Raw genomic sequence first — 54,124 nt, 5'->3', positions numbered from 1 at the left:
CACCCTCTCAGGTCGGCTACGCATCGTCGCCTTGGTGAGCCGTTACCTCACCAACTAGCTAATGCGCCGCGGGCCCATCTTATAGCGACAGCCGAAACCGTCTTTCAGTATTTCACCATGAAGTGAAATAGATTATTCGGTATTAGCCCCGGTTTCCCGGAGTTATCCCAAACTATAAGGTAGGTTGCCCACGTGTTACTCACCCGTCCGCCGCTAACGTCAAAGGAGCAAGCTCCTTCTCTGTTCGCTCGACTTGCATGTATTAGGCACGCCGCCAGCGTTCGTCCTGAGCCAGGATCAAACTCTCCATAAAAAGAAATTTGATTAGCTCAAATTGTTTTGCTGGCATCATGTTTGATGTCCAAAATTTTGTTTCGTTCACCAACTCAAGGTTAGTTACTAAAAACTTTATTGATTACGTTTTGCTTGTTCAGTTTTCAAGGTTCATTTTGTCGCCGTTGTTTTTCAGCGACTTCTTTATATTAACATTTAACTCAATTCATGTCAACAACTTTTTTAAAAAGTTTTTTTCGTTCGTTGAGTTTTTCATTATGTCTTAGCGACAATTAATATAATACAATATCATCGAATTAAAAGTCAACAACTTTTTCATAAAAAATATCGAGGTATTTTTCATACCTCGATAACTAGCATACTACAGTCCTTGCTCCATTTCTAGAGCTTCTTTATTTACTTTATAATGACGGTGGAATATCATTTCACTTTTCGCAACGATCGGTTCAATTTGAATATAACCTTTGTCCACTAGATATTCTACAAATACTTCTAAATCTACCGAGTAATTCATGAGCTCATCATGATCATGCAATTCCTGAATAGTCCAAGTCTCCTTCGATTGCATTACTTCTAAAATATGTTGTGCGCCGTCTCGAGTACGTGAATGTATTAAAAACTCACTTGCTAAAAACAATAGCTCTAATCGTTTTTCTATCGGTTCAATACTTGTAACGAGCTCCTCGTATAATTTATAAATCGCTGGTTCTATTTTTTTCACTTGGGCCCAAACAGTTACTTCAGGATAAAGTCCACTATCAATAATGGACAAACGGCCCAAATGATGTAACGAATCTACTACATGATTATAAGCATCGAGATAGCTACCTTTATCAAAGTATTCTTTTCCTTCTAAGTAACGACGAATTAACTTTGAAAATTGAATGCCTGTTTTGATTTTACGACCACTAAACGGAAACTCCTGTAATTCAATTTTTAATTTATGAAGAAATTCATTACGATCAAATAATACTCGACCAAAGAAAATCCAATCGACTACTTTTTTATTTGAGCCTATAAGCAGCCATTTTCGTATTATTTTCTCAGTAACCGTATGTAATGCTACTTTATTTCCTTCATATAGATAATGTTTCGTAAAGACTGGTTGTTCTGCTTCCTTTACAATAATAAGTAAGATTGTATCAAATGTATCTGTAACATTACTTTGTTCCTCTCGTTTTCCCACTAAAATAACGCCTAATGTATTCGACTGACTTGCACGTTCCTGATATATCGGACGCAAAACTTGTTCCATGTTCAGTCCCCCTCTATTTACTTGTAACCTTTTATCTTCATTCAGTGGATGTGACGGATTTTCACCGAACTCAATTACGCCAAGGCGAAATTGAGTTCGTTAAAATTTCGACATACTCTAAAAGTATTCCTTCTTTCCACGTTATCAAAGCTAAAATACTTTGTTCTTATATGTTATAGTAGATTTTAGATTGGGAGGCAAGATGATAAATGAAACCTTACAAAAATAAAATTAATAAAATCCGTTCATTCGCATTAGCACTTATTTTTATCGGCTTTGTAGTTATGTATGGGGGAATCTTCTTTAAAAACAATCCTATTCTAGTATTAATTTTCATGACACTTGGTGTACTTTGTATTATTGGTAGTACAGTCGTATATGCATGGATTGGACTGCTCTCAACACGAGCTGTTCAAGTCGTATGCCCTAATTGCCATAAGTACACAAAAGTATTAGGCCGTGTAGATATGTGTATGTACTGCAATGAACCATTAACACTGGATCCAACTCTAGAAGGAAAAGAGTTCGACCAATCTTATAATAAGGCAAAAAAATCCTAGCCCTTCGATAAGAGCTAGGATTTTTTTATTGTACTTTTGCAGATACATCTTTACACGATGGACAAGTGCCGTAAATTTCTAAACGATGCGAATGCACATCAAAGCCTGTTACTTGTGATGCAAAATGTTCAATTTCGTCGAGACCCGGATAATGGAAGTCGACTATTTTTCCACAGCATTCACAAATCATATGATAATGATCGTTTGTAACGAAATCAAAGCGGCTTGAAGCATCACCAAAAGTTAGTTCTTTTACTAGACCAACCTCACGAAATACGCGAAGGTTATTATAGACGGTCGCTACACTCATATTTGGGAATTTCCCTTCAAGTGCTTTATAAATTTCATCGGCAGTTGGATGTGCCATTGTTTGAATTAAATATTCCAAAATAGCATGACGCTGAGGAGTAATACGAACACCAGTTGTTTTTAACGTGTCAAGTGCATCCTGTAAATGCGTTTCAGACATCGTCATGCACCTCTTCCATAAAGATTATTAATTTATAATTGTTATAATTAGTGTATCGAATTAAGCTTACTTCTGTCAACAATCATACACATTTCAGTTTAATTAGGATTAATTCAATAACCTCTTAATAAATCCATTATATTTTCTAAATCCGTTTCACCACGTAACCACTTCTCTAAACTAGGCTTAAAGATTTCTAAGCTGCGTTCAACATAGCGAGATGAGTGACTTGAAATATGCGGAGACACAATGACATTCGAAAAAGTCCATAAAGGATGATTCTCAGCTAAAGGCTCTTGTTCAAATACATCTAAAACAGCATAACCAATTTCACCTGCTTGAATGGCATGTATCAAAACATTTTCCTCTACTAAGTTTCCACGACCAAAATTCATGAAAATGGCATCATTTTTCATCGCTTTAAAATGTTGTTCTTTCAATAAATGTGTCGTCTCTTCTGTTTTAGGTAAAACTGAAATAACAATATCGGCCTTAGGTAAAGCTTCGATTAGTTGATCGAAACTCACCATCTCATTCATATAGGCCGCTTCGTTCCCTGAACGGTTACAGCCAATTGTCACAACACCAAATGCTTGCAATAAGCGACCTACTTCCGAGCCAATAGCTCCAGGTCCTAAAATAAGTGCTGTACTATCCCGCAACTCGGTTTGTTTCGCTTTTTTTGACCATTCGCTTTTCTTCTGCTGTTCATACATCCAAGGTAGTGCACGCTTAATCGCTAAAATATGTGCAAGCATTGATTCTGCCATTGGTGTTTTATGAATGCCACGCACATTCGAAACTAATATCCCTCGTTCAACAATGGCCTGTGCTGGCATTTTTTCGATCCCCGCTGAAGCGACAAATATCCATTTAAGCTTTGCCGCATACTGCATATTTTCATCATTTAAATCTTCACCATATGTGACAAGCACATCCGCTTGTTGTAACTCATCGTTTGATAAGCCATTTTCAAAAATAAAATCAACTTGTGGAAATTGTGCTACTAGTGGTTCACGTAAATTTGGTCTTGGTTCAAACGTAAAATAAATTCTCATTGTGTCACCTCCCATTCTGCTAAATATGTATATACTTCTTCAATATGATTTTTCACACGTACTTTACGCCAAGCCTTTATGAGATTTCCTTCTGTATCAATTAAAAATGTCGAACGTTCTATCCCCATATATTCACGTCCATACATCTTCTTCAGCACCCACACGCCATACGCTTCTGCTACGGCATGATCCTCATCCACTAATAGCGAGAATGGTAATCCATGCTTATCTATAAATTTGGTATGTTTTTTTGCTTCGTCAGGACTAATGCCAAGTACAACTGCATTTAATTTACTAAAATCCTCGTTCTTATCACGGAAGTCACAAGCCTCCGTCGTACAGCCTGGTGTCATATCTTTAGGATAAAAATATAAAATAACATTTTGTCCTTTGAAATCCGCTAACTTTACTATTTCTTCTTTTTCATTTATAAGGGAAAAATCAGGTGCTTTTTTACCTTCTATTAAAGCCATATCAATCTCCTCCTCTGTACGCTCTATTTTACTCTAAATAGTAAAACAAATCATATCCCTTAATTTCTTTGGATTTCTTGCACTGATAGGTCTACAATAGATGAAGTATAAAGATTTAGGAGGCAATATATATGAATCACACAAAATCTGAAGCAGTACACGCAGAAGCGCTACAGCATATCGTTGGTGGTGTAAATAGCCCTTCTCGTTCTTATAAAGCAGTTGGCGGAGGTTCACCTGTTGCAATGGCTCGTGGGAAAGGTGCTTATTTTTGGGATGTTGATGGCAACCGTTATATCGACTATCTAGCAGCTTACGGTCCAATCGTTACTGGTCACGGTCACCCACATATCGCAAAGGCTATTACACACGCAGCTGAAAATGGAACTTTGTTTGGGACTCCAACTGAATATGAGGTTACTTTTGCTAAAATGCTAAAAGAAGCAATCCCATCTATGGATAAAGTACGCTTTAATAACTCTGGTACAGAAGCTGTAATGACAACAATTCGTGTTGCACGTGCTTATACTGGTCGTACAAAAATTATGAAATTCGCTGGTTGCTACCATGGTCACTTTGACTTAGTACTAGTAGCTGCTGGTTCTGGTCCTGCAACATTAGGTACTCCAGACTCAGCTGGTGTTACAACTTCAACAGCAGCGGAAGTAATTACTGTACCATTTAACAACCCTGAAGCATTTACAGAAGCAATGGATAAATGGGGCGATCAAATCGCAGCTATTTTAATAGAGCCTATCGTTGGAAACTTCGGTATTGTAGAGCCTAACCCTGGCTTCCTAGAATTAGTTCATGCCACAGCAAAGGAAAAAGGTGCATTAACTATTTACGATGAAGTTATTACTGCTTTCCGCTTCCACTATGGTAGTGCTCAAACCTTATTAGGCTTAACACCAGACCTAACTGCACTTGGTAAAGTAATCGGCGGTGGTTTACCGATCGGTGCATACGGCGGTCGTAAAGAAATTATGGATACAGTTGCTCCACTTGGACCTGCCTATCAAGCAGGCACAATGGCAGGAAACCCTGCATCCATGCAAGCTGGTATTGCCTGCCTAGAAGTATTACAAACTCCAGGAATTTATGATGAAATGGACCGTCTTGGAGCTATTTTAGAAGAAGGTATCTTGGCTGCAGCCAAAAAACATGGTGTAACAATTACTGTTAATCGCCTTATAGGTGCTCTTACAATTTACTTTACAGATGTGACAGTAGAAAACTATGAGCAAGCTGAAAACTCAGACGGTGAGATCTTTGGGCGCTTCTTTAAATTAATGCTTGCACAAGGTATTAATTTAGCTCCATCAAAATATGAAGCTTGGTTCTTAACAACAGAGCATACAGAAGCAGATATTCTTGAAACAATTAAAGCGGTAGATAGTGCATTTTCACAATTGTAATTTGTAAATGTAAAGGCTAAACGCTTAGTGAGCAGTGCAATTTAGAACAGTGTCTAAGGTTAACTTTTAAAGACGACTCCCCTGTGAGTCGTCTTTTTCTGTAAATGACATACAAATCTATGTATTTTATGAGCACTTCCTTCTATAATGTAAGGAAGCTTAAAATTTTAGACAGAAAGGACATCCATTTTCTATGAAATTAGGTGCCCGTGTATTTAAAACTGGTGTCGCCATCGTGTTTGCACTATTTATTGCTGAGCTGCTAGAGCTACCTTCACCTGTTTTTGCAGGAATTGCAGCCATCTTTGCGATTCAGCCATCTATTTATCGCTCTTATCAAACAATTGTTGAGCAAATACAAGCCAATATTATAGGAGCTACCATCGCGGTCATTTTTGGCTTGCTTTTCAGCCACCATGTAGTAGCAATTGGCATTGCCGTCATTGTTGCGATCGGTATCATGTTGAAATTTAAACTTGAAAAATCATTGTCACTAGCACTTGTTACAGTTGTAGCTATTATGGAGTTTCAAGGAGATGATTTTCTTACATTTGGTCTTATTCGCTTTATTACCATATTAATTGGGGTGCTAGCAGCATTTGTTGTCAATCTGTTCTTCCTACCACCAAAATATGAAGTAAAGCTTTTCCGTAAGATTTACTTTTTACAGGATGATATTATCCGATGGACGCGACTTGCTGTTCGTCAAGCATCTGAGCATACTTCTACAAAAGAAGCATTAAGCAAATTTAAGTCTCGTATGCAACGAGTTGACACATTGTATGATTTTTATAAGGAAGAGCGTAATTACTTTAAAAATAAAAAGTTTGTTAAAGCACGTAAATTAGTTGTTTATCGTCAAATGATTACAACATCAAAGAAAAGTTTAGAGCTGCTTCATCGTCTTCATAATCATGAAAACGAATTAGCCCAGCTACCGACGCAATTTCATTTAATGATTCAAGAGCGACTTGATTTCCTGCTAACTTACCATGAACAGCTACTATTAAAATATACTGGGAAATTAAAGCCCGAACATTCCGAGTGGAGTAAACATAATGATTATGTTCAGCGTAACGAGTTAATGGAGATATTTATAAAACAAATAACTTATGCGCATGATGAAGGCGATACAGAATTCTCGAGTTATCACTTGCTTTATATTTTATCTCGTATTTTAGATTACGAAGAAAACCTAGAGCATTTAGATACGCTCATCGTGTCGTATCAGACTCATCATGGCCAAGAAATCAATGTGGAATTTGAAGAGGAATTTATTTAATCAAAAGAGCGAAGAGTTGGCTTGATATCCATCTCTTCGCCTTTTTTAGTTAGCTTTTCATTTTCGGGTCAAGCGCATCACGTAGACCGTCCCCCATTAGATTGAAACCGAGAACCGTTAACATAATAGCTAACCCTGGGAAAATCATCGTCCACGGCGCCTTTAATAAAAATACGCGGGCATCCGCCAGCATTTTTCCCCATTCTGGCGCAGGTGCTTGAGCTCCTAATCCCAGGAAACCTAGTGCTGCCGCTTCAATAATCGCTGTCGCTATTGCTAGCGTTCCTTGAACAATGATTGGTGTCATCGAGTTTGGCAAAATATGCGAGAATAAAATTCGTGAATCACGCATTCCAATCGCCTTTGCTGCTACGATATATTCCTCTTCTTTAACACTCAATACTTTCGAACGAATTAAGCGCCCGAAATTCGGCACGTTAATAATGGCTATAGCAATCAATGCATTTTGTAATGATGGCCCAAGTACTGCCACTACTGCAATTGCTAGTAAAATACTAGGGAATGCTAACATAATATCGAAAACACGCGAGATGATCGTATCAACCCATCTTCCGTAGTACCCCGCAATAATACCAAGTAAGCTACCTACAATTACAGAAAGAATAACTGAAAAAAATCCTACCCACAAAGAAATTCGAGCTCCATGTATAACTCTAGAGAAAATATCCCGACCAAAGTCATCTGTACCAAACCAATGCTCACTTGACGGTGCTAATAAACGCTTCGTAAAATTTTGTTCATTCATTCCTTCAGGAGCAATCATCGGGCCAAATATAGCAAGTATAATAAAAAATAGTACAATACCTGCACCTACCAGGGAGATTTTGCTCTTTTTAAAGCTACGCCAGCCTTCTCTCCAAGGACCTACCGCTCGTTCACGACTTGGTGCTACTTCTGTTTTTATATCCATCGCTCCAGTCATTATCGCTTCTCCCCTCTATTTGTATTTAATCCGTGGATCAATCACTGTATACAGTAAATCCACAATTAAGTTAATCATGATAAAAATAAAAGCAATTACTAAAATACCTGATTGAATAACAGGATAGTCTCGGAAGCCGATAGCATCATAAATATAACGCCCAATTCCAGGCCAGCTGAAAATTGTCTCTGTTAAAATGGCACCACCTAGCAGTAATCCTGTTTGCAAACCGATAACTGTTAACACTGGAATAACTGCATTTTTTAATGCATGCTTATAAACAACAATAAACATTTTTTGTCCCTTTGCTCTAGCGGTGCGTACATAGTCAGAGCGCATTACTTCAAGCATAGACGACCTAGTCATTCTTGCAATAATCGCCATTGGAATTGTCGCGAGAGCCATGCCCGGTAATACTAATCGCTTTAATACTTCTGTAAATTGATCAAAGCGGCCTTGTATGAGCGTATCCAGTAAATAAAAATGAGTAATGGCGGTTATTGGATCTCGCACGTTCTCTCGACCAGATGTTGGGAACCAGCCAAGCTGATTACTGAAAGCCCATTGTTCCATTAAACCGAGCCAGAAAACTGGTATGGACACCCCAACTAAGGCAACTACCATTGCTACATAGTCGAACCAAGAATTTTGGAACCACGCAGAAATAATGCCAGCATTTACGCCAACTATCACTGCAATAATCATGGCAAATAGCGCTAGTTCAGCCGTTGCCGCTAAATACGGAAAAATTTCCTCTGATACAGGTAATTTAGTACGTAATGATACTCCTAAATCACCCTGGAAAATCCCACCTAAGTAACTAAAATATTGTGTATACCATGGATTATTTAATCCTAAACTTGCGTTTAACGCTTCGACCGCTTCTTTCGTTGCCTGCTGTCCTAGAATTACTTGTGCTGGATTACCAGGAATTGCGCGAATTAACATGAAGACGATAAAAGTCATTCCAAGCAAAACTGGGATTAATTGAAACAAACGCCTTCCCATATAGTGAAGCATTTTCTTCACCCCTCTGTTATTTTCATAATATACTTTTTCATCAAAAGCATTGAAGTCTCTACGCATACTGTAGAAAGGGTCAGCCTTCACCAAACGGTTTTAACGATTGATGATTGGTCTTCCATACAGAAATAATCATTCAAACTGTAAAAAGAATCTGCGAGATTTCTACGGCTTACCCGCAGAAAGCAAGCAGATTCTTTAAAATAATTTCCTCTTATATTAAAACCTGTTACATGCCTACTTCATATCAACTGCATCTAAACGGTCAGAACCTGTCGGATGCGCAATATAGTTTGTAACTTTAGTGTTAGCAGCTAAAATTGGAGTAGAGTGAGCAATTGGAACCCATGGTGCATCATTAGAGATAATCTCTTGTGCCTGCTTGTAAAGGGCATTACGCTTGTCCTCATCCATTTCAGTTTGTGCTGCAACTAATAGTTTGTGCACTTCTTTGTTGTCATAGAATGTATAGTTGTTAGAATGAATATTATCTCCGTCTAATAAAGTGTAAAGGAAGTTATCCGCATCTCCGTTATCACCTGTCCAACCAAGTAAGAACGCATCCGCATCTCCATTTTCCGCCTTATCTAAATACGTAGCCCATTCAAACGTTACAATCTTAGATTTCATACCAACATCTGCTAAATTCTTCTGAATGGCTTCCGCAATTTTTTGACCATCAGGCATGTACGGACGTGGCACAGGCATTGCCCATAGCTCAATTTCTTTGCCATCGTAGCCAGCCTCAGCTAATAATGCTTTTGCTTTTTCTGGATCATAGTCATAGCCTTTAACCTCATCGTTGTAGCCTGCAATTAATGAAGGCATCGGATTTTTTGCTGGCTCGCCTAAGCCTTCATAAAATGCATCTACTAATGCTTGCTTATCGATTGCATAATTCACTGCTTGACGAACTTTTACATTATCGAACGGTGGACGGGTTACTGTTAATCCAAGATAACCAACATTCATAGATGGACGTTCGATTAATTGTAAATCTGCATTTGATTCGATTGAACCTTTATCAGATGGACTTAAGCCATCAACTACATCAACTTCATTGTTAGTTAATGCATTGAATCGTGCGGAGTTATCTGGAATAGAACGAAAAATAACTTTATCTAATTTCGGCAAATCTGCAATACGATAATCAGGGTTTTTCTCAATTGTGATAGAATCATTTCGTTTCCACTCTACAAATTTAAATGGACCAGTACCTACTGGATGATCTTTAAGTGCCTCATCATCTTTTTCAAATGCTGTTGGTGAAGCTATAGCAAATGGAGACATCGCTAAATTTTTCAAGAATGGTGCTTGTAGTTGAGAGAGTTTAAATATAACTTTATAATCACCATCAGCCGTAATTGACTCAATTACTTGCTTTCCACCTACCGTAAATTGAGAGGCGTAGTATGGGAATTTATCAGCACCACCAGCTTTCCAGCGCTCAAAATTTTTCACGACTGCTTCAGCATTAAAATCAGTCCCGTCATGGAACTTAACCCCTTCTTCAAGTTGCATCGTGTATGTTAGGCCATCTTCTGAAGGTTCCCAAGATTTTGCTAGCCCTGGATGCAATGTTACATCGTCCTCTCCAAAGTTAATTAGAGTCTCATAGATGTTAACCGTAACTTTAAACGATTCACCTTCTGTTACTGTCGCTGGATCAAGAGCAGTGGAATCACCACCACGACCATATACTAATGTTTTTGGTCCGCCACTGCTAGCTTTATCGCCACCACTTGAAGTATCTTTACTACCCGTATCCTTAGTATCCGAACCGCCACAAGCGGCTAAGATTGTCGAAAGAACAAGGATAAGCATTACACCCAAAGTCCAAAGCTTCTTTTTCTTCATTGAATTTCCCCCTAAGTTTTTTTATATCATTGAATGTTGGATTGCATCATATAGATGGCAAGCAACATAATGACCCGGTTTCACTTCTTGCATTTTTGGAACTACTTGAGAACATTCTTCTTTTTTAAAAGGACATCTTGTATGGAAAGTGCACCCACTTGGCGGATTCGAAGCACTTGGAATATCTCCGGAAATAATGAGCTGTTCACGTTCAAACGTAGGATCTGGAACAGGTACCGAGGATAGCAGTGCCTGTGTATATGGATGAAGTGGCTCAGCATATAAATCCTCACTTGCTGTCAACTCCACTAATTTCCCCAAATACATTACACCTACACGATTACTAATATGGCGTACAACCCCTAAATCGTGGGAGATAAAAATATAAGTTAGCTTTAAGTCCTTTTGTAAGTTTTGCAATAAATTCAATACTTGCGCCTGTATGGACACATCGAGTGCAGAAACAGGCTCGTCCGCAATAATCAAACGCGGATTCGTCATGAGAGCACGGGCAATGCCGATGCGCTGTCTTTGACCACCACTAAATTGGTGTGGATACCGTTTCACATGATATTCATTTAACCCAACAATTTCGAGAAGCTCTAATACCTTCTGTTTCCGTTCCTTTGCATTGCCCATTCCATGAACAATAAGAGGCTCCTCCAATATTTTTCCAATATTATGTCTTGGATTAAGAGAGGCATATGGATCTTGGAAAATCATTTGAATATCTCTACGGGCTTTGCGCATCTCGTTATTCGATAACTCTGAAATCACTTTACCTGCGAATTCAATCTCGCCCTCTGTTGGCTCAAGCAATCGCATTAAAAGTCGACCAGTCGTTGATTTACCACATCCGGACTCACCCACAATACCTAATGTTTCTCCTTCAAACACTTCAAAGGAAACATCATCCACTGCCTTTACGTCCCCAACCTGTGTGTTAAGGACCCCCTTCCGAATGGGAAAATATTTTTTCAAACCATCAACTTTCAACAACACTTTCGACATGTTGCTCCACCTCCTGTTTCTCTAGTAAAAAACATCTTGATTTATGCTGCTCTGCTGCTTCATATAAAGGTGGTGTTTCTTGTACACAGCGATCCATCGCAAATTCACAACGCGCTGCAAAACGACAGCCTTCCTGAATACTTCCCGGCTTCGGTACACTGCCTGGTATAGAGTAAAGATTGTCCTTTTTATAACGCATATCCGGTACAGATTTAATAAGCCCTTGTGTATAAGGGTGCTTTGGATTAACGAATATCTCCTGAATAGGTGCCTCCTCTACAATCTGACCTGCATACATCACAATAACTCGCTCGCATGTCTCTGCTACAACGCCTAAATCATGTGTAATTAATAACACAGCTGTATTTAAACGTTTATTTAAATCTTTCATAAGTTGCAAAATTTGAGCTTGAATCGTCACATCTAGTGCAGTAGTCGGCTCATCAGCAATTAGCACCTTCGGATCACAGGCAAGCGCCATTGCAATCATGACCCGTTGTCGCATTCCCCCAGATAGCTGATGCGGATAATCTTTTAATAATTCCTCAGCACGTGGTAGACCTACAAGCTTCATAATTTCAATTGCCCTTGCAGAGGCTTCTTTTTTCGACCATTTTGGATTATGAATTAAAATCGCTTCTTTTAGCTGATCTCCAATTGTAAACAAAGGATTTAAGGATGTCATAGGCTCCTGAAAAATCATCGCCACATCTTTCCCACGAATTTTCTGCATTTGTTTATCCGATAATGTGACGAGGTTTTTGCCATCTAATAGTATTTCTCCCCCTGTTATTTTTCCAGGTGGTGACGGTATTAATCCCATAATGGACAGTGATGTAACACTTTTTCCACTTCCCGATTCCCCTACAATCCCTAATATTTCTCCCTCATGAACAGAAAAATCGATATCATCTACGGCAGGAATTTGTCCATCATCTGTAAAAAAGGTTGTCTTTAAGCTTTTTATTTCTAGCAGCTTTTTTCTCATGATCAATCGCCCCATCCCACCCATTTTTTCACTCAATTACATTAACTATCACTCAATTCCCTATTTTCAGATAATTCTAACCAAAAAACATCGCTCTTTCAATCATTATTATTCTGCAATTAACATAGATTTTCTACATCGTTCGAGTTTCGTATTAATAATATCTTACTAATCAATAATATTTTATAAATAAGACAAAAAAATAGCCCTCCGTTTATGTTTGAACGGAAGGCTATTTTTAGATTATTGACTCATCAGTAAAATTTAGGTATGGAATTTGTTTGTGAATCAGATTTTTTCTGTTATACCGTGGTATATCAATCTAAATGTTGCACCTGGAATAAATTAAAGTAGGTTCCTTCTTTTTGCATTAATTGCTCATGTGTACCACTTTCAATTAATTGTCCATGATCTATAACCAAAATTTTATCTGCATGTGTAATCGTAGAAAGTCGGTGAGCAATTATAATGGTTGTGCGTTCATGTGCAAGTACATCCAATGATTCTTGAATAAGTGCCTCACTTTCTAAATCCAAAGCAGAGGTTGCTTCATCCAGTATTAAAATAGGTGGATTTTTTAAAAATACACGGGCGATCGCTACTCGCTGCTTTTGTCCACCTGATAACTTCACACCGCGCTCCCCGACCTTTGTGTCATAGCCATTTGGCAAGCTCATAATAAAATCATGTGCATTTGCCGCTTGTGCCGCAGCAATAACCTCTTCATCAGAAGCATCTGGCTTGCCCATTAAAATATTCTCTTTGACCGAATCACTGAACAAAATATTATCCTGTAGAACGATTCCAATTTGTGAGCGTAAAGAATGTAATGATACATCACGAACATCATAGTCATCAATACACACTGTGCCACTCGTTGTGTCATAAAAGCGAGGAATCAAACTAATGATCGTTGATTTTCCTCCACCACTCATTCCTACAAATGCAACTGTCTCTCCAGGATTAATCGTGAAATTGATGTTGTTTAAAATTTGTGAGCCATCTTCTTCATATTGAAAGTTCACATTGTCAAAGCGGACTTCACCCTTTACTTGAGGTAACTCTAACGCATTAGCCTTATTTTGTATTTCATAAGGCTCGTCTATTAATTCAAACATTCGATCCATTGATGCAATGGACTGTGTTAACATCGTTGATGAACTTACTAGACGACGAAGTGGACCGTAAAGTCGTTCAATATAGGCAATAAAGGCCACCATCGTTCCGACTGAAAGAGATCCATTAATCACCTGATAACCTGCATAAGCAATTACTAAGAGAGGTGCTACATCCGTGATTGTATTCACCACCGCAAAGGATTTAGCATTCCATTTCGTATGATCTAGTGCCTTTTCTAAAAATTCACCATTTGCTTCATCAAATAATTTTTGCTCATGCTTTTCTAGCGTGAAGCTTTTAATAATACTCATTCCAGCTACACGTTCATGTAAATAGCTTTGCACACCTGCTAGTGCTTGTGACCGTTTACGTGTTAAAGACCGAAGCTTGCCAAAGAAGAACTTTACGCTAAACGCATAGAATGGGAACGCAATCAATGCTACTAGCGTTAGCTTTACATCCATAGCAAACATAATACCGATTGCAATAACAATTGTCGCAAGGTCGAGCCAAACGTTCATCAAGCCTGTCATAATAAAGTTTTTTGTTTGTTCCACATCATTAATCACTCTTGAAATCACATCGCCAGCTCTTGTATTTGCATAGTATCTTAAACTTAGTCGCTGTAAATGTGCATATATTTGTTTTCGAATATCGAAAAGCACTTTGTTACTGACATGTTGAGCAAAATATTGACGGTAATACTCAATCGGTGGTCGAATAATAAAGAATACAATGATCGTGCCACCTAACCAATAAAACAGTTCTTTTGTCTTCTCTGCATCCGTTAGATGATCCGCAGCAATAATATCATCTAACACAATTTTTATGAGTAATGGAATAAATAACGGAATTGCAAATTTCACTATACCAATTAAAATCGTTAAAATTATTTCCCATGTATATGGTTTTACAAATTTCATATAACGCTTTATACTACCCAATTTATTATCACATCCTTATCAAAAAACCATATTTAGCAAATACAAGGGGAACCCCTTATATCACTTCGTACATAAAAAGAAACAGACATCCACAAAAAATGAATGCCCAAACGTATTATAGCAATATTTTGTTTTAAGTACAGTTAATTTAACTTTATCACGGACTATTTTATAATCCGATTGTTTAAGACATAAAAAAACACCTATTAGTAAAACTAATAGGTGCAACTAACAATCATCTGCTTGCATATCGAGCTGAAACTTATAACGATTTGTCCAGACATCGATGAAATCAGGTGCAAAGGGTCCTCTTTTTTGTTGAATCCAGCTAATTAATTTATCGACATTGCGCTTTAAAATTTTATCTATGACATCTGGATAAGACATTTCCTTACGATGTAGCTCATATTCATCCTCATCTAGGAGTGAATAAGACATATCAGGGAAAACTTTAATGTCTAAATCATAGTCAATATATTTAATGGCATTATTATCGAAAACAAATGGTGAGCTTAGATTACAATAATAATACACACCGTCTTCACGTAGCATGCAAATGATGTTAAACCAGTACTCCGCATGGAAATAACAAATAGAAGGCTCTCTCGTTAGCCACGTTCGACCATCGGATTCTGTCACAAGTGTCCGCTCATTCGCACCGATAATGATATTTTTTGTTCCTTTTAAAATCGTTGTTTCTTGCCAAACACGGTGGATACGGCCATTGTGTTTATAACTATGTATTTGTATCGTTTCTCCTTCTACCGGTATTGCCATCTTTGAAGCCCACCTTTTCGTCTATGCTACCTAAATCTAGCAGTCTCTAGTATATTATAGCAATGTGTACGCGAAAGGTGTAGTTAGAAAACCACAAATTTCCCTGCGCTCTTTTAATTTTGTACAAAATTTCGTTAATTTGAAGCGAATTTTATCATAACAACAACCCCATTGAAATTTTTTGTTATATTCATTTATCGGAGCGGGTCTTTCTCTTCTGTTTTCTTCGCATCGAAAGTGGTTTTATCGGCTACCCGAGCAACTCTCTCAACTTCCTGAGCAATCAGATTTTACTAAATAAAATTTAAAAGGAGCTGTCTTTTTTAAATCTTTTCGATTTTAGACAGCTCCTTAGAGGTAAATGCAATTATGCAATTACAAAGTGTTATTCACCAAGATCTTGGTTAGTTTTATTGAAGTTACCTGAAGCTTGAGCTTTGTTCTGCTCTGCTTTAGCATTTTGCTTTTGCACTTCATTAGCCTCTGTAACGTCTGTTTCATAACCAAATTCTTGACTTTGACGTTGCATGTTTTTATTCGGTTGTAAATTTTGATTGTTTTGCTTTTTCATTATTCATTCACCTCCACGTTCATTATTGTGTACCGAGGTGAATGGTTTTATGCTCATAAATTTTTATAAATATTATTTTCTTGATTAATCCTTAATTTCTTGCCAAATTTTCAGCATTGGAACGGGCATTGGTAATAATTCTATTTGTTCGCGAGTCAGCCATTCGCCCTTTACTGCTGAATTGCATTTCATAAAATAGCTATTTATATGCCATGTTAAATGTGAAAAAACATGTTTAAACGTTAACAATTCCTGTTGCGGTTGAACATTCATAGCATAATCATTAATAAAAGTATCTATTGAATCTTTACCGTGCTCAAGCATTGGAAACTGCCATAGATTAGCTAATAAACCCTCTTCTGGGCGCTGCTCCAATAAAATTCGACCTTTATCATCTTGACATACAAGCACATCGTATGTGATATGCTTCATCTTTACTTTTTTTGATTTGATAGGTAATTTTTCAGGCTCACCTTCATTAAAAGAGATACAGTATTCGCGAACTGGACATAATAAGCACTTTGGTGAAGTTGGCGTACAAATAAGTGCACCCAGCTCCATTAAGCCTTGATTGAAGGACGATGCATTTTCAGGATCGATCAGTTCTTCAACAGCCGCTTCGAAAATCTTTTTAGTCTTTGGAGCTGCTATATCATCATGAATAGTAAGCACACGACTTAAAACACGCATAACATTGCCATCAACTGCATGTTCGGGCTTATTATAGGCAATACTTAAAATAGCTCCAGCAGTATACGGACCTACGCCTTTTAATGTTGAAATCTCATGACGATTATCGGGTACTACCCCACCGTAGTTTTCTAAAACCTCGCGAACACCCGCTTGTAAGTTACGTGCACGGGAATAATAGCCAAGGCCCTCCCAATGCTTTAATAAGTATTCTTGTGGAGCTTCCGCGAGTAATTCTAATGTTGGAAAACTTTCCATGAAACGATTGTAATAAGGAATAACTGTGTCGACACGTGTTTGCTGTAGCATCACTTCCGATACCCAGATTTTATAAGGGTCCGTCGTATGTCTCCAAGGTAAATCACGCTTCTCAACATTAAACCATTCGACTAAAGATTGTCGAAATTCTGTTACATATGGATAATTCACAGTGACCTCCAGTGTTTTTACGATTTTATTTATAGTAAAAAGAGTATACAATTAAGAAAAGATATTTGTCTGAAACGACAAAAAGCGCCATTATTTTCTAGCTTCAAGATTTAGCACGACAGTCTTAATAGAGAAATATCAAAGTATTACGGATTATTGAAATATACATGTATGCAAATTGTACTCTATTTTGATGCATACAAGGAGTGGATATTCTTGGATTCAGGTACACATTTCGTTATGGGTATAGCCCTCGGTGGTCTTGCATTAGCGGATCCCGTTGTAGCAAATCATTCGATGACATTTACCGCAGTAATGGCAGGTACCATTATTGGCTCGCAGGCACCTGATGTCGATACCGTTTTAAAGCTGCGCAACAACGCTATTTATATTCGACATCATCGTGGAGTTACACATTCACTTCCAGCAGTAGCTATTTGGCCCATCTTAATTACAGCGGTTTTAGCACTTATTATTCAAGACGCAAATGTGTTTCATTTATGGCTTTGGACATTTTTAGCTGTAGCACTTCACGTCTTTGTTGATATCTTCAATGCATATGGTACACAAGCACTTCGACCATTTTCTAGAAGATGGGTTGCACTTGGTGTCATTAATACATTTGATCCTATTATTTTCACACTACACTGCCTCGGCATTTTACTTTGGGCATTTGGTGTCAATCCTGTTTGGACATTTAGTATCATGTATCTCATTATTATCGTTTACTACATTTTACGATTTGCAGTCCAAAAGGCTGTAAAGAAAGCTGTGCATAATACCATTCAGGATGAAGAGTATGTTATTGTAGCCCCTACAATGCGTTTCTTCCACTGGCGAATTGCAGCAAAATCCAAAACGCATTATTATGTTGGCCGTGCTTATGGTCGAGCTGTTAATATTTACGATAAATTCGAAATAAAACCTTTACCGAAAGCGCCTCTTATTGAAATAGCATTGAAAGATCCCAATCTCGCTGCATTCGTATCATTCTCACCATTGTATCGTTGGGAAATTTCAGAACTCGATAATGGCTTAACAGAAGTAAGATTAATTGATCTGCGTTACCGTAGTGATAATCGCTATCCTTTCGTTGCTGTCGCTCATTTAAACGAAGACAACGAGATTCTCACTTCATACACAGGCTGGATTTTTACAGAAGATAAACTCCAGAAAAAATTACAGGTTGGCGCAAGTAATTAAACATCAGTAAACCCTGACCAAATATATTGGCCAGGGTTTTGTTATTGTACCATATCATCACTAGCATCAAGTAGATGCGCGTATTTTGGGTTACGTCCCGCAAATGCATGCAGTTTATCACCATAGCTGGCAATTAATTGACGCACCAAATTTTCAGTGTATTCAACACCTCGATAAGCGTAGCCAGCTTTTGCAGAAGTTGATTCAAAATCACTCCATAGAAGCTCAATCCATACTCGTGCACGTCCTACTGACATTTCCGGGTTTTTTGCAAGTAACTCAGCAGTTAGCTTTTCAATTTTTTCATCCATTTATTTGCCCACCTTTACAGGAGATAGCATGGAAACAGGTAAAGCCTCTTGGTATTTTTCGCCCCCTAAGCGATGTCCCCATGCGAAGCGTCCTTTTAAATAATCCACTTGAAAAAATTCATTTTCAGAGCCGTCAATACGATACATTTCTCCAGGAATTATTGTATCCAAATCCACTAAATAAGCAGCTGCCATTAAAGCCTTGCGCTCGTATACTGCGAATTCATTGATAATGCCTAGCTGTTCCGCCTTACGTGCTTTTTCCTTTATCATAGCTATTTCTTCACGTAATTCATGCTCTGACATGGCAGCATAATTTTTTTCGTTCATTCCTCATTCTCCTTCTCTTCTATAAAACGATCTATAACTTCTATAGGAAAACCCTTTTGATAGAGCGCCTGCTTTATTTTCATTTTCAATTCATAACCAGTATACTTCGATGAATACTTTTTCCAAACTTTTTCGCCTTGTACATCAAGTAGCTGTTGCCATTCATCTTCCTCTTGCTCAATCTCTATTTGACTAAGCACCTCATCTATAACACTAAAAGAATAACCTTTTCGCATTAAAAAATCTTGAATTTTAGCTTTTATTTGTGTTGGCGTTTTCTTTTTTTCCGATCGAATGACCTTTTCAGCCAATTGTGTCGCCAGCTTTACCTGTTCCCCATGACTATATGTAGCAAGTACCTCATCCTGTAAGCTTTTATCGATCCCTTTTTTCATAAGATCTTGCCTAATTGCTTTGGGTCCCTTTTTCATCGTAGCTTTTTTCGTATTCAGCAACGCCTTGGAGTAAGTTTCATCATTTAAAAAGCCATACGATTTAAGCTTTTGTATAGCCTCTAAAATAACCGCTTCCCCAAATTCTAACGAGAGAAGCTTTTTCTTGACCTCATGCTCACTACGCATTTGATAAGATAAAAAATTTAACCCTTTATTAAAAGCTTTTCGAATCTCATCCTCATAAGCAATTTCCTGAATATCAAATTCCTCAAGCACTTTACCCTTCGTTAATTCAAATTGAATGAGAATTGCCTCATCTACAGGAAAAGCGTATTCTTCGTTCAAATATATATTATAACGTTCTGGATTGTTTTTTTGACGTGCAATCTTCGTAATAACACGCATTCGTAACACCTCACTATTAACCATTATAACATTTTTCGTGGGTGTTGCTTTTTAGGTGTTCCGGTGTTCGACTCCTCTTCCACGGGTATTTACTCGTTTCGCGGGTGTTCGCTTTTCTTCCGCGGGTATTTACTTCTCTTTCGCGGGTATTCGCCTCTCTTCCGCGGGTATTTACTTCTCCTCCGCGGGTATTCACTTCTCTTCAGCGAGTATTCGCTCGTTTCGCGGGTATTCGCCTCTCTTCCGCGGGTATTCACTCGTTTCGCGGGTGTTCGCTTTTCTTACGCGGGTATTTACTTCTCTTCCGCGGGTATTCACCTCTCTTCCGCGGGTATTCGCTTCTCTTCCGCGGGTATTCACTCCTCTTCCGCGGGTATTCGCTTCTCTTCCGCGGGTATTCACTTCTCTTCAGCGAGTATTCGCTCGTTTCGCGGGTATTCACTCCTCTTCCGCGGGTATTCGCTTCTCTTCCGCGGGTATTCACTCGTTTCGCGGGTGTTCGCTTTTCTTCCGCGGGTATTTACTTCTCTTTCGCGGGTATTCGCCTCTCTTCCGCGGATATTTACTTCTCTTCCGCGGGTATTCGCCTCTCTTTCGCGGGTATTCACCTCTCTTCCGCGGGTATTCGCCCTTTTAAGTATTAGAAGGTCAACATGTATAACCTACTGTTTTAGAAAAACATCATTCATATCAACTATGTCTCGGCATAATTGCGTTCAGAGGCTTTAATTTCTTTCAGCGAGTGTTTTTTTTTTCGTCCGCTGAAAGAAGTTAAATTCCTTCATTTAAAAGAAACACTTTTTGAATGAAATCAAGTAGGATAATTTTTTTAAAATTAACGCATTCTAATGAAAAAGAAAGGATGCGTTTTTATGTGGAAACAGCATATAGTAGGATCGGTAATTGCTACTTTTATTATTGCCGCGGCAATTAGCTTTAATCCATTTTCGGCCTCTGGCTCTGATGAATACAACTGGGGCTTTAAAAGAGCAAAAAACGGTGAACAAGCAGAAGCTGGTGCACAGCTTGATCAGATAGTTGAAAAATATGGTGCCATTTATAAAGGAAAGCCTGATAATAAAGTTGCTTATTTAACCTTTGATAACGGATATGAAAATGGGTTTACGGAAAGCATTTTGGATACGTTAAAGAAGGAGAACGCACCAGCTACCTTCTTTTTAACTGGTCATTATTTAGAAAGTGCCCCTGATTTAGTAAAACGCATGGTTAAAGATGGCCATATGATTGGCAACCATTCATGGGGGCATCCAAATATGGCGAGACTAACGCCCGATGGTATGCGTACAGAATGGAAAAAGCTTGATGATAAACTGCGTGAATTGACGGGTATTGAACGTACAACCTATGCTCGCCCTCCTGAAGGTACATTTAATGCGGAATTATTAGAGGTAGGCAACGCTGAAGGCTATCGTCATATTTTCTGGTCTATTGCCTTTAAGGATTGGGAAAGGGATGTGCGACGCGGCGCAGATTATGCGTATAATGCATTAATGGAACAGCTTCACCCCGGTGCCGTAATATTAATGCATACTGTTGCGCAGGATAACGCTGAAGCTCTTCCTAGGTTTATTGCCGAAGCGAAAAAACAAGGCTATACATTTTTATCCCTTAACGATTTAGTTTTAGAACATGAAGATTTCCCTGTCGCTTTGCAATCGTCTACTCCTTAGTTATAATGGGGAGATGATATTAAAAGAACAGGGACGTGGAACGCTTGACGCAACAAACAACAATGGAAGTAGGACAAAAATTTCCTCTAATAATAAAAAGACTAGGTATTAATGGTGAAGGCGTAGGCTTTTATAAGCGTAATGTCGTATTTGTAAAGGGTGCCATTCCTGGTGAAGAAATTACAGCACAAGTAACTAAAACACAGCGAAACTTTGCTGAAGCGGAAATAGTAACGATTCGCAAAGCTTCAAAACATCGTCAGGAAGCACCATGCCCGGTTTACAACGAATGTGGCGGCTGTCAGCTTCAGCATATGACATATGAAAAACAGCTAATTGAAAAGCGTGATATCGTCGTTCAAGCATTAGAACGTTATGCTAAACCTTTAGCTACTACAGTTGAAGTTCGTAAAACTCTAGGGATGGATAATCCATGGAATTATCGAAACAAAAGTCAATATCAAGTACGTAAAGACGGTAAGCGTGTCTATGCAGGGCTATTTGCAGAAGGTAGTAACAAGTTACTGAACATCAATGATTGCCTTGTTCAACATCCGATTACATCAAAAATTACAGTGGCAACACGTAAAATTTTACAAAAACTAAATATTACTATTTACGATGGTCGTACACTTGATGGCTTAGTGCGTACGATTGTTGTACGTACTGGGATTCGTACTGGTGAAACACAAGTCGTGCTCGTTACAACGCGTAAGGAAATTCCACATCAAGCGGAACTCATTGCTCGTATAAAAAAAATCGACCCAAGTATCGTATCGATCGCACAAAATATTAACCGTGAGAAAACATCGTTAATCTTTGGCGATGAGACGATTGTCCTCGATGGTAAGGAAACGATTCATGAGGAGCTTGGCGAATTAGCATTTGATTTATCAGCTCGCGCCTTTTTCCAACTAAATCCAACACAAACCGTTCATCTCTATGATGAAATCAAAAAAGCAGCAGCATTAACAGGCAAAGAAGCAGTTGTTGATGCTTACTGCGGTGTTGGAACAATCGGTTTATGGCTAGCTGACCAAGCTAAAGAAGTTCGTGGAATGGACGTTATTCCAGAAAGCATTCAGGATGCACGTAAAAACGCCCGAAACCATGGCTTCAAGCATACAAAATACGCAGTCGGTACAGCAGAAAGTGTCCTAGCAAAATGGCGTAAGGAAGGATTTACACCTGATGTTATTACAGTTGACCCACCACGCACAGGTCTAGCACCAGAGTTCATCCGCACTGTGTTGAAGCTAAAACCGAAGCGCTTTGTCTATACATCGTGTAATCCATCAACTTTGGCGAAGGATTTAAACGAATTATCGAAGTTTTATGATGTGGAGTATATTCAGCCGGTTGATATGTTTGCACAGACAGCGCAGGTGGAATGTGTGGCGAAGCTTGTGTTGAAAAATAAGTAATAAAAACGGGCGTCCTCAAAAAATGAGAGACGCCCTTTAAAAATTCTAAAAGAGAATTAAACAGAAAAAAGGCGTCTTCTAAAATTAAGAGACGCCTTATATGTACTGCACAGCTCCAGCTGCCTGGTGGATGACGGACGGCCCAGAAAAATCAACACCTTAACCAGTAGCCCAGGATTTAAAAGATTTTTATGCTTTAAGTTTTTAACTTTAATACGAAAGAACTTTGAAACGTAAACTTTGGACTTTTAACTTTAATCTTTGAGCTTTTATCTCCGATTATTTAAACTATCCATTGTAGTAAGACATGTTTCAGGTTTTAACTCGCACACATGTCTTGAAGCGCGAGCGACTTTTCGTTTTCCGTTTTCGCTAGGCCATGCATATTTAGTTAGGCTTGTACTTCAATAAATGTTGTTGCATTCGATTCCGATAATACAGCATCGACCTCTGATTCGAATTCTTCAATTCGATTACTTAATGCTTCAATTTTCTTTTTAACATTCATCGGATCAATTAACTCGTACTCGTTTCTTTTCATAAATGTGTCCGTATGTAATTTTACTTCTTCTGGAGATTGTTTATCTTTATTTCCTAATATATTAACTAAATACGTTTCTAGCTTTGCTGGCAAGGCATCATTTTCTTTTGCAACCGTATTTATCGCTGAACGATATTGCTGTTGCATGACTTCTAACAGTTCCTTTTCATATTGAATGGACTGTTTGCGTTCAATCGCTTCTGCTACAGTCATTTCTTCTTTTCCCACTATTACTTTTGTTTTAGCATTAGACTCTACAACTAGCGCCTTAATTCGGTTGCGATAGTCAACTAAGCTAACTACTTTATCGTATGAGGCTTGCATTTGCTTTTCATATTCTTGAATCTCTACTCCATTAATTTTGCTATTACTTTTGCGATTAGCTAACACTGAACTAACTTCATTCGTTGCTGCTTCGATGCGGTGATTTAGCATCTTTAATTCTGTTAATGCACGGTGAATCGATAATTTTTTATATTCTGCCATGTGTTAATCTCCTCATTATAAATAGTCATCTTAGTTAGTGTTCTTCTATTATATAGAGATAGAAATCCAAAGTCCAAATATTACTTATCTGCAAATATTATTTGATTTTATGTTCGCTTGTCTGTATAATACTATTTTAGGTGCCAAACCTATGTGACTTGGACGAAAAATCCTTGTCACGCAAAGAATGCCATAACAGCACGGATTTGCTGGGCATTTTTTGTTTTATGAGCGGGAGATGAGCCCCGCTCTTTTATTTTGCCCAAATTTCACATTATGAAAAAGCTGAGTAATTTACTCGAGCAATAACTTCCCCTACCTGATCAGTTCTTCTCTATACCCGAACGGTTGACGCTCTTCCTTCTACTTCAAAGTTGATTTCCAAAAGACAAAGCCTCTTACATCGACACTAATTGCTTATTTTTTTTCGTCCAAATACTAACAAAACAATAGTTACAGTTAGCAAAAGCATCGCAACTAATAAAAGGAAGCTGTAATTTACATATTCTAAATAAACGCCTCCTAAAAATGGCCCTGTTAAGCTACCGATACTAAGGGCAATGCCGCAAAGCAGATTTCCTGTTGGCAGTAGTTCCTTTGGTGTTAAGTCAGCCATAAAGGTAATACCTAATGAAAACATCGAACCGACTAATGTCCCTGTAAAGAAAAATGCTACGGCTACTGCCATTTGTGAATGCTCTACAAAGCTCGCAATGCCAAAAATAATAATCCCTCCAAATGAGCCTATCATTAAGACATTACGTCTTCCTACTTTATCCCCTATAGCTCCAAGTGGTACTTGTGTTAAAATCCCACCAAATGTAAAGACTGATAAAATAATAGGAATCATATTCACGTCGAAACCTTTACGCAAAGCATAAACTGGGAACAAAGCATTTAAAGAGGATTCTAAAAAACCGTAAACAAATGGCCCTAAAAAGGCAATCCATCCAAATACAATGGCCATTTTATAACGATGCCAGCCTCTTGCATGTAAGTCTCCCGTTAAACGTTCTGGTTTTTCATTTTGTAAGAGAAATACAAAAGATCACGCTAATAAGCACATAATTGAGGATACAATAAACGGTAATGCCTCTGAAATTTGTATAAGTTTTACCATTAATGGCCCAACAGCAAAGCCAGTGCTGAAGGACAAGCCGTAAATGGCCATACCTTTTCCTAAGCTTTTATGATCCGATGTGCTTGTAATCCACGTCTATGTTGCAAAGTGTAATGCATGATCACCTACCCCAATGAATAGGCGGAGAATAAACCAAAAGGTCACACTCTACTATAAAGGAAATGCTAACAGCGAAGCGAAGACAAGTGCACCGCCCATTAAAATAATGGGTTTGTAGCCCCATTTTCGTAATGGCTGTTCGATAAATGGGGTGATTAATAAAGTTCCTATGTATAGACCTGTTGCATTCAATCCGTTCAACGCGGAAGATACCCATCACGTTCGAAAATAATTGAAATTAGCGGTAAAAGCATCCCTTGTGAAAAGCCTGAAATAGATACAATTAACACTAGAATGGCAAATCTTTTTTTGCTGTAATCTGAGAAGTATGTCATCCTTTCCTCCAACATCAGGTCATTCTTCCAAAGAACAGCATACTAAAAAGCCTTAGCGCTCACCACATGTGATTTTACGCTAAGGCCTAACTAACACTTATCTCCATTTAATTGTATAAACACGAATTTCGGCTTTTACATTGGCCGAGTACTTGTTTAAACTCCCTCCTTTTCGAGTTAGAGTCTTTTTGGATTTTTTAAATCAGCTCCTTTACCTTTTCTTAATACTAATTTAACACACGATTTCATTATTGTAAATATTCTGTCTATTGTTTTTTTCAAAATAATCGCTTAGTCCTAGGCGTTTACCTAAACATTGAAATTTAGTCCCGAATCAGCTAAGATGAAGGGGACGAAATGAGGTGTATGTATGTCAAATCCAATCACTGATAAAAAACAGCAAATGAGTTACTTAAAAGAGCGTCTTGAAATGTTTTTAGAAGTTTTAGATGCCATTGATCCTGAAACAACTGAATTAGAGGATATTGATCGTTTAATTCAAATGATGGATGATTTAGAGGACAAAATGGAGCAATTTAATGCTCGTGAACAATAACTACTAATCAATTTCGCCTTGGCGTAATTGCGTCCGGAGGCTATATAAAAGCAAGTGGAAAGCTATATATCCACTTGCTTTTTTTCTTGGCCATTTCTGGCTAGTAGCAATCCCAATTATATAGAACTTTACTAAAATCCTTACGTTTCAGGTGAACAGCTCCTCGAAAGCATGCTCCCGTAAATCCTATAACCGATCAGGAAATCTTAATATATTGTTTATTACCCCGCTTCAATTTTCTTCTAACATCTTAACGATAAATAACATAATTTCACATTATAATTTCCTCTTTTTGAGAATAGACCTTTAATTCTGACCACAATGAGTTGAACTCTTTTTTTCATTAGTTGAAAAGAGTATAATGTAACGTGGAAATAATCAAATTTTCTATGGGGGGCAATATCAAATGAATATCCAAACTTTGGAGAAAAGTCTTTACGATTTAATTACTGAAACGTCTACAAATCTACCAAAAGACGTACGTCGTGCTATTAAGAAAGCTAAAGAAGCTGAGAATTCAGGTACTCGTGCTGCAATGAGCTTAGACACAATCTCAACTAATATTATTATGGCAGAAGATAATGTATCACCTATCTGTCAAGATACTGGTCTACCAACATTCAAAATTTATACTCCTGTTGGTGTAAACCAATTAGAAATTAAAGAAGCTATTAAAAAAGCTATTTGCGATACATCTGCCGATGCAAAATTACGTCCAAATGCGGTTGATTCATTAACAGGCGCAAACAGCGGTAACAACCTTGGTGACGGTCTTCCTGTTATGAAATTCGAACAATGGGAAAAAGACTACATTACAATTAAATTAATCCTTAAAGGTGGCGGCTGTGAAAATAAAAACATTCAGTATAGCCTACCATGTGAGATTGAAGGTCTTGGCCGCGCTGGTCGTGATTTAGATGGTATTCGTAAATGTATCATTCACTCAGTATACCAAGCACAAGGTCAAGGCTGTTCAGCTGGTTTCATCGGTGTAGGTATCGGTGGCGACCGTTCTTCTGGTTACGACTTAGCGAAAGAACAATTATTCCGTCATGTGGAAGATACAAATCCAAATGCTGATCTTGCTAAATTAGAAGAGTATGTAGTGAAAACTGCAAACACATTTGGTATCGGTACAATGGGCTTCGGTGGTGAAGCAACATTACTAGGCTGTAAAATTGGTGTTATGCACCGTATCCCTGCATCATTCTACGTATCAGTAGCTTATAACTGCTGGGCATACCGTCGTATGGCTGTGGACATCAATCCTCAAACTGGTGAAATTATTAACTGGCATTACCAAGAAGGCGAAAAAATTACATTTAAAGAAGATGAAGTTGCAGCAACAACAGAAGATACTACTACAGATGTAGTGGAACTTACTGCACCAATTACTGAAGAGCAAATTCGCGCTCTAAAAGTTGGTGACGTTGTTTCGATTACTGGTCGTATGTATACTGGCCGTGACGCAATTCACCATCACTTAATGAGCCATGATGCTCCAGTTGATCTTAATGGACAAGTTATTTATCACTGTGGCCCTGTAATGGCAAAAGACGAAGAAGGTAACTGGACAGTAAAAGCAGCTGGTCCAACTACTTCTATTCGTGAGGAGCCATATCAAGGTGACATCATGAAAAAATTCGGTATCCGCGCTGTAATTGGTAAAGGCGGTATGGGACCAAAAACACTTGCTGCATTAGAAGAGCACGGTGGCGTTTACTTAAATGCAATCGGTGGTGCTGCACAATACTACGCAGACTGCATTAAAGGAGTAGACGGTGTTGACTTAATGGAATTCGGTGTTCCAGAAGCTATGTGGCACTTGAACGTTGAGAAGTTCACAGCTGTTGTAACTATGGACTCTCATGGTAACTCACTACACGCAGACGTAGATAAATCATCTCTAGAAAAACTTGCGCTACATGCAGAACGTGTTTTCTAATAAAGAGTAATTTCATTTTATAACGTTACTTTTAAAAGTAGTAATAATTTTTTAGCTGTGGCGCAAGCATAGCGACAGCCACACTACAAAAATGGGTTTTTAGTTAAATAATTTATGGCTCATCACGTTTATTGTGATGAGCCATATTTATGCAGTAATTCCCAAACTTAAGGCATTTTCACTGCACAAATTTGAAAAGCACAGAATATTCCTATGAATAACTGTGCTTTTTCTTATGTTCAAAATTATTTCAAAATACCTCATAATTGCCCCCAACTCAATCCTGGACTACTTTTATCCCCTTTTATTAAAAATTCCTTCAAATTTCTTACTTTCTTTTTTAAAATTCCTTTGTTATAATAATTCTAAATTAGAAAGGAATTAATTGAAATCTATTTTCAATTAGAAATAGTTTATACTCATTGATTTATATAGGCTTTGATATTGATTTTCATTATCAGGAGGGATAAAGGTGGAGCACACTAATCGAGAAAATTTTAGTTTAATTGATAAAACAAAGGAACATGCTGAATTAATCGCTGCCCTTATTGCAGGTTTGTTTATTTTGCTTGCATGGCGTTTAGATATTAGCGGGCAAACAACAGCTTCTATTCTTTTATATATTGTCGCATTTTGCGTCGGTGGATTTGCTAAAGCAAAAGAAGGTATTGAAGAAACCATTGAAAATAAGGCGCTTAACGTTGAACTATTGATGGTATTAGCCGCAATCGGTTCAGCAGCAATCGGTTATTGGACGGAGGGTGCTATTCTAATTTTCATCTTTGCTGTGAGTGGCGCTCTTGAAACATATGCAATGAACAAAAGTCATCGTGAAATTTCTGCACTCATGAATTTACAACCTGAAGAGGCTTGGCTCGTTCGTGGTGGTTTTGAACCAATGAAAGTTGCTGTATCAACTCTACAAATTGGTGATCATCTACTTGTTAAGCCTGGTGAACGTGTACCAGCAGACGGTGTAATCTTTAAAGGACAGTCTTCTATCGATGAATCTGCTATTAGCGGTGAACCTCTTCCAGTGGCAAAACGTGAAGATGACGAGGTATTTGCCGGTACAGTGAACTTAAATGGTGCCATTACGATGGAAATGACAAAACCGAATTCCGAAACACTATTCCAAAAAATTATCCAGCTTGTACAAAGTGCTCAAAGTGAAAAATCTCCTTCTCAACAGTTTATAGAAAAATTCGAAGGTACTTACGTGAAATTTGCGCTACTTGCCGTTGCTCTAATGATGTTTTTACCTCACTTTGTACTCGGCTGGGACTGGACAACAACTTTCTATCGAGCAATGGTACTCTTAGTAGTTGCTTCTCCATGCGCACTTGTTGCAGCCATTATGCCAGCAACACTTGCAGGCATTTCAAATGGTGCAAAACACGGTGTACTATTCAAGGGAGGCCTACATTTAGAGCATCTAGGTGCATTACGTGCACTTGCAGTAGATAAAACAGGTACTTTAACACAAGGTAAACCAACCGTTACTGATTTTATTGTTCGTGAAGGATTAGAGCGCGAAAACGCAATGGCCATCCTTGCGGGTATTGAAGCACAATCGAACCATCCACTTGCTCAAGCCATTACTTTATTCGCTAGAAAAGAAGGGATCGCACAATTTCCACAAGCCACTATTGAAGATATTCCAGGTTGGGGTATTAAAGGTTACGTTAATGAAATAGAGTATCTTGTTGGTAAACCAGACTTCGTTGGACTAGATGAGGCAAATGAATTTGCAAATGGTATAGCAGAAAACCTTGCTTCAGAAGGAAAAAGTGTTATTTTCATTCGTGACAAAGATGGCATCGTCGCATTAGCAGCCTTAAAGGATACCGTTCGCAATGAAGCAAAAAAAGCAGTGTCATTATTAAAAGAGCTTGGTATTAATGTTGTTATGCTAACGGGCGACAACGAGAAGACAGCAAAGGTAATTGCCAAGGAAGCAGGCGTGACAGAATACGTCGCAGAATGTCTCCCTGAAACAAAAGTGACTGAGATGAAACGACTTCTTTCTGAACATAAATTTGTAGGGATGGTCGGTGACGGTATTAATGATGCACCTGCATTAGCAACTGCAACTACCGGAATTGCTATGGGAGAAGGAACAGATGTTGCTTTGGAAACAGCAGATGTCGTTTTAATGAAAAATGATTTATCAAAAATTGCCTATGCCGTACGTTTATCACGTAAAATGCAACGCATCGTCAAACAAAACATTTTCTTCTCAATCGGCGTTATCGTTTTATTAATTGCCTCAAACTTTTTACAAGTCGTCGATTTACCCCTAGGTGTAATCGGTCATGAAGGCAGCACCATTTTAGTTATTTTAAACGGCTTACGTATGCTTAATAAAAACGTCTAAAACAAACAGCCTCGTATCACAAAATGTGATATCGAGGCTGTCCTTTTTAATATTCCAAACTATTTGTTAAAGTCTCCTGCTTCTTAAGCTCTTTTTGCAATGCTTTTTTCTGCATCGTCGCATTTAAAACGCCACCAAAAATTAAAATAATCCCCGTGAAATATAGCCAAAGCATTAAAATAATGACGCCACCAATACTGCCATATGTAGCGGAATAATTCGCGAAATTATTAATATAAAAAGAAAAAACAAATGTAACTGCCTGCCAAGCCAAAGTCGAAAACAATGCCCCCGGCCAAACGCTCATTAACTTCAAACGAGGATTTGTATTCGGAACAAATCTATAGATCCCCATTAAAACAATAAAAATGAGTAGAGGTGGTATCGACCAGCGCATTCTATGCCAGATTATTTCAAACTGCTCCTCAATGCCAACAATCGAAAATAAGAAATGCCCCACCTGTTGCCCAAAAACCGGTAAAAGTAGAGCGACAGCAATAACAACGACAAACGCTATGGTGAAAACAAGGGATAACCCTCGATCCAATATACTCCCCCTAGTTTCTGTATCATAGGCCTTATTCAAGGCTCTAGTCAATGCATTAATCCCTTTAGAAGCAGACCAAATCGTTCCAAGCACCCCGATGGATAATAAACTACTATTACGGCTTGTTAAAATTTCATTTAATGTATTTTCAATAAGCCTATATACCTCGTCCGGCATAACATTCACTAGAAAGGAATACACTTGCGTCGTCTCTAAATTCAAATACGGTAGTAATGTAACTAGAAAAATTAGCAGTGGGAAAAAAGATAGTAAAAAGAAATAAGCCAATTCTGCTGCAAGAGCTGATATTTCCACTCGCTGGAAGCGTAATATTAAATCTTGCATAAAGCCTCTTGATGTCATCACATCTACAGTGTCTTCGTCTGGTGAGACAAATGATTTTACCCTACCGACAGCTGTATGTATCGATGCTTTTTTCTTTTCCATACAAATTTCCTCCTGTGCGAACAACTATTCTTTATCAGGTAAAGAAAAGGCTGATTTTGTGTCATTAATCATGCCTTCGATTGTGGATGGTAATTCTTTAAATTCATCCACTTTTTCAACAATCGCGTTGACATTTTCTGACACACCTTCACATAGCACTTTAGCGGACAATACTTTTTCCTCAACTAGCACTTGTAATTCCTCTCGATTGGCTGCATAATACGAGATTGCTTCTTTCATCTTTTTCGTTGTAGCTATTGTTTTTTCACGCGTTACACGGTCCAACATGCTTAATGCAGCACCAACTGTGGCACCAACTACGATGGATGCTAATAATTTACTTCGTCCCATATTAAATACCCCCTGCTTCAAATGTGTTTTAGAATAATGAATCAATTATACCTCGGCATACTTGCGTCCGGAGGCTTTAACTTCTCACTGCCCTTATTCTACCCAATAATAGTCTATTTTTAAAGCAATGCCCAAATACAGTGTTGACATTTTTTTTATTCAATGAAATGATATTTCCGAGGATTATGAAAGGTAGGTTTAAATAATGGATTTATCAGTACCGTCAAAAGAGAACGTTATTTATATTGTTGATCAAATGAAAGAAAAGCTTCGTATGGTAAATGTCGATGCAATGAAATCGGAAAATTTCGATGAAGCTAATTACGAAGACCTTGTCTATTTATACGAAATGGTCATGAAACGTAATGCATTTAGTCCGAGCGAGATGCAAGCCATCGTTGCTGAATTAGGAGCTTTACGTAAATAATTAAGCATTTTGTAAATAGAGATAAAAAGCTATTAGCATGACACTCAGTGCCTTTTGCTAATAGCTTTTTTCTATTGCGTTTTTTTGGCAGCAGATCCATCTTCTTCTACAAGTGGTAGAATTAATACTTCTACACGACGGTTTTTTGCACGCCCTTCAGTAGTATCGTTTGGTGCAATAGCACGATACTCTCCATAACCTTTAAAACTAAAGTTCGTAGGATCTAACTTCGAATTACTCATCAATAAAATATTAAGGAAGTTTATTGCTCGAACTCCTGACAGCTCAAAGTTAGACGAGAAGTCAGGTCCAGCTGGAACGTTGTCAGTATGACCAGTAATTACTATATTACGCGCCGGATCCGATTCTAATACGTCAGCAAGTTCCTTCGCAACAGGAACATATTCTGGTTTAATAGTTGCTTTCCCTGGATCAAACAGAAGACTATCACGAATTGTTACAAGTAAACCCTCATCAGTCATTGCTGTTGCAAACTGACCTTCCATCTCATTAACAGCGATAAAATTATCAACACTATCTTTAATTTCAGCCAACTCTTGCTGATCCTTTAAGTAAGCAGAATTTTGCTGTACTTGTTGTGGTGTTTGGTCACTTTCTGCATTCGGACTTTCGACCGGCGAAGGCTGCTCTAAAAAGCTTGTTCCACCATCAAATACTTGATTAAACACCGCTGACATTCTCTCTAGCTTTTCTTGGTCTACTGAACTTGATGCAAATAATATGATAAACACAGCTAATAGCAGTGTTAAAATATCTGCATACGGAACTAACCAAGACTCATCGATATGCTCATCATGCTTTTTTTTCTTAGCTTTCTTTGCCAAGGCCGTCCGCCCCGCTTTCATCAGAAATTTGACGACGTTCTTCCATTGTTAAGTAAGAAGATAGTTTTTGTTCGATAACACGTGGAGCTTCCCCTTCTAAGACAGAAAGGATGCCTTCAATCATCATTCTTTTTTGCTTAACTTCGATAGCAGATTTACGTTTTAATTTATTCGCAAACGGATGCCATAAAACATAACCTGTAAAAATACCTAGTAATGTAGCCATAAAAGCAGCTGAAATAGCATGTCCTAGCTTTTCTATGTCATTCATATCTGCTAATGCGGCGATTAAACCTACTACCGCACCGAGTACCCCTAAAGTCGGGGCATATGTACCAGCTTGCGTAAAGATTGCAGAACCACTAGCATGGCGTTCTTCCATTGCTTCGACTTCTTCTGTTAGGACGTCACGAATATAGTCCGCATTCTGACCATCAATTGCTAATGTAAGTCCATTTTTCAAAAATGGGTCTTCTATCTCAGAAGCTTTACTCTCAAGCGCTAATAGACCTTCACGGCGTGCTAAATCAGCCCATTGTGAAAACATCTTAATAATCTCAATATCATCTGCTAATTTTGTTTCTTTAAAAAGAATTTTAAATAGCTTTGGTACACGCTTTAACTCCTTCATTGGGAAGGCAATTGTTACTGCGGAAATAGTACCAAAGATGATAATTAGAATGGCAGCTGGGTTATAAAATGCACTTAAGCTTACACCCTTTAGCACCATTCCTGTTAATAGCGCTATAAACGCAAGTATTAACCCTACAATCGACGATATATCCATTCTAGAACCTCCAAATCTCCTATTTACCTTTATTTCGTCCTTTTTTTCCATATTTTAAATAAATACATAATATAGTATAAATGTATTTCACATTTTTTTCGATCTAATAAATACTTTTTATTCACTTTTCGACTATATTTGATTATATTGAATTAAGAATAATACACTAAATTGTCTTTATTTGAAATTAGTTAAGAATTTGTTATTACCCTTCGACACAAAATTATCAAAATATGCTAAACGAGTCGCAAAAGTAGGTGTAAATATCCAAAAATATCAATATCACTATATAAGCTATTCGACCGATAATCTAAAACCAGTTCGGATAATTACTAAAATTCCGTTAAAAAATAGTGTAAAACAGCTGTTTATCAATGTATCAGACGATATTTTTTTCACTCTCGTAATAAAAACGCTCCGAAAGACTCATTTAATTTCTTTCCCTATTTAATCAATTATACCTCGGCATAATCGCGTACGAATTCGGCTTTGTGCTTGGATAAAAAACTCCTTTTACCACCTAAAGACACGGAATCACCTATTTCACAGTCTTGTTTATTATTTTTGAGTCGCTTTAGAGAAATGCCTATTCTTTTCGTATTGAGGGTAGGAAATATCCTTTAGAAAGCTATTGAAGAATGAGCTAAATCACAGCATGGAACATGGCTTTATGATTAGTTTTGAGTAAATGAGTATAAATAACATGACAAATCATTGGTAAAAAAGAACTTATTCTCTGTAATAAAAACTAGGTATTTCAAGTATTTTATACCTACTAATTTTAGTCCAGACTAGGTATCTTATGGATGTCATAAATTCTCCTTAGATTTTCCTAGTAACCTATTGTATAATCACTATAGATAGTATTGTAGATTATTTAGTAGAGAGGAGCTTTCATTATGTTCATTACGACTGTACTTGGCTTTTCAGCCGTTTTACTAATTTCTCTAGCATTCTTCATCCACTACCTACAAGTTGGTTTAGATTCTAAATCTTCAGTAACTGTAGATCCAATGCCAAAAGAAAAATATTAATTTCATTAAAAAACAGCTACCATAACGTAGCTGTTTTTTATTTTTTTAAGTTATTTCGTTTCGCTAAATAAATTACTAAACTTCTTTTTTTTCGTAAAAATTGCGTGAATATTGTCATTATTGTTTGCATATTGATCATTTTGCTCTAAAATATTTCTGTAGGGAAGGGAGCAATCTTTCATGACAATGTTACAAGATATTCTTAAGTTTAATGAAGATTTCGTTCAAGAAAAAAAATATGAGCCTTTTATTACAACAAAGTATCCTGATAAACGCATCGTTGTGTTATCTTGTATGGATACTCGTCTTGTTGAGCTGTTACCTAAAGCTATGAATTTACGTAATGGCGATGTAAAAATCGTTAAAAGTGCTGGGGCATTAGTTAGTCACCCTTTTGGTGCAATTATGCGTAGTTTACTTGTAGCTGTTTATGAACTACAAGCGGATGAAGTGTATGTTGTTGGACATTACGACTGCGGTATGAGTGCAGTTGACCCAGAAGCAATGCTAAATAAAATGGTTGCTAGGGGAATTAACCCTGAAACTATCAAAACGGTAGAAAATTCAGGTCTTGATTTAAAAAAGTTTTTACGTGGCTTTGGCGACGTAAAAACAAGTGTTAAGAAAAGCGTAGATACAATTCGCAATCACCCGTTAATGGTGAAAGATGTACCTGTTCATGGATTAGTAGTTGATCCAAATACAGGTCGCCTTGATTTAATCATTGACGGTAGTAAACAATAGTAAAAATAAAAAGCGTCTATCCTTCATTGTTTGAAAGATAGACGCTTCTTTTTATTCGTTCTCTAAACGTGCATACATATAATGATCCACCCATTGGCCATTAATGTACAGTAGCTTTCTCAAAAGACCTTCCTGCTGAAATCCAGACTTTTCTAAGACTCGGATAGAAGCATTATTTTGTGTTGAAACATAAGCCTCTACACGATGTAAGCCTACTTGCTCGAACGCAAATTGCACGACCATATTTACTGCTTCTGTCACGATCCCTTTTCCTACATAAATTTCATCCATCGCATAACCAACAAATGCACTGGAATACGGTAAACGTTTTACTGCATAAAGAGCAATATGTCCAATTAGATTATTTGTACCTGGCTCAAAAATACCGAAAGTAAATTCCCTCTTTGAGTCCATTAAGTATAAGCTTTCTTGAATTTTTTTATATTGAGCATTAATTGTATAATATTCGGGTCGTTGTAACGGTTCGTATGTAGACCAAAAATATTTATTGCGACTTACGAGATCAGTTAAACTTTGTGCATCTTTTTCATAAAATGTGCGAATGTAGCATTTCCCTCCCTGAATCGATACCACATTTTCACCCTTTTTCCTCAATAGATTCCAAATTTTAAGCACCATTTTTCCACACTAACCTTCCGATAATTGTCAATACATTTTAATGCCTGCGTTCATTTTCGATAGATAAAAAATCCAATTACATGAAGTATTACTGCACTCCGCTTAACGGTCAGTAAAAGGCCTTTCCTAGTTTTAATTGAGCTTCAGTCAATATAGCGGACTCTTAACTGACCGTAAAGCGCCAGGCAAAACATGAGAATAGATGATAAACTAACCATAATAATTCACTAACAATTTGTGGGGAAACACCCACTGAATTGAAGTTTTACTTTATTGTATGTAAAAAAAGATGCTGCTACAACTAAAACATTTCGTCTTGTTGTTACAGCATCAATAACATTATTTCATTTTTTGTTTTTGTTTTTTAGGCTTCTCTTCTAGCAATTCAAGGCTAGACGATTCTGCATCTTCTAAATGCGCTTTATCTAAGACATTCGTTAAATAAAGGCCACGTTTTTTTGCCTCACGTTCAATATGTGCTAATGTTTCTTGCAACACCTGTACACGAGCATATTGTTTATCGTCACCTGGTACTAGAACCCATGGCGCACTTTTCTTATCGGTCTTCTCAAACATTTCATTCGCAGCTTCTATATACTGAGGTGTTTTTTCACGATTTCGCCAGTCTTCATCTGTTAGCTTCCAAGACTTATACGGATCTTGCTCACGTTCTTTAAAACGATTAAGCTGCTCTTCATCTGATACTTGAAGCCAGAACTTAATAACAATATAATCTCCTGCAGTTAAAATCTTTTCAAAATTATTAATTTCCTCGTATGCACGAGACCACTCTTCATTTGTTGCAAATCCTTCAATACGCTCAACTAATACACGACCATACCACGAGCGATCAAAAATAGCGATTTGTCCATGTTGTGGCAGCTTTCTCCAAAAGCGTTGTAAATAATTGTAGCGCAGTTCATGAGGCTGAGGTGCTGAAATGGGGTGTACGACATAACCACGTGGATCAACACGTTCAATTAGACGCTTAATAGCGCCACCCTTACCAGCAGCATCCATACCTTCAAATACTAAAATTAACCCTATTTTATTGTTTAATAAAAACTGTTGAGCATTTAACATTTCATACTGGAGTACTTTTAATTTCTTTTTATACATTTTCTTATCCAGATTAACTGATAAATCTAGATCATTTAAATTTTGAGTCATTAAAACTTCACTCCTTACATTTGTATACTCCCATTGTACTAAAGAAATATATGAATGCCTATGCAAATGGTAAATTGTAGATAATTTTAGCGAAACAACACGATACATTGTTGGAAATTTCCGTTATAATGAAAATATAACGTATCAGTCCTATACTTATTTGTCTTTTCCCTATACAATTTAACACGAAGGGAGAGGAAAACATGCCTCGATTTTTTTTGATGACAATCACTTACATTGTCTCACTTATCCTAACCTTTTCATCCTATTTCATGAAAATAAACGGTCAATCTTCCTTAGAGATCTCAAATCGTTTTCCAGTAATATTTGCACCTTTTAATGTAAGTTATGTGATTTGGATTGTGGTTTACATGTTACTTGGTTATTGGTTAGTCATGAATCTAAAAAAGACATCTATTAAACAGACTGTTCTCTTTAGTAGCATATGTATCATGCAGGCGTTAGCAATTGTTGTTTGGCATCACGAACTTTTTATCGTGTCAATTGTCAGTACGTTTATTTTAGTACTGTATTTATCTAAGTTGTACAAAACGTACCCTCTCAGCAATAATTCACTCACGGGTCGTCTGCCCTTTTCGATTTATTTCGGATGGGTTACATTTAGCCTGATGACAAATATAAGCTTTACGCTAACATCTTATCAGTGGAATGGTTTTGGGCTTAGCAACCCCCTTTGGGCAGTTATTTTACTGACATTCGGGGTAGCAATAGCGCTACATATTCGATTCCATTATTTTGATATTATCTTTCCAAGTGTATTTATCTGGTCCTATATGGGGGTCGCATTACATAATGGTTTTGATGAGCTACTTGTGTCAACGGCAGCCTTGTTTTTATGTGGCGTGCTACTTGTCGGTATATTATTTATTAAAAAAAATCCTGCCTACCAAAAATAAATTGGTTAGCAGGATTTTAGCTTTTTTATTGTTCATCAAGCGAAGTTAAAATAATTGGTTTATCTTTTGTAACGATAATTGAATGCTCAATTTGCGCAACTAATGTTTTGTCTGGCGTAACGAATGTCCAGCCATCACCAGATTCCACAATATGCTCTGCTTTCGCTGAGATAAATGGCTCGACGGCAAGTACCATGCCCTCTTTCATAATTGTAGAGTCCCATGCATCATAATAGTTTAAAATATGATTTGGCTCATCATGTAATGAACGACCTAAACCATGACCTGTTAGGTTCATAATCACTGTTAAATCATTGGCATATGCTTCACGCTCAACAGCTTTTCCGATTTGGTTTAATTTTGATCCAGCTTTTACTTTTGTCATTGCACGGTCGAAAGCACTTTTAGCTACGCGACATAACTTTTCTTTATCCTCATATCCTTCACCGACTACAAATGAAATGCCTGTATCCGCAAAGTAACCATTTAATGAACCAGATACATCTATATTAACGATATCTCCCTCATTAATGACACGTTTACCTGGAATACCATGTGCGACTTCCTCATTAACACTAATACATGTGTATCCTGGGAAATCATACTCCCCTTTAGGGCCAGAAACTGCTCCTGCTTCAGCAAACATACGACCTGCAATTTCATCTAGTTCAAGTGTTGTTACACCTGGTTTTGTAGCAGCCTTCATGGCTTCACGAATTTCAGCACAAATACGGCCGATTTTTTTAAAGGCTTCAATCTCTTCTTGCGTTTTTACAATCATTTTTAACGTCCCTTTCATCTAATATCTACTACTTAATATAACATAACTTTTTATACATAAAACGCTAAACGCTTTAAATATTATATGCCATCATAGAGTGTAAAGTGCTGAAAACAGGCTCATCACCATAACGTGAGGTTGATTTCCGTTCCGGCTGGTCACTTTGTCTCTGACGCTTCGCTTTCGCGCAGAGAATGATACCTTCCTCAAAAGCTTAAGTAAACCTTTAAGGATGTCTAAAATTTTACTTTGAGCGTAAAATTTGTGATATCGCGAATACAGCTATACTTGTGCTTACTGCCGAAACCATATAAACAACAGGATCAAAGGTAAGATCCCCCATATAAAACGTTACAATTCCCACAACTAAAAAAAGCAAAGATAAATATAAGCAATGAAACACGATACCAATCGAACACTCCTAGTTCAAGGAGATCAAATCTCTTATGTAGAAAATAATGCAATCGTGACAACCCAAGGAAGCGTGTGTGTTGTTTCATTTATGAGTTGCCTCTTAGATTGTCTAGGATGTACTAGTGTTCCAACATGTGCAATTCTTACCGGTGCATGTATAAGTTCTTGTTGTTCTTGCGCTACAATTATTGGATGTTTAGGCTGTTATACTTGCGCTTTTTCGGTTGGTTGGTGTTCAGCTAAATGCGCTAGTTAATTAGGGTATTAGTTTTCTTAAGAAGACTAATTAACCCCCCGACAAAAATTCAATTTATTGAATTTGTCGGGGGGGGTTTTTACTTAGCCATTAGTCATCAAATTTATAAAAGCTTAACTATTTATTGGGGTCTCGTCAGATTTATTCGGATTTACAACGTTAAGGAAAGAATTGTTACCAAACGACGCTTTTGGAACTTGTTTTTCATAAGAATGTAAAGTACACTTTACTTAAAGTAAAACTAACTTTACATTAAAGGGGGCTTTACTATCAAAAATAATATTAAGGTTTTACGAGCTCAACATAATATGACGCAGGACCAATTAGCAGAAAAACTTTCTGTTTCTAGACAAACCATCATTTCACTTGAAAAAGAGAAATATAACCCGTCTATTATTTTAGCCTTTAAATTAGCAGAAATTTTCAACTGTAAGATTGAAGATATATTTATATATGAGGGGGGATTTTGAATGAATAAAGCACGTAAAAATCAGTTGGCATTCTTATTTTTAGCTATTATTATGATTCCAATGGGGATTTATCTAAATTACTCAGATATTGTAAATGGTCAATTTTCAGAAGCCATTATGTGTTTTTTCTTAGGAACAAGTGCATTAATGATGTCATATTTATCACCACATTTATATCCAAAAGATGAGCGTACAAAAGAAATTATAGGCAAGAGTATGACAGCAAATTATTTTACGTTATTTGCGGCAATTACAATTCTATTTCTAATAGTTGGAGCACTAGAACCTAACACTTTAAGTGCCACACAAGTTTTAACTATTTTATTTTGTATTATGGTTACATCAATCCCATTAACAATGGTTATTTATTCGAAACTGATTTAATGATTAATCTATACAAAAACATACAAATAACGTTCCCAAATGAAAGTTTAGAAACGAACGTTGTGAAATCAACGTTTTGTGGCTTTTCTTATGAACATTGTTTTATAAGAGCCTTGCTACATCTAGTGTAGTAAGGCTCTTATAAGTTGATGAATTTCTATACATTTAAAAGGTATTTGTACTTAAAAATCATTAATAAAGTTGTTTGATTCTTATTGAACTAAAGCCTTCGTAGCCAATAAAGATTTCTTATTTTTTCAATTCTTCACTCTTTGAAATCTTTAAATAAAAATCATATAAATCTCTTGCCGTTTGTTGGATAAATTCATCGTCGCCACTTCCATTTATTGCAGTATCCAGTTTTCCATACGTAATTAATAAAAGAGCTTTAGCTTCTGATTCACTTAATTGTTGAATCCCTTTCTTCACTTTCTCAATTTCTAACAATAAAATAAAACCCTCCACTCGTGTGAAGATCAAAATAGTTATGATTTTCGTTGCATTAATTGAGGGGCTGCCGTAAATAACAGAACACCGACAATTGCTGTTAAAATCGTTGCTGGTAGCATATATGTTCCATTATAGATAATTGAATAAATCCATGCGTTTTGATCGCCAGCATATTCTGCGAAAAATACGGCGCCTCCAATAGTATGTGCTGCATAACGTAAAAAGCCCGCTAATACAGTTCCTAAAATAATATAAAGCGCCATTTTCTTTTTGTTTAAATCTTTTGCAGCCTCAAGCACTGGTCCACGCACAACGGCCGCCAAGCCTACTACTGTAAAGGCAACACCATAATCAAGTGTTCCTTGAAGCCAATGTATAATATAGGCACCAAACATTGTTTGCATAACACCAATGAGTAAACCTGTTGTCATGCCTGGAATAAGGCCCCAGCGGAATGCTATTAAAATTATTGGCACCATCACTAGACTAACAGAGCCTCCTTGTGCCCATACTTTAAAGGAAACCTGATCAAGCACAAGACCAATCGCTGCGAATATCGCAATCTCCACAAGCATTAAAAGTTTTTTATTGTCCATCATTATTCTCTCCTTTGTTCCGATGTAGGATACAAGAGCAGGAATAGAAATCAGTGAGCAAATATGTCCCTGTCTGGCGTCATAAAGATAAAAAAACGATGCCAGGACAGAGCCTCACATCGTCAAAGTGTCGGTTTCTATCCACATCCCTACGCAAGCGTTAACTTACAGGTTCAAAGAGTCAAGGCATTACGTGCCCAGTCTCAGCTGACATCATCAGCTCCCCTTGTGGTCGTTACATCTTAATTTTGTTGAACAACCTCATTGTACGCAAACACTGTAACGATTACAACCTCTTCTACATTAATTTTTTGAAACTTTGCTGTTTTTCATGCGTAAATATTAAAAAAGGAGGTACAACTATGGAGAACCAAAAAATTTTATCTGCCTTTAGTTATCTCAGTATTTTATTCGCACCCTTTATTGTGCCATTAGTCGTTTACTTTGTTACAAAAGATAGCGACGTAAAGAGTCACTCTATTCGAGCACTAATATCACATTTAATCCCAGTAGCGTTTGGAATTATATTTTTTGCAGTCTTTATTTTCTCAACTTTATCATTCAACACTTTTGAACCAGATTCAGGTAGCAGTAATTTTCTTATCATTTGGTTAGGTTCATTCGCAATTTACATTCTTGTTTCAATAGGTATCGTCATTTGGAATATTATTCAAGCTGTTCGCGTTATCCGATAAGTTTTCATTCAACCTTGGACAGATAGTACTAAAAGGAGCTGTTATTTTGTGAAAGTATCTAAAGTTGTCAAAACCGCCGTTAAATTAGCACCTATCGTTATTCCAATTGTAAAAAGAGTAATCGCTGCAAAAAAAGGAGCAAATCCTAACGTAACTAAAAAGTGATAAAAGGCGTATTTCCCATACAACGGAAATACGCCTCTTTTTTATTTCACTTCAAAATATGTTTGACTATGACCGTTCATTGTTTTTTCAACATGCAACACTGCAGGCATTGTAGCTTTTAACTCTGCAACGTGTGAAATGACGCCAATCATGCGTCCGGAATCCTGTAAATCAATAAGCGTATCAATCGCCTTATTTAACGCTTCTTCATCGAGAGAACCAAAGCCCTCATCAATAAACATTGTTTCAATGCGGATATTACCTTGAAAACTTTGAATGACATCTGCCATACCAAGGGCAAGACTTAAAGACGCATTAAACTTTTCTCCCCCTGATAATGTTTTCACATCTCGTAATTGATCCGTATAGGCATCATACACATCTAGCCCAAGCCCACTTTGCTTAGCATGCTTTTCTAATCGATCTGAACGTCGGAGCTCAAATTGACCATTAGATAAATGATAAAGCCGGACATTCGCTGCCTCTGTAATTTTATCTAAATAATTGATTTGAATATAACGTTCAAAGGACAGTTTTTTCGCATTTTGTCCATTTAACATTGCATAAAGTTCCTTAACTTGTCCCGCTTCTTTTTCAAGTAAGCGTATTTCCAGCTCCGCTTCCTCTACTTTTTCGATAAAGTCTGCGCAAGCTTTCGCAAATCCTTCGATCTGTTGCAATATTTTAAAGGCTTCCTCATATGTGACACGAAGCATCTCTAACTTTTCTTCCATCGCCGTTAAATCTTGCTTCTCTTGTCCTTTAAGATGCTTCGTTCCCTCAGCAATTTGTACTTGTAATGTGTGGATTTGCAATGCATAATCACTGCAAGCCTTCCGTAAAGCTTCTATTTGCAACACGCTACGCTTCCCAGTAGCAAATTCTTCATAGCTTTCAAAGCCTGCTTCCGTCATACTTACTGAAAATTGCTCGCGCTTTTCATCCATTTTCAGCTTTAATTCCTCAAAAGCCTGTTTCGCAATTTCTACGGTCATTCTAGCATTATTTGCTGCTTCCTTAGCAGATTGCAGATTTTGTTGACTGAGATTCCATGCAGTTTGTAAGGCAACCTTTTGTGAACCTATATCAGCTATCGCCTGCTTCAATGCTTGAAGCGTCTTAAGATTTTCTGGAATATGCTTTTGCTGCTCTTCCACAATTGCTTGTTGCTTAGTCAATTCCTTCGCCTTTTCAGCTAAATATTGCTCTAGTTTTATGTGCTTTTCTTGTACCTGCTCCAGTCGTGCACGATGATCCTTTTGTTGCAAGCGTACATCAGATAATTGATTGCTCACTACTTTTAAGATTGTAATTTGTTGTTCTATATTTTGTAAGGAAGCTACAATTTGTGCTTGATTCGATCGATCGATTTCATTCGTCTCTAACTGTTCTAGCGCCTCTTGTAGAAGATGCTTAGTAGAATTCAATAAAGCTTCTTTCTCTAAAAACTTGCGCTCATCAGTAGTAGCGTTTCCTCGTAAAGTTTCTACTTGTGCTAATTCGATCATCTCTAATTGCTCAGAATGTGTTTCGAGATGTGTTGTACTACCGCATACTGGGCAAGGCTCTCCGTCCTTAAGCTGCTGTGCTAAAATACTTGCCTGACTCGCAATCCATTGCTGCTCCAGCTTTTGAAGAGCCTGCTTACTTTCTTGATAACGGACATTAGTAATGGCTACATCTTGCTCCGTCGTTTCAACTGCTCTCGTGTATTTTTCAACTTGTGCTAGTAATGATACTTGCTCTTTCAGCTTCGGTAGCTGTTCTAAATAACTTTCATATGGCTCAAGTTGTTTTTCATATTGATCAATTGTTTTTGCTAGTTGCTGAACTTGCATTTGTCCTGTTTCTACGATTTTACTATTATCGTCTACTGCTAGCTTTGCTGTTGCAACATATTGTTCAGCTATTTGCATTTGCTGCAGATTGTTCTCATACGCCTCGAATGTTGGTAATAATGCTTGCAGCTGTATCTCCTGTTGTAGAACGTGTTGACGTTCAGGTTCTTTCGCCTCTTCAACGTTAAACTTTTCCTGTGCTATCTTTAACTGAGCTTCTGCGTTTTGCAGCTCTGTCATTGCTTGCTGAAAAGATTGTTCTTTACGATTTTGCTCAGCACGTAAATCGATGCATTGTTGCTCAAGTATGACAAGACGTTCTGCTTTCTCTGCTAATGCAATTTCACGTTCTTTTGCGCTATATACATCTTGTTCTTGTAACAATGCTTGCAGACGGTTTTGACGATTCGTTTGCTCATCAAATTGCTCATTCAATGTTTTCGCCATACTATAAAACTCTTGCTCTTTTTGATGATGCGCATAAGCTTCTTTATAGCGTTGCTGTTCCAATTGTATGCACTCAGTATAGTAGGTCTGCTCTTCTTCCAGAGCCTTCTTTAGCTGATGCATATTTTCGGTATTGTTAGTAATGCACGTAAATAAAGATGACGAACGCTGTGGCAAAGCCCCCGCAATTTGGCCAAGAAGATGCTCCTTTAATTGTTTCGCACGTAGTAGATCACTTTCCGCTTCTTTTCGTTTCGCATCAAGTCTTTTTGTCATTACACCAAAACGGTCTGTTTTAAAAATCTTGCGCAAAATGACTTCTTTATTCGTAGAATCTGAGGTTAATAGCTTGCGAAATTCACCTTGTGGCAGCATAACAATTTGACTAAATTGGTCCTTTGTGAGGCCTATTATTTCCTGTAGCTTTTTATCTACCTCAAGCGTTTGCTGCTTTTCTACAATACTATAATCAAGTGTGTCTCCTTTGATTTCAGCCAGTTCTATTTTCTTACCAGTAACACTTTTGTTCTTTTCTTTAATATGACCTGGCTGACGTAAAATTTGATAGACCCTATCATGCATTTCAAAAACGAGTTCCACCGCAGTATACGCATCATCATCTGCAAACCCACTTCGTAGCATAGCAGTATCCTGACGATCTTCACCGCTACCCGCTCCGTAAAGTGCATAGCATATAGCATCAAAAATCGTCGTTTTCCCTGCACCTGTTTTTCCGGAAATCGCAAATAGGCGATGCTCACCAAGCTGTTGAAAATCAATAACCTCTGTATTTTTATACGGACCGAATGCAGTAATCGTTAACTTTAAAGGCTTCATTTTACTGTCTCCCGCTCTTCATCTAATAATTCTTGCAGCATCTCTGTAAATAGACGCTCTGTATCTTGATCTGGCTGTACGCCAATAATATCTGTAAAAAATGATCGGAATAAATCGATGTCTTCTATCTTCTCTGTCTCAACCACTTGAATTTCATGTGGTACTTCTTGGTGTATTGCTTTACGCTCGATATGCATCGCATGAGGAAACACTGTACGAATACGTTCCATCGGCGAAGTTACTGGCGTAGTATCTGATAAGCGTACAAATACATAATCATCACTCTGTGGTAATTGCAATAAATCATCCATTAAACCCTCTACCACACGTAAATCTCGTCTCGCTAAAAACTTTCGCTTTGTGACAGTGATTTCTCCCTGTGCATCTAGCTCAACTATTAAAAAGCCCTTCTCATGTAGGTGCTCAGATAATGAATACTTCAATGGAGAACCGGCATATCGAATCGTTTCATTCAACACAAAATGCGCTTTATGCAAATGTCCAAGTGCAGTGTAATGAAAAGACTTAAACAACGATGCATTTACGCAATCCGAGCCCCCTATTGATAAAGGTCGCTCTGATTCACTCGTATTCGCTTCCTCTTCCCCATACTTCGTCACAAAGGCATGTCCAACAAAAACGTTGCGTTTTGTTGGATCTAAACTTTGCCCAATATGTTCGATAATTTTTTCCATCGCCTCTTGATGCGAACGAATGGAATCATCCTCTAAGATAGTCCGTACTGAAGCTGGCTCTGCATATGGTACGAGATGAAAATGTACTTCGCCATACTCATCATGCAAAACGATCGGTGCATGGTCTTTCGTAAACTGGCCTTTAATATATAATCCACTATCACTCATTAAACTACTGCCAAAGTTCAATCGACCTGCACTATCATGGTTCCCAGCAACTGCTATCACAGGGATTTTTTTATCAAGCACAATTTCCGCTAAAATATCATTTAGTAAATTCACTGCCTCAATCGGGGGCATCGAACGGTCATATAAATCACCTGCTATAACGATAACATCCGGTTTTTCTTCATCTATGGCTAGCATAAATTGCTGTAAAATATAATGTTGATCCTCGGTCATGTAGACGCCTTGTACAAGCTTCCCTAAATGCCAATCTGCTGTATGAAATATTTTCATTCTGTGCGCCTCCTGTCTATTTCATTTTATCATGGCTGTTGGATTGTTTGTTTTTCCTTTTATTAGTTTGAAAATTATAATAAGGTTTCTCAGCATAACGTGGGGAGCTGAGGTGTCGGGGTATCCGTCGCTTCGGGGGTTCTTTCCGTCGCTCCAGGGATTCTTTCCGTCACTCCGACAATTCTATCCGTCGCTTCGGTTCTTTCCGTCGCTCTGACGATTCCTTCCGTCGCATCGACCGTTCTTTCCGTCGCTCTGACGATTCCTTCCGTCGCATCGACCGTTCTTTCCGTCGCTCCGGGGGTTCTTTCCGTCACTCCGACAATTCCTTCCGTCACTCGGGTTCTTTCCGTCGCTCTGACGATTCCATCCGTCGCATCGACTGTTCTTTCCGTCGCTCCGGGGGTTCTTTCCGTCACTTCGACAATTCTATCCGTCGCTTCGGTTCTTTCCGTCGCTCTGACGATTCCTTCCGTCGCATCGACCGTTCTTTCCGTCGCTCAGGGGTTCTTTCCGTCACTCCGACAATTCTATCCGTCGCTTCGGTTCTTTCCGTCGCTCCAGGGATTCTTTCCGTCGCTCTGACGATTCCATTCGTCGCATCGACTGTTCTTTCCGTCGCTTCGACAATTCCTTCCGTCACTCGGGTTCTTTCCGTCGCTCTGACGATTCCATCCGTCGCATCGACCGTTCTTTCCATCGCTCCGGGGGTTCTTTCCGTCACTCCGACAATTCCCTCCGTCGCCCCGAGAGTTCTATCCGTCACTTATATTTTGATATATATTTAACATAAAAAAGAGCATCACTGTCGATGCCCTGTTACAAATAGTTATGATTAAAATGTTTCTTAGCTTTTCCTTCTCCATAAAAGCCGTATCCTGTAAAACCTTGAATGGCACGCGCATTAGGGCTTGGCTTGGATTGGCTTTTCTTTTCTTCTCGTGTCTGCTCTACCTTCGCTAGTTGTTTTAAAATCTGCTCAAATGAAGTAGGGTTAGGCTTTGGCAATTCGTTTGAAGAAATGGCTAGAGCTTTACTTCCACTATATTCATGTAAAAATACATTTGCCATTATAGAAACTCAATTGCCTAGTCATTCCTAATTTCATGGCGATTAAATCACTGTAGCCTGTATCAATCTGTTGATAAGGCGTTTGACCAGCCGCCAAGGAATTTCCAATCGACAGGTAGTTTTCAGACTGAGCAAAAGCAGATGAAACACCAAATGCCATCATGAGTATAGCTGCACCCATAAAGCTTAGGTATCATTTCATCTGCTCAGCTCCCTTCTTTCCAACAAGAACTTAAAATGCCCAGCTACCTTTGCGGAAAATTGGCTCTACAGTTCCATCTGGTAAAATACCGTCGATGTCCATCTCACCGCTGCCAATCATAAAGTCCTCATGAGTAACTGAAATATTTGCACCTAATGCTTCAAGCTGACCGTTTTCTAAATCTCTTCCACCCTCTAAACAAGTTGGATAAGCTTCACCAATCGCTAAATGGTTCGATGCATTTTCATCAAACAATGTATTAAAATATAAAATTCCCGATGCTGAAATTGGTGATTCATGCGGTACAAGTGCTACCTCGCCTAAATAGCAAGAGCCTTCATCTACATTAATAAGCTCCTTTAATAAATCATGGCCTACTTGTGCTTCAGCCTTAACAATTTTTCCTTCTTCAAATGTCAGTTTGAAGCTATCGATAATATTCCCTTGATAAACTAATGGTTTTGTATTGCTTACATAGCCATTTACACCTTGTTTCATCGGTAACGTATAAACCTCTTCTGTCGGCATATTAGCAATAAAGATCGTATCATCAGGCGTTTTACTACCTCCAGTAAGCCATTTATGCTGTGGTGCTAATGCAATTGTTAAATCAGTACCTGGCGCTGTATAGTGAAGCTTCGCATATTTTTTATTGTTCAGTAGAACCGCACGAGATTCTAAATTTGTTACGTGTTCACGCCAGTTTTCAACAGCATTGCCTTCACCGATACGAACAGTTTTAAAAATGGCCTCCCATAATGCTGGTACTTGTTCCCCAGCTGCTAAGTTCGGGAATACTTTCGATGCCCACTTTGGTGAAGGGACGGCAACGATCGACCAAGCGATTAAATCCTTCATGACGGCGTTGCGATAGTTTTTCAGAGCAGCTCCTGATACCTTTTGATGGGTAGCTAGACGATCTGCTGAAATACCTGCTAATTTATCAGGGTCTGCAGCATCAATCCATAATAGGGCTCCTTTACGTTCGATCACCTCATCACGCATTTTAACTACCCATTCTGGGAAACGATTAAATTCTTCATCTGAGGCATGCTCAAAGTAAGCACGATCCATTTCATCATCTGAAAAATTAACATGAACACGTCCTGCACCAGCCTTATAAGCCTCTTTCACAACTAAACGGGCAAAATCCAGTGCATCCACTGATGTATTAACTAATAAGTATTGCCCTGGTTGAATATTGACACCGACTTTTACCGCAAGTTCTGCATATGCTTGTAATTTTTCTTCAAACGTCATATTATTTACCTCGCTTTTGTCCAATTGTTTTTGAATTACCCTCCACTAGCTTGCCTTCATGCCATACTTTCTGTACAGGTTTCGCAGAAATTTCTCTTGTCCATTTTTTATACGTTTTTTCATCACGATACGATAATAACGTTAATACTTCACCATCTGCTCCAGCACGACCTGTACGACCAGAACGATGCAAATACTGCTCAATTGTTCTTGGGACATCGACATGAATAACATGTGTTAAACCTTCAATATCTAAACCACGTGCTGCAATATCTGTCGCAATTAAAATACGCGCATCACCTTTACGGAATGCATCTAACGCCTTTTTACGTTCTTCCTTCTTCATGTCAGAATGTAATGTCACAATCGGTGCCGTACGATATTGTAATTTCGTTTCCTTCATCAGCAATTGATCGATATTGTTGACGAAAGCCAACCCACGTAATCCTTCTATATGTGATAGTCGGCGTAAGAAATCAGTTTTATCACGCTCCTCCACTTTCACGAAAGAGTGTACAACTTTACCAACCTTTAACATATCCTCAGGTTTAATTTTGAAACGTACCGGCTCGAACATCATGCGACTAGCCACTAATTCAATTTCCTCCGTAATTGTTGCTGAAACAACAACTACTTGTCGCCCAAATGCTGCACTTTCGATAAAGGATTTTACGACAACACGATATTCACGACTTAGTAACTGATCACATTCATCTAAAATAACTGTTTCAATTTCTTTTAGCTTTAATTTTCCAGCACGTGCTAATTCATTTAATCGTCCTGGTGTTCCTACAACTATCGTCGGTTTTTTCTTTAACTTCTCGATTTGACGTGCAGAGTTTGCGCCACCAATTAGTTGTTGAACCGTAATATCAGAACCTGCTGTCCATTCACGGATAACCTCAACAATTTGCATTGCTAGCTCCTGTGATGGGGCTACGATAAGTCCTTGTGTTTGTTTTTTTGAACCGTTTACTTTATTTAGTAATGGAAGTACATAAGCTAACGTCTTCCCTGATCCTGTCGGCGATTCAGCTACAATATCCTTGCCCTCAAGCATTGCTGGAATCATTTCTTCTTGAATTTTCATTGGCTCTTCAAACTTCCATTTTGCTTGTAAATCTTCATTTAATAAATTTATTACTGACATGTAATTTCCCACCTTCTATCTACTTGACACTAGTTTAACACACTAATCATTTTCCTACTTCATATGTACATAAACCATTGTATAATCTCTCCTAACGAATTTTGAAGTGGGAGTCTTCCTGTACAATAATGCGGATAAAAAAATCTGCACGATTCATGCACGGGATTTGTAAGCCTTCAAGCCCTCATAGACACCGGAGCTTCTGTGAAGGTTTACAGCTTACCCGCGAAGAGCGAGCAGATTTTTATTTGGTTTATTCAATTGTTAACCTACTATTTCATAGCCACATACTTCTATAGCACGTTCTGCTAAAACAATTAATGAGTCGATATATGTGTCACTTAATTTTAAATCTCGATTGACAATAGATAATTCTGTACATCCTAATACGATACGATCACAACTAAGTGCAAGCATTGCCTCTTCTATCGGTTGCCAATCCTCTTGAGAGACATCTTTCCCAGCCTTTACATAATCATAAATAATAGACATGACTTTTTCTTTCATCACATCATCCGGGACAACTGGTGTTATACCAAATTCTTCCAACGCATCTTGATACATGCGTGAAGTTATTGTACCCGTTGTCGCTAAAATACCTACACGCTCTGCCCCTAAATCAGAGGCACGCTTTGCTGTTTCCCTTATCATATGTAATACAGGAACTGGAGAACCTTCAACAATCTCATCATAAAAGGTATGGGCTGTATTACATGGAATAGCAATCATATCTGCTCCAACAGATGCAAGCTTTTTAGCATCTGCGACTATTACTGGTACAGGATTTTCCTTTGTACTATCTAAAATAAAGGCAGTACGATCAGGGATATTCGTATCATTATCAATGATTGTATGTAGATGCTCCTGATCCTTCGTTGCCTTCGTACGTCTTACAATCATTTCACCGATAAACATCGTTGCAAGTGGGCCTACGCCACCTATTATACCTAAAGTTTGTTTTTTCATTAGTTTGACAGACCTTTGTTGTTAAAATATTTCTTATATTGGCGATAAAAGTTTAAATTATCTAGCGTTATATTCAACCAACGCTTCGCATTCATATCCTTATAATTAAAGATGGAATCCGTAGACATTCCTTGGCGAATAAGGCTCTTCGCTTCAATTACTAGCTGTTCATTTTGTACATATTTAAAGAGGACACCATTTGGCACAATCGTCCAAAGATGTTTATTCTGAACATATGTTAACTGTTGCTTGCTTCCCCGAATAAAATCATCCGCAACATATTGCATTAAATTATAACCACTTGCTGTCACATAATAATTGGAAAGTTCATTATGTAATTCAATACTTAATAACTTATATTGATCGTCTCGTTCATCATACTTCATATCCAACGTGGCAAAGCCTTGGAATCGAATCTCCTCTAGAAACAATTTCACACGATCCATTAAGTCTTGATCATATGCTGTCATTATGGCTACATAGCGACCAATCCCCTCTGGAGAATGCTCCTCTAAAATTGGGTTACCTACAGAAAGCAGCTTTACCTTACTGTCTTGCCCAACATAAGCATTGACGACGCACATATGAGCGTCATCGCCAGGTATATATTGCTGTACCATTATATCATCTCGGTATGCAGATTCCTTATAAATGGCGTGGAAAATAGCTTCCTTTTCGTCGTTATCTTTTGCAATATACACTTTTTTCTTACCTGGGAAAATACATGTAGCATACTTTGTCATATTCAGAGGTTTAATGACAACTGGATAGTCAAAAGGGATGTCAAATTCATCATAGTCATTGACAGTGCAAACATGCATTGCCGGATAATGAAAGCCGAACTTCGCACAAAGTTCATACATGCTCTCGCGTGTTAATAGCTCTTTAGCAAGGTGTGCATCCACATAAGGAACTTCAAAATACTCTGCTAGTTCCTCTTTATGTTGCACAATTTTTTTTACGTAAAATTCATCGCAGGCTAATAAAAGCAATTTTTTACCTGTAAATTCCTCTGCAATTGCCTTTAACGCAACGACAAAACGATCTTCAATATAGAGTCTTGGAACTTCACGAAACGTTAATAAATCACTCTGCTGTATTTTCTCCATATTCGTATGATTTAATGCAAGTGGTTTAACGCCATAGGACTCGTAAAATGCTCTTGCCATGCCGTAAGCATTCATTTCATCTCCTAATAAAACCGGTAAAAAAGCGTGCTCAATGGCCATTCTACTCAACTCACTTTAGCTTTTTTTAGGCTTATCACCATAACGTGGGGTTGATTTCCGTTCCAGCTAGGCGCTTTCCTGGGGGCGTCGTGGCCCCAAGGAGTCGATCCGCCATAATGAAGATCAACTTATATAAATGGACTTTTTATCGAATGTCATCCTTATTACTTGGTGATGAGGCTTTTTTTATAAGTGTAACATACTTTCCTTGTACTCCTTCTACCTCTTCTTTGAATCATTTATGAACGGCTACAGCTTGTTCACCTAAGTCTCTATAACTTTTAAAAAACTGATCCACATTATATGTGACAAAGCCTTTTAATGGGTCCATGACAACTACTTTATCGCCTAAATGCCCAGTTAAAACAACAGCATGTAAGTTCATATACGCTTTCTGTGGCACCGTTTCACCTTCATAGATCCAGCCCTTTTCTGAATTTCTCTTTGGCTCTGATAAATCCAATGTAACCCATGTCACAACAGGGACTCCCTCTCGAACAAGCTGTAAAATCTCATCCTGCGAGGCACCGCTCTTATTTGTCACTCGTAAGTCTGCCTGTTTATCCGCTATGACTGCCTCTGCTGCTTTGACAATCGGAGCTGCAAAGACATACATTCCATGTGTTTTATCACGAGGATTACCTGCAAAAGCCTGATCTGGGTTTGGACCAAATCGTTGACCGTTGACAGTACTTATTGTTTGCTTTGGTAAATAGTGATCAGCCATTTCCAGCTTCGTAACATCCAGCCCATAATAATTTAAGACAGCTGTTAACGATGTAATTTCACAGCCATGTGGGAGTTCAGGATTTTGCATAACAACTGGTACATCCAGCTCTTGCTCGTCCCTTGAAAAATGTGTCTCCAATCGATAATACGGCTTTGTCGCATCATATGTAAAATTTTCAATTGTCGTATAACCATCGTTTGTCGTACTATTTTCAAGTGTAGTTGCAGCTATCGCATATTCCTGTCCCTCTGTAAGTTTCGAAAATGTTGCTTCGCCCTCTTCAGAGCCAACCGCATCCTCCACTACCTTACCTGTCTTTACATCTGTAGCAGTGATATAAAGGTTAGGTATTGGTGCACCACTATTAAACTCTACTGTTAACACAGTTAATCTTTTGTTTTGCGTTTCCTGCTGCGAAAACGGATTGCAACTCGAAAGTAGCATGATGATCATAATACCTATTAGTAAAAGGCGTTTATACCTCGTCCACAAGACAAATTCCGCTCCTATCTTGTTTGAAGACAATAACTTCAATTCTATTATATTATTTCAATTTGTCGCAGACTCTATTATACGCTAATTTCATAGACGTTCCTATTTTAACCTCTTTCAGTGGTTGTCCAAACATCCAGTGAAATAGAGGAACTCAGTCTAAGAACGCCACGTCCTGTGGCAATTTATCTGTGCAAAAGCGCAGCGGCAGCAACACGGTTTTAACTGT

At 37.9% G+C, this 54,124-nt stretch carries 56 protein-coding genes, 1 rRNA gene, 1 pseudogene and 1 riboswitch; of the genes and pseudogenes, 16 read left to right on the top strand and 42 right to left on the bottom strand.

All coding sequences use genetic code 11. The features are described from left to right. Both ACFCYJ_RS08300 and ACFCYJ_RS08295 read right to left on the bottom strand, forming a co-directional pair. Positions 1-313: ribosomal RNA gene (locus ACFCYJ_RS08300) — 16S ribosomal RNA — on the bottom strand; the annotation flags it as partial. Between the two features lie 342 nt (positions 314-655). Next, positions 656-1,549 (bottom strand): nucleotidyltransferase-like protein, encoded by an 894-nt coding sequence (locus ACFCYJ_RS08295; RefSeq protein WP_376073187.1) that lies wholly within the window; start codon positions 1,547-1,549, stop codon positions 656-658. A 209-nt stretch (positions 1,550-1,758) separates the two neighbouring features. Between ACFCYJ_RS08295 and ACFCYJ_RS08290 the strand changes: the two genes are divergently transcribed. Continuing rightward, positions 1,759-2,109 carry a YgzB family protein gene (locus ACFCYJ_RS08290; RefSeq protein ID WP_349661107.1) on the top strand — a complete coding sequence of 117 codons (351 nt, stop codon included), beginning with the start codon at positions 1,759-1,761 and terminating at the stop codon, positions 2,107-2,109. 25 nt (positions 2,110-2,134) lie between these two features. On the opposite strand, the gene perR is transcribed toward ACFCYJ_RS08290, so the two are convergent. From perR to bcp, 3 genes are all read right to left on the bottom strand, one after another. Further along, positions 2,135-2,578 carry a peroxide-responsive transcriptional repressor PerR gene (perR, locus tag ACFCYJ_RS08285; protein ID WP_142510785.1) on the bottom strand — a complete coding sequence of 148 codons (444 nt, stop codon included), beginning with the start codon at positions 2,576-2,578 and terminating at the stop codon, positions 2,135-2,137. 113 nt (positions 2,579-2,691) lie between these two features. Further along, complete coding sequence (locus ACFCYJ_RS08280; protein WP_376073182.1) at positions 2,692-3,636, bottom strand: D-2-hydroxyacid dehydrogenase; 945 nt, start codon at positions 3,634-3,636, stop codon at positions 2,692-2,694. Next, on the bottom strand, positions 3,633-4,109 hold the full coding sequence (bcp, locus tag ACFCYJ_RS08275) for a thioredoxin-dependent thiol peroxidase (RefSeq protein ID WP_370048227.1): 477 nt from the start codon (positions 4,107-4,109) through the stop codon (positions 3,633-3,635). The genes ACFCYJ_RS08280 and bcp overlap by 4 nt, the downstream gene beginning before the upstream one ends. Positions 4,110-4,240: 131 nt before the next feature. Between bcp and ACFCYJ_RS08270 the strand changes: the two genes are divergently transcribed. Beyond that, a complete protein-coding gene (locus tag ACFCYJ_RS08270) occupies positions 4,241-5,527 on the top strand; it encodes a glutamate-1-semialdehyde 2,1-aminomutase (protein ID WP_376073179.1) in 1,287 nt (428 codons plus the stop codon). A 193-nt stretch (positions 5,528-5,720) separates the two neighbouring features. Then, positions 5,721-6,809, top strand: a complete 1,089-nt coding sequence (locus tag ACFCYJ_RS08265; RefSeq protein ID WP_376073176.1) for an FUSC family protein — start codon at positions 5,721-5,723, stop codon at positions 6,807-6,809. A gap of 49 nt (positions 6,810-6,858) precedes the next feature. Here the strand turns inward: ACFCYJ_RS08265 and nikC are convergent, their stop codons facing one another. The 9 genes from nikC to mutY all read right to left on the bottom strand — a co-directional run bounded on the left by nikC (position 6,859) and on the right by mutY (position 17,161). Continuing rightward, positions 6,859-7,752, bottom strand: coding sequence for a nickel transporter permease (nikC, locus tag ACFCYJ_RS08260; protein WP_376073174.1), 894 nt, complete (start codon positions 7,750-7,752; stop codon positions 6,859-6,861). A gap of 15 nt (positions 7,753-7,767) precedes the next feature. Then, positions 7,768-8,772, bottom strand: a complete 1,005-nt coding sequence (locus tag ACFCYJ_RS08255) for an ABC transporter permease (protein WP_376073171.1) — start codon at positions 8,770-8,772, stop codon at positions 7,768-7,770. A 240-nt stretch (positions 8,773-9,012) separates the two neighbouring features. After that, positions 9,013-10,632, bottom strand: a complete 1,620-nt coding sequence (locus ACFCYJ_RS08250; protein WP_376073169.1) for an ABC transporter substrate-binding protein — start codon at positions 10,630-10,632, stop codon at positions 9,013-9,015. 21 nt (positions 10,633-10,653) lie between these two features. After that, the gene (locus ACFCYJ_RS08245; protein WP_376073166.1) at positions 10,654-11,643 is read right to left on the bottom strand and encodes an ABC transporter ATP-binding protein; all 990 of its coding nucleotides are present in this window, start codon (positions 11,641-11,643) and stop codon (positions 10,654-10,656) included. Beyond that, positions 11,618-12,631, bottom strand: a complete 1,014-nt coding sequence (locus ACFCYJ_RS08240; RefSeq protein ID WP_376073164.1) for an ABC transporter ATP-binding protein — start codon at positions 12,629-12,631, stop codon at positions 11,618-11,620. The genes ACFCYJ_RS08245 and ACFCYJ_RS08240 overlap by 26 nt, the downstream gene beginning before the upstream one ends. Positions 12,632-12,948: 317 nt before the next feature. Continuing rightward, entirely contained in the window at positions 12,949-14,694 is a 1,746-nt protein-coding gene (locus tag ACFCYJ_RS08235) for an ABC transporter ATP-binding protein (protein WP_376073161.1), read from the bottom strand. 228 nt (positions 14,695-14,922) lie between these two features. Next, complete coding sequence (gene ntdP, locus ACFCYJ_RS08230; protein WP_376073159.1) at positions 14,923-15,471, bottom strand: nucleoside tri-diphosphate phosphatase; 549 nt, start codon at positions 15,469-15,471, stop codon at positions 14,923-14,925. Positions 15,472-15,856: 385 nt separating this feature from the next. Continuing rightward, entirely contained in the window at positions 15,857-16,042 is a 186-nt protein-coding gene (locus ACFCYJ_RS08225; RefSeq protein WP_376073156.1) for a gamma-type small acid-soluble spore protein, read from the bottom strand. An 84-nt stretch (positions 16,043-16,126) separates the two neighbouring features. Beyond that, the gene (gene mutY / locus ACFCYJ_RS08220; RefSeq protein WP_376073153.1) at positions 16,127-17,161 is read right to left on the bottom strand and encodes an A/G-specific adenine glycosylase; all 1,035 of its coding nucleotides are present in this window, start codon (positions 17,159-17,161) and stop codon (positions 16,127-16,129) included. A 216-nt stretch (positions 17,162-17,377) separates the two neighbouring features. On the opposite strand from mutY, the gene ACFCYJ_RS08215 reads away from it, so the two are divergent. Next, the gene (locus ACFCYJ_RS08215) at positions 17,378-18,364 is read left to right on the top strand and encodes a metal-dependent hydrolase (RefSeq protein ID WP_376073151.1); all 987 of its coding nucleotides are present in this window, start codon (positions 17,378-17,380) and stop codon (positions 18,362-18,364) included. A 41-nt stretch (positions 18,365-18,405) separates the two neighbouring features. Here the strand turns inward: ACFCYJ_RS08215 and ACFCYJ_RS08210 are convergent, their stop codons facing one another. The 6 genes from ACFCYJ_RS08210 to ACFCYJ_RS08185 all read right to left on the bottom strand — a co-directional run bounded on the left by ACFCYJ_RS08210 (position 18,406) and on the right by ACFCYJ_RS08185 (position 20,413). After that, positions 18,406-18,675 (bottom strand): YfhJ family protein, encoded by a 270-nt coding sequence (locus tag ACFCYJ_RS08210; protein WP_376073148.1) that lies wholly within the window; start codon positions 18,673-18,675, stop codon positions 18,406-18,408. After that, entirely contained in the window at positions 18,676-19,005 is a 330-nt protein-coding gene (locus ACFCYJ_RS08205; RefSeq protein ID WP_053483069.1) for a YfhH family protein, read from the bottom strand. It lies immediately after the preceding gene. Continuing rightward, entirely contained in the window at positions 19,002-19,805 is an 804-nt protein-coding gene (gene recX / locus ACFCYJ_RS08200; protein ID WP_376073214.1) for a recombination regulator RecX, read from the bottom strand. The genes ACFCYJ_RS08205 and recX overlap by 4 nt, the downstream gene beginning before the upstream one ends. 89 nt (positions 19,806-19,894) lie before the next feature. Then, positions 19,895-20,062: a hypothetical protein gene (locus ACFCYJ_RS08195; protein WP_376073145.1), complete on the bottom strand. Its 168-nt coding sequence runs from the start codon at positions 20,060-20,062 to the stop codon at positions 19,895-19,897. Next, a complete protein-coding gene (locus ACFCYJ_RS08190; protein ID WP_376073143.1) occupies positions 20,059-20,247 on the bottom strand; it encodes a hypothetical protein in 189 nt (62 codons plus the stop codon). The genes ACFCYJ_RS08195 and ACFCYJ_RS08190 overlap by 4 nt, the downstream gene beginning before the upstream one ends. After that, positions 20,204-20,413, bottom strand: a complete 210-nt coding sequence (locus tag ACFCYJ_RS08185) for a hypothetical protein (RefSeq protein ID WP_376073140.1) — start codon at positions 20,411-20,413, stop codon at positions 20,204-20,206. Before ACFCYJ_RS08185 ends, ACFCYJ_RS08190 begins: the two co-directional genes overlap by 44 nt. A 264-nt stretch (positions 20,414-20,677) precedes the next feature. On the opposite strand from ACFCYJ_RS08185, the gene ACFCYJ_RS08180 reads away from it, so the two are divergent. Both ACFCYJ_RS08180 and rlmD read left to right on the top strand, forming a co-directional pair. Next, positions 20,678-21,496: a polysaccharide deacetylase family protein gene (locus ACFCYJ_RS08180; RefSeq protein ID WP_376073137.1), complete on the top strand. Its 819-nt coding sequence runs from the start codon at positions 20,678-20,680 to the stop codon at positions 21,494-21,496. A gap of 44 nt (positions 21,497-21,540) precedes the next feature. Next, the gene (gene rlmD / locus ACFCYJ_RS08175; protein ID WP_376073135.1) at positions 21,541-22,920 is read left to right on the top strand and encodes a 23S rRNA (uracil(1939)-C(5))-methyltransferase RlmD; all 1,380 of its coding nucleotides are present in this window, start codon (positions 21,541-21,543) and stop codon (positions 22,918-22,920) included. Positions 22,921-23,311: 391 nt separating this feature from the next. On the opposite strand, the gene ACFCYJ_RS08170 is transcribed toward rlmD, so the two are convergent. Both ACFCYJ_RS08170 and ACFCYJ_RS08165 read right to left on the bottom strand, forming a co-directional pair. Continuing rightward, the gene (locus ACFCYJ_RS08170; RefSeq protein WP_376073132.1) at positions 23,312-23,947 is read right to left on the bottom strand and encodes a hypothetical protein; all 636 of its coding nucleotides are present in this window, start codon (positions 23,945-23,947) and stop codon (positions 23,312-23,314) included. A gap of 409 nt (positions 23,948-24,356) precedes the next feature. Further along, positions 24,357-25,522: pseudogene (locus tag ACFCYJ_RS08165) on the bottom strand (MFS transporter). Between the two features lie 370 nt (positions 25,523-25,892). Between ACFCYJ_RS08165 and ACFCYJ_RS08160 the strand changes: the two are divergent. From ACFCYJ_RS08160 to ACFCYJ_RS08150, 3 genes are all read left to right on the top strand, one after another. Beyond that, complete coding sequence (locus tag ACFCYJ_RS08160) at positions 25,893-26,078, top strand: SE1561 family protein (RefSeq protein WP_376073129.1); 186 nt, start codon at positions 25,893-25,895, stop codon at positions 26,076-26,078. Between the two features lie 406 nt (positions 26,079-26,484). Beyond that, positions 26,485-28,023 carry a fumarate hydratase gene (locus ACFCYJ_RS08155; protein ID WP_376073126.1) on the top strand — a complete coding sequence of 513 codons (1,539 nt, stop codon included), beginning with the start codon at positions 26,485-26,487 and terminating at the stop codon, positions 28,021-28,023. 472 nt (positions 28,024-28,495) lie between these two features. Beyond that, positions 28,496-30,400 (top strand): heavy metal translocating P-type ATPase, encoded by a 1,905-nt coding sequence (locus tag ACFCYJ_RS08150; RefSeq protein ID WP_376073123.1) that lies wholly within the window; start codon positions 28,496-28,498, stop codon positions 30,398-30,400. Positions 30,401-30,446: 46 nt separating this feature from the next. Here the strand turns inward: ACFCYJ_RS08150 and ACFCYJ_RS08145 are convergent, their stop codons facing one another. Continuing rightward, the gene (locus ACFCYJ_RS08145; protein ID WP_376073121.1) at positions 30,447-31,394 is read right to left on the bottom strand and encodes a YihY/virulence factor BrkB family protein; all 948 of its coding nucleotides are present in this window, start codon (positions 31,392-31,394) and stop codon (positions 30,447-30,449) included. A gap of 24 nt (positions 31,395-31,418) precedes the next feature. Then, positions 31,419-31,745: a YtxH domain-containing protein gene (locus ACFCYJ_RS08140; RefSeq protein WP_376073118.1), complete on the bottom strand. Its 327-nt coding sequence runs from the start codon at positions 31,743-31,745 to the stop codon at positions 31,419-31,421. Positions 31,746-31,950: 205 nt separating this feature from the next. Between ACFCYJ_RS08140 and ACFCYJ_RS08135 the strand changes: the two genes are divergently transcribed. Then, positions 31,951-32,172, top strand: coding sequence for a DUF1128 domain-containing protein (locus ACFCYJ_RS08135; RefSeq protein ID WP_376073116.1), 222 nt, complete (start codon positions 31,951-31,953; stop codon positions 32,170-32,172). Between the two features lie 71 nt (positions 32,173-32,243). Here ACFCYJ_RS08135 and motB read toward each other — a convergent pair whose 3' ends face one another. Both motB and motA read right to left on the bottom strand, forming a co-directional pair. Beyond that, a complete protein-coding gene (gene motB / locus ACFCYJ_RS08130; protein ID WP_376073113.1) occupies positions 32,244-33,017 on the bottom strand; it encodes a flagellar motor protein MotB in 774 nt (257 codons plus the stop codon). Then, positions 33,001-33,804 (bottom strand): flagellar motor stator protein MotA, encoded by an 804-nt coding sequence (motA, locus tag ACFCYJ_RS08125; protein WP_376073110.1) that lies wholly within the window; start codon positions 33,802-33,804, stop codon positions 33,001-33,003. The genes motB and motA overlap by 17 nt, the downstream gene beginning before the upstream one ends. A gap of 899 nt (positions 33,805-34,703) precedes the next feature. Here motA and ACFCYJ_RS08120 point away from each other — a divergent pair. Together ACFCYJ_RS08120 and ACFCYJ_RS08115 are read left to right on the top strand one after the other, a co-directional pair. Next, entirely contained in the window at positions 34,704-34,838 is a 135-nt protein-coding gene (locus ACFCYJ_RS08120) for a hypothetical protein (RefSeq protein ID WP_255350001.1), read from the top strand. Between the two features lie 180 nt (positions 34,839-35,018). After that, positions 35,019-35,582: a beta-class carbonic anhydrase gene (locus ACFCYJ_RS08115; protein ID WP_376073106.1), complete on the top strand. Its 564-nt coding sequence runs from the start codon at positions 35,019-35,021 to the stop codon at positions 35,580-35,582. A 51-nt stretch (positions 35,583-35,633) separates the two neighbouring features. On the opposite strand, the gene ACFCYJ_RS08110 is transcribed toward ACFCYJ_RS08115, so the two are convergent. Beyond that, positions 35,634-36,221 (bottom strand): GNAT family N-acetyltransferase, encoded by a 588-nt coding sequence (locus ACFCYJ_RS08110; RefSeq protein ID WP_376073103.1) that lies wholly within the window; start codon positions 36,219-36,221, stop codon positions 35,634-35,636. Between the two features lie 339 nt (positions 36,222-36,560). Further along, complete coding sequence (locus ACFCYJ_RS08105) at positions 36,561-37,391, bottom strand: polyphosphate kinase 2 family protein (protein WP_376073100.1); 831 nt, start codon at positions 37,389-37,391, stop codon at positions 36,561-36,563. A 203-nt stretch (positions 37,392-37,594) separates the two neighbouring features. Between ACFCYJ_RS08105 and ACFCYJ_RS08100 the strand changes: the two genes are divergently transcribed. Beyond that, positions 37,595-38,308: a hypothetical protein gene (locus tag ACFCYJ_RS08100; RefSeq protein ID WP_376073097.1), complete on the top strand. Its 714-nt coding sequence runs from the start codon at positions 37,595-37,597 to the stop codon at positions 38,306-38,308. A gap of 25 nt (positions 38,309-38,333) precedes the next feature. On the opposite strand, the gene map is transcribed toward ACFCYJ_RS08100, so the two are convergent. Continuing rightward, entirely contained in the window at positions 38,334-39,089 is a 756-nt protein-coding gene (gene map, locus ACFCYJ_RS08095; protein WP_376073095.1) for a type I methionyl aminopeptidase, read from the bottom strand. Between the two features lie 939 nt (positions 39,090-40,028). Here map and ACFCYJ_RS08090 point away from each other — a divergent pair. Both ACFCYJ_RS08090 and ACFCYJ_RS08085 read left to right on the top strand, forming a co-directional pair. Next, entirely contained in the window at positions 40,029-40,229 is a 201-nt protein-coding gene (locus tag ACFCYJ_RS08090) for a helix-turn-helix transcriptional regulator (protein WP_376073211.1), read from the top strand. Beyond that, positions 40,230-40,613 (top strand): hypothetical protein, encoded by a 384-nt coding sequence (locus ACFCYJ_RS08085; protein WP_376073092.1) that lies wholly within the window; start codon positions 40,230-40,232, stop codon positions 40,611-40,613. A gap of 249 nt (positions 40,614-40,862) precedes the next feature. Here ACFCYJ_RS08085 and ACFCYJ_RS08080 read toward each other — a convergent pair whose 3' ends face one another. Both ACFCYJ_RS08080 and thiT read right to left on the bottom strand, forming a co-directional pair. After that, the gene (locus ACFCYJ_RS08080) at positions 40,863-41,060 is read right to left on the bottom strand and encodes a hypothetical protein (RefSeq protein WP_376073090.1); all 198 of its coding nucleotides are present in this window, start codon (positions 41,058-41,060) and stop codon (positions 40,863-40,865) included. Positions 41,061-41,098: 38 nt separating this feature from the next. Next, positions 41,099-41,659: an energy-coupled thiamine transporter ThiT gene (gene thiT / locus ACFCYJ_RS08075; protein WP_376073209.1), complete on the bottom strand. Its 561-nt coding sequence runs from the start codon at positions 41,657-41,659 to the stop codon at positions 41,099-41,101. Between the two features lie 129 nt (positions 41,660-41,788). Then, a riboswitch (TPP riboswitch) is annotated at positions 41,789-41,896 on the bottom strand. Positions 41,897-42,021: 125 nt separating this feature from the next. On the opposite strand from thiT, the gene ACFCYJ_RS08070 reads away from it, so the two are divergent. Next, positions 42,022-42,354 carry a magnetosome magnetite crystal formation protein family gene (locus tag ACFCYJ_RS08070; protein WP_376073087.1) on the top strand — a complete coding sequence of 111 codons (333 nt, stop codon included), beginning with the start codon at positions 42,022-42,024 and terminating at the stop codon, positions 42,352-42,354. Positions 42,355-42,560: 206 nt separating this feature from the next. Here ACFCYJ_RS08070 and ACFCYJ_RS08065 read toward each other — a convergent pair whose 3' ends face one another. From ACFCYJ_RS08065 to ACFCYJ_RS08015, 11 genes are all read right to left on the bottom strand, one after another. Then, a complete protein-coding gene (locus tag ACFCYJ_RS08065) occupies positions 42,561-45,641 on the bottom strand; it encodes an SbcC/MukB-like Walker B domain-containing protein (RefSeq protein WP_376073084.1) in 3,081 nt (1,026 codons plus the stop codon). Beyond that, entirely contained in the window at positions 45,638-46,795 is a 1,158-nt protein-coding gene (locus ACFCYJ_RS08060; protein ID WP_376073082.1) for an exonuclease SbcCD subunit D, read from the bottom strand. Before ACFCYJ_RS08060 ends, ACFCYJ_RS08065 begins: the two co-directional genes overlap by 4 nt. Before the next feature lie 89 nt (positions 46,796-46,884). Further along, positions 46,885-47,214: a hypothetical protein gene (locus ACFCYJ_RS08055; RefSeq protein ID WP_376073079.1), complete on the bottom strand. Its 330-nt coding sequence runs from the start codon at positions 47,212-47,214 to the stop codon at positions 46,885-46,887. Next, positions 47,211-47,561, bottom strand: a complete 351-nt coding sequence (locus ACFCYJ_RS08050; protein WP_376073077.1) for a hypothetical protein — start codon at positions 47,559-47,561, stop codon at positions 47,211-47,213. Before ACFCYJ_RS08050 ends, ACFCYJ_RS08055 begins: the two co-directional genes overlap by 4 nt. Before the next feature lie 53 nt (positions 47,562-47,614). Next, positions 47,615-47,866 (bottom strand): hypothetical protein, encoded by a 252-nt coding sequence (locus ACFCYJ_RS08045; RefSeq protein WP_376073074.1) that lies wholly within the window; start codon positions 47,864-47,866, stop codon positions 47,615-47,617. Then, positions 47,844-48,047: a hypothetical protein gene (locus tag ACFCYJ_RS08040; RefSeq protein WP_376073072.1), complete on the bottom strand. Its 204-nt coding sequence runs from the start codon at positions 48,045-48,047 to the stop codon at positions 47,844-47,846. Before ACFCYJ_RS08040 ends, ACFCYJ_RS08045 begins: the two co-directional genes overlap by 23 nt. A gap of 51 nt (positions 48,048-48,098) precedes the next feature. Then, positions 48,099-49,328 (bottom strand): aminopeptidase, encoded by a 1,230-nt coding sequence (locus ACFCYJ_RS08035; protein WP_376073069.1) that lies wholly within the window; start codon positions 49,326-49,328, stop codon positions 48,099-48,101. A 1-nt stretch (position 49,329) separates the two neighbouring features. Further along, positions 49,330-50,478, bottom strand: coding sequence for a DEAD/DEAH box helicase (locus tag ACFCYJ_RS08030; RefSeq protein ID WP_376073066.1), 1,149 nt, complete (start codon positions 50,476-50,478; stop codon positions 49,330-49,332). Between the two features lie 264 nt (positions 50,479-50,742). Beyond that, the gene (gene cuyB, locus ACFCYJ_RS08025; RefSeq protein ID WP_376073064.1) at positions 50,743-51,444 is read right to left on the bottom strand and encodes a cysteate racemase; all 702 of its coding nucleotides are present in this window, start codon (positions 51,442-51,444) and stop codon (positions 50,743-50,745) included. Then, a complete protein-coding gene (locus ACFCYJ_RS08020; RefSeq protein ID WP_376073061.1) occupies positions 51,444-52,673 on the bottom strand; it encodes a carboxylate--amine ligase in 1,230 nt (409 codons plus the stop codon). The genes cuyB and ACFCYJ_RS08020 overlap by 1 nt, the downstream gene beginning before the upstream one ends. Before the next feature lie 235 nt (positions 52,674-52,908). Beyond that, positions 52,909-53,895, bottom strand: a complete 987-nt coding sequence (locus ACFCYJ_RS08015) for a C39 family peptidase (RefSeq protein ID WP_376073058.1) — start codon at positions 53,893-53,895, stop codon at positions 52,909-52,911. Positions 53,896-54,124 lie beyond the last annotated feature (229 nt).

Origin of the sequence: Lysinibacillus sp. NPDC056232 (genome assembly GCF_042267565.1) — a bacterium.
GTDB lineage: Bacteria > Bacillota > Bacilli > Bacillales_A > Planococcaceae > Lysinibacillus.
This window is presented reverse-complemented; position numbering and strand designations above follow the sequence as displayed.

Bases quoted from the DNA above. Each gene is read 5' to 3' on its own strand.
- ACFCYJ_RS08295 (WP_376073187.1), bottom strand. From the start codon at position 1,549: ATGGAACAAGTTTTGCGTCCGATATATCAGGAACGTGCAAGTCAGTCG.
- ACFCYJ_RS08290 (WP_349661107.1), top strand. From the start codon at position 1,759: ATGAAACCTTACAAAAATAAAATTAATAAAATCCGTTCATTCGCATTA.
- perR (WP_142510785.1), bottom strand. From the start codon at position 2,578: ATGTCTGAAACGCATTTACAGGATGCACTTGACACGTTAAAAACAACT.
- ACFCYJ_RS08280 (WP_376073182.1), bottom strand. From the start codon at position 3,636: ATGAGAATTTATTTTACGTTTGAACCAAGACCAAATTTACGTGAACCA.
- bcp (WP_370048227.1), bottom strand. From the start codon at position 4,109: ATGGCTTTAATAGAAGGTAAAAAAGCACCTGATTTTTCCCTTATAAAT.
- ACFCYJ_RS08270 (WP_376073179.1), top strand. From the start codon at position 4,241: ATGAATCACACAAAATCTGAAGCAGTACACGCAGAAGCGCTACAGCAT.
- ACFCYJ_RS08265 (WP_376073176.1), top strand. From the start codon at position 5,721: ATGAAATTAGGTGCCCGTGTATTTAAAACTGGTGTCGCCATCGTGTTT.
- nikC (WP_376073174.1), bottom strand. From the start codon at position 7,752: ATGACTGGAGCGATGGATATAAAAACAGAAGTAGCACCAAGTCGTGAA.
- ACFCYJ_RS08255 (WP_376073171.1), bottom strand. From the start codon at position 8,772: ATGCTTCACTATATGGGAAGGCGTTTGTTTCAATTAATCCCAGTTTTG.
- ACFCYJ_RS08250 (WP_376073169.1), bottom strand. From the start codon at position 10,632: ATGAAGAAAAAGAAGCTTTGGACTTTGGGTGTAATGCTTATCCTTGTT.
- ACFCYJ_RS08245 (WP_376073166.1), bottom strand. From the start codon at position 11,643: ATGTCGAAAGTGTTGTTGAAAGTTGATGGTTTGAAAAAATATTTTCCC.
- ACFCYJ_RS08240 (WP_376073164.1), bottom strand. From the start codon at position 12,631: ATGAGAAAAAAGCTGCTAGAAATAAAAAGCTTAAAGACAACCTTTTTT.
- ntdP (WP_376073159.1), bottom strand. From the start codon at position 15,471: ATGGCAATACCGGTAGAAGGAGAAACGATACAAATACATAGTTATAAA.
- ACFCYJ_RS08225 (WP_376073156.1), bottom strand. From the start codon at position 16,042: ATGAAAAAGCAAAACAATCAAAATTTACAACCGAATAAAAACATGCAA.
- ACFCYJ_RS08210 (WP_376073148.1), bottom strand. From the start codon at position 18,675: ATGGATGAAAAAATTGAAAAGCTAACTGCTGAGTTACTTGCAAAAAAC.
- ACFCYJ_RS08205 (WP_053483069.1), bottom strand. From the start codon at position 19,005: ATGAACGAAAAAAATTATGCTGCCATGTCAGAGCATGAATTACGTGAA.
- recX (WP_376073214.1), bottom strand. From the start codon at position 19,805: ATGCGTGTTATTACGAAGATTGCACGTCAAAAAAACAATCCAGAACGT.
- ACFCYJ_RS08180 (WP_376073137.1), top strand. From the start codon at position 20,678: ATGTGGAAACAGCATATAGTAGGATCGGTAATTGCTACTTTTATTATT.
- ACFCYJ_RS08170 (WP_376073132.1), bottom strand. From the start codon at position 23,947: ATGGCAGAATATAAAAAATTATCGATTCACCGTGCATTAACAGAATTA.
- ACFCYJ_RS08160 (WP_376073129.1), top strand. From the start codon at position 25,893: ATGTCAAATCCAATCACTGATAAAAAACAGCAAATGAGTTACTTAAAA.
- ACFCYJ_RS08155 (WP_376073126.1), top strand. From the start codon at position 26,485: ATGAATATCCAAACTTTGGAGAAAAGTCTTTACGATTTAATTACTGAA.
- ACFCYJ_RS08145 (WP_376073121.1), bottom strand. From the start codon at position 31,394: ATGGAAAAGAAAAAAGCATCGATACATACAGCTGTCGGTAGGGTAAAA.
- ACFCYJ_RS08140 (WP_376073118.1), bottom strand. From the start codon at position 31,745: ATGGGACGAAGTAAATTATTAGCATCCATCGTAGTTGGTGCCACAGTT.
- ACFCYJ_RS08135 (WP_376073116.1), top strand. From the start codon at position 31,951: ATGGATTTATCAGTACCGTCAAAAGAGAACGTTATTTATATTGTTGAT.
- motA (WP_376073110.1), bottom strand. From the start codon at position 33,804: ATGGATATATCGTCGATTGTAGGGTTAATACTTGCGTTTATAGCGCTA.
- ACFCYJ_RS08120 (WP_255350001.1), top strand. From the start codon at position 34,704: ATGTTCATTACGACTGTACTTGGCTTTTCAGCCGTTTTACTAATTTCT.
- ACFCYJ_RS08115 (WP_376073106.1), top strand. From the start codon at position 35,019: ATGACAATGTTACAAGATATTCTTAAGTTTAATGAAGATTTCGTTCAA.
- ACFCYJ_RS08110 (WP_376073103.1), bottom strand. From the start codon at position 36,221: ATGGTGCTTAAAATTTGGAATCTATTGAGGAAAAAGGGTGAAAATGTG.
- ACFCYJ_RS08105 (WP_376073100.1), bottom strand. From the start codon at position 37,391: ATGACTCAAAATTTAAATGATCTAGATTTATCAGTTAATCTGGATAAG.
- ACFCYJ_RS08100 (WP_376073097.1), top strand. From the start codon at position 37,595: ATGCCTCGATTTTTTTTGATGACAATCACTTACATTGTCTCACTTATC.
- map (WP_376073095.1), bottom strand. From the start codon at position 39,089: ATGATTGTAAAAACGCAAGAAGAGATTGAAGCCTTTAAAAAAATCGGC.
- ACFCYJ_RS08085 (WP_376073092.1), top strand. From the start codon at position 40,230: ATGAATAAAGCACGTAAAAATCAGTTGGCATTCTTATTTTTAGCTATT.
- thiT (WP_376073209.1), bottom strand. From the start codon at position 41,659: ATGGACAATAAAAAACTTTTAATGCTTGTGGAGATTGCGATATTCGCA.
- ACFCYJ_RS08070 (WP_376073087.1), top strand. From the start codon at position 42,022: ATGGAGAACCAAAAAATTTTATCTGCCTTTAGTTATCTCAGTATTTTA.
- ACFCYJ_RS08065 (WP_376073084.1), bottom strand. From the start codon at position 45,641: ATGAAGCCTTTAAAGTTAACGATTACTGCATTCGGTCCGTATAAAAAT.
- ACFCYJ_RS08060 (WP_376073082.1), bottom strand. From the start codon at position 46,795: ATGAAAATATTTCATACAGCAGATTGGCATTTAGGGAAGCTTGTACAA.
- ACFCYJ_RS08045 (WP_376073074.1), bottom strand. From the start codon at position 47,866: ATGGCAAATGTATTTTTACATGAATATAGTGGAAGTAAAGCTCTAGCC.
- ACFCYJ_RS08040 (WP_376073072.1), bottom strand. From the start codon at position 48,047: ATGGGTGCAGCTATACTCATGATGGCATTTGGTGTTTCATCTGCTTTT.
- ACFCYJ_RS08035 (WP_376073069.1), bottom strand. From the start codon at position 49,328: ATGACGTTTGAAGAAAAATTACAAGCATATGCAGAACTTGCGGTAAAA.
- ACFCYJ_RS08030 (WP_376073066.1), bottom strand. From the start codon at position 50,478: ATGTCAGTAATAAATTTATTAAATGAAGATTTACAAGCAAAATGGAAG.
- cuyB (WP_376073064.1), bottom strand. From the start codon at position 51,444: ATGAAAAAACAAACTTTAGGTATAATAGGTGGCGTAGGCCCACTTGCA.
- ACFCYJ_RS08020 (WP_376073061.1), bottom strand. From the start codon at position 52,673: ATGGCCATTGAGCACGCTTTTTTACCGGTTTTATTAGGAGATGAAATG.